The 52,884-nt window shown below is 59.2% G+C and carries 56 protein-coding genes and 4 tRNA genes; 56 read left to right on the forward strand and 4 right to left on the reverse strand.

What is annotated here, in order from left to right:
• The first annotated feature begins 368 nt into the window (after positions 1–368).
• The 46 genes from OP495_RS09190 to rplQ all read left to right on the forward strand — a co-directional run bounded on the left by OP495_RS09190 (position 369) and on the right by rplQ (position 33,133).
• Positions 369–1,349 carry a biotin--[acetyl-CoA-carboxylase] ligase gene (locus OP495_RS09190; protein ID WP_280564031.1) on the forward strand — a complete coding sequence of 327 codons (981 nt, stop codon included), beginning with the start codon at positions 369–371 and terminating at the stop codon, positions 1,347–1,349.
• Entirely contained in the window at positions 1,346–2,185 is an 840-nt protein-coding gene (locus OP495_RS09195) for a type III pantothenate kinase (RefSeq protein ID WP_280564032.1), read from the forward strand. Before OP495_RS09190 ends, OP495_RS09195 begins: the two co-directional genes overlap by 4 nt.
• A gap of 99 nt (positions 2,186–2,284) precedes the next feature.
• Positions 2,285–2,368: transfer RNA gene (locus OP495_RS09200), tRNA-Tyr, on the forward strand.
• A 49-nt stretch (positions 2,369–2,417) separates the two neighbouring features.
• Positions 2,418–2,491: transfer RNA gene (locus tag OP495_RS09205), tRNA-Gly, on the forward strand.
• A gap of 6 nt (positions 2,492–2,497) precedes the next feature.
• A tRNA-Thr gene (locus OP495_RS09210) sits at positions 2,498–2,572 on the forward strand.
• Between the two features lie 123 nt (positions 2,573–2,695).
• Positions 2,696–2,771: transfer RNA gene (locus OP495_RS09215), tRNA-Trp, on the forward strand.
• A gap of 71 nt (positions 2,772–2,842) precedes the next feature.
• Positions 2,843–3,211 carry a preprotein translocase subunit SecE gene (secE, locus tag OP495_RS09220; RefSeq protein ID WP_280564033.1) on the forward strand — a complete coding sequence of 123 codons (369 nt, stop codon included), beginning with the start codon at positions 2,843–2,845 and terminating at the stop codon, positions 3,209–3,211.
• An 8-nt stretch (positions 3,212–3,219) separates the two neighbouring features.
• On the forward strand, positions 3,220–3,753 hold the full coding sequence (nusG, locus tag OP495_RS09225) for a transcription termination/antitermination protein NusG (RefSeq protein WP_280564035.1): 534 nt from the start codon (positions 3,220–3,222) through the stop codon (positions 3,751–3,753).
• A 103-nt stretch (positions 3,754–3,856) separates the two neighbouring features.
• Entirely contained in the window at positions 3,857–4,288 is a 432-nt protein-coding gene (rplK, locus tag OP495_RS09230) for a 50S ribosomal protein L11 (RefSeq protein ID WP_280564037.1), read from the forward strand.
• A 2-nt stretch (positions 4,289–4,290) separates the two neighbouring features.
• Entirely contained in the window at positions 4,291–4,983 is a 693-nt protein-coding gene (gene rplA, locus OP495_RS09235) for a 50S ribosomal protein L1 (RefSeq protein ID WP_280564039.1), read from the forward strand.
• A 262-nt stretch (positions 4,984–5,245) separates the two neighbouring features.
• Positions 5,246–5,749, forward strand: a complete 504-nt coding sequence (gene rplJ / locus OP495_RS09240) for a 50S ribosomal protein L10 (RefSeq protein WP_280564141.1) — start codon at positions 5,246–5,248, stop codon at positions 5,747–5,749.
• Positions 5,750–5,831: 82 nt separating this feature from the next.
• Positions 5,832–6,203: a 50S ribosomal protein L7/L12 gene (gene rplL / locus OP495_RS09245; protein ID WP_280564041.1), complete on the forward strand. Its 372-nt coding sequence runs from the start codon at positions 5,832–5,834 to the stop codon at positions 6,201–6,203.
• A gap of 227 nt (positions 6,204–6,430) precedes the next feature.
• Entirely contained in the window at positions 6,431–10,507 is a 4,077-nt protein-coding gene (gene rpoB / locus OP495_RS09250; RefSeq protein ID WP_280564043.1) for a DNA-directed RNA polymerase subunit beta, read from the forward strand.
• Positions 10,508–10,586: 79 nt separating this feature from the next.
• On the forward strand, positions 10,587–14,804 hold the full coding sequence (gene rpoC, locus OP495_RS09255) for a DNA-directed RNA polymerase subunit beta' (RefSeq protein ID WP_280568718.1): 4,218 nt from the start codon (positions 10,587–10,589) through the stop codon (positions 14,802–14,804).
• 148 nt (positions 14,805–14,952) lie between these two features.
• Entirely contained in the window at positions 14,953–15,327 is a 375-nt protein-coding gene (gene rpsL, locus OP495_RS09260; RefSeq protein ID WP_040239433.1) for a 30S ribosomal protein S12, read from the forward strand.
• A gap of 110 nt (positions 15,328–15,437) precedes the next feature.
• Positions 15,438–15,908, forward strand: coding sequence for a 30S ribosomal protein S7 (gene rpsG, locus OP495_RS09265; protein WP_280564048.1), 471 nt, complete (start codon positions 15,438–15,440; stop codon positions 15,906–15,908).
• 18 nt (positions 15,909–15,926) lie between these two features.
• Positions 15,927–18,047, forward strand: a complete 2,121-nt coding sequence (gene fusA, locus OP495_RS09270) for an elongation factor G (RefSeq protein ID WP_280564050.1) — start codon at positions 15,927–15,929, stop codon at positions 18,045–18,047.
• Between the two features lie 29 nt (positions 18,048–18,076).
• Entirely contained in the window at positions 18,077–19,270 is a 1,194-nt protein-coding gene (tuf, locus tag OP495_RS09275) for an elongation factor Tu (RefSeq protein WP_280564052.1), read from the forward strand.
• A 152-nt stretch (positions 19,271–19,422) separates the two neighbouring features.
• Positions 19,423–19,734 (forward strand): 30S ribosomal protein S10, encoded by a 312-nt coding sequence (gene rpsJ, locus OP495_RS09280; RefSeq protein ID WP_040239425.1) that lies wholly within the window; start codon positions 19,423–19,425, stop codon positions 19,732–19,734.
• Positions 19,735–19,864: 130 nt separating this feature from the next.
• Positions 19,865–20,503, forward strand: coding sequence for a 50S ribosomal protein L3 (gene rplC / locus OP495_RS09285; protein ID WP_280564053.1), 639 nt, complete (start codon positions 19,865–19,867; stop codon positions 20,501–20,503).
• A gap of 14 nt (positions 20,504–20,517) precedes the next feature.
• Complete coding sequence (gene rplD / locus OP495_RS09290) at positions 20,518–21,126, forward strand: 50S ribosomal protein L4 (RefSeq protein WP_280564054.1); 609 nt, start codon at positions 20,518–20,520, stop codon at positions 21,124–21,126.
• Positions 21,123–21,419, forward strand: a complete 297-nt coding sequence (gene rplW / locus OP495_RS09295) for a 50S ribosomal protein L23 (protein WP_280564056.1) — start codon at positions 21,123–21,125, stop codon at positions 21,417–21,419. Before rplD ends, rplW begins: the two co-directional genes overlap by 4 nt.
• 16 nt (positions 21,420–21,435) lie before the next feature.
• The gene (gene rplB / locus OP495_RS09300; RefSeq protein WP_280564059.1) at positions 21,436–22,266 is read left to right on the forward strand and encodes a 50S ribosomal protein L2; all 831 of its coding nucleotides are present in this window, start codon (positions 21,436–21,438) and stop codon (positions 22,264–22,266) included.
• A gap of 33 nt (positions 22,267–22,299) precedes the next feature.
• Positions 22,300–22,575 (forward strand): 30S ribosomal protein S19, encoded by a 276-nt coding sequence (gene rpsS / locus OP495_RS09305; RefSeq protein ID WP_280564062.1) that lies wholly within the window; start codon positions 22,300–22,302, stop codon positions 22,573–22,575.
• An 18-nt stretch (positions 22,576–22,593) separates the two neighbouring features.
• Positions 22,594–22,926, forward strand: coding sequence for a 50S ribosomal protein L22 (rplV, locus tag OP495_RS09310; RefSeq protein ID WP_280564065.1), 333 nt, complete (start codon positions 22,594–22,596; stop codon positions 22,924–22,926).
• 11 nt (positions 22,927–22,937) lie between these two features.
• Entirely contained in the window at positions 22,938–23,636 is a 699-nt protein-coding gene (rpsC, locus tag OP495_RS09315) for a 30S ribosomal protein S3 (RefSeq protein WP_040239410.1), read from the forward strand.
• 14 nt (positions 23,637–23,650) lie between these two features.
• On the forward strand, positions 23,651–24,064 hold the full coding sequence (rplP, locus tag OP495_RS09320; protein ID WP_280564068.1) for a 50S ribosomal protein L16: 414 nt from the start codon (positions 23,651–23,653) through the stop codon (positions 24,062–24,064).
• A complete protein-coding gene (gene rpmC, locus OP495_RS09325; protein ID WP_011505737.1) occupies positions 24,064–24,255 on the forward strand; it encodes a 50S ribosomal protein L29 in 192 nt (63 codons plus the stop codon). Before rplP ends, rpmC begins: the two co-directional genes overlap by 1 nt.
• A 1-nt stretch (position 24,256) precedes the next feature.
• Positions 24,257–24,517 carry a 30S ribosomal protein S17 gene (rpsQ, locus tag OP495_RS09330; RefSeq protein ID WP_280564070.1) on the forward strand — a complete coding sequence of 87 codons (261 nt, stop codon included), beginning with the start codon at positions 24,257–24,259 and terminating at the stop codon, positions 24,515–24,517.
• Positions 24,518–24,568: 51 nt separating this feature from the next.
• On the forward strand, positions 24,569–24,940 hold the full coding sequence (rplN, locus tag OP495_RS09335; RefSeq protein ID WP_280564071.1) for a 50S ribosomal protein L14: 372 nt from the start codon (positions 24,569–24,571) through the stop codon (positions 24,938–24,940).
• Between the two features lie 14 nt (positions 24,941–24,954).
• Positions 24,955–25,269, forward strand: coding sequence for a 50S ribosomal protein L24 (rplX, locus tag OP495_RS09340; protein WP_247621433.1), 315 nt, complete (start codon positions 24,955–24,957; stop codon positions 25,267–25,269).
• An 18-nt stretch (positions 25,270–25,287) separates the two neighbouring features.
• Complete coding sequence (gene rplE, locus OP495_RS09345) at positions 25,288–25,827, forward strand: 50S ribosomal protein L5 (RefSeq protein WP_280564072.1); 540 nt, start codon at positions 25,288–25,290, stop codon at positions 25,825–25,827.
• A 10-nt stretch (positions 25,828–25,837) separates the two neighbouring features.
• Positions 25,838–26,143: a 30S ribosomal protein S14 gene (gene rpsN, locus OP495_RS09350; RefSeq protein ID WP_280564073.1), complete on the forward strand. Its 306-nt coding sequence runs from the start codon at positions 25,838–25,840 to the stop codon at positions 26,141–26,143.
• A 28-nt stretch (positions 26,144–26,171) separates the two neighbouring features.
• Positions 26,172–26,564 carry a 30S ribosomal protein S8 gene (gene rpsH / locus OP495_RS09355; RefSeq protein ID WP_280564077.1) on the forward strand — a complete coding sequence of 131 codons (393 nt, stop codon included), beginning with the start codon at positions 26,172–26,174 and terminating at the stop codon, positions 26,562–26,564.
• Positions 26,565–26,573: 9 nt separating this feature from the next.
• Positions 26,574–27,104, forward strand: a complete 531-nt coding sequence (gene rplF / locus OP495_RS09360) for a 50S ribosomal protein L6 (protein WP_280564080.1) — start codon at positions 26,574–26,576, stop codon at positions 27,102–27,104.
• A gap of 9 nt (positions 27,105–27,113) precedes the next feature.
• On the forward strand, positions 27,114–27,464 hold the full coding sequence (gene rplR / locus OP495_RS09365) for a 50S ribosomal protein L18 (protein WP_280564081.1): 351 nt from the start codon (positions 27,114–27,116) through the stop codon (positions 27,462–27,464).
• Between the two features lie 11 nt (positions 27,465–27,475).
• A complete protein-coding gene (gene rpsE / locus OP495_RS09370) occupies positions 27,476–27,976 on the forward strand; it encodes a 30S ribosomal protein S5 (RefSeq protein ID WP_280564083.1) in 501 nt (166 codons plus the stop codon).
• Positions 27,977–27,982: 6 nt separating this feature from the next.
• Positions 27,983–28,168, forward strand: coding sequence for a 50S ribosomal protein L30 (gene rpmD / locus OP495_RS09375; RefSeq protein WP_246976047.1), 186 nt, complete (start codon positions 27,983–27,985; stop codon positions 28,166–28,168).
• Positions 28,169–28,171: 3 nt separating this feature from the next.
• Entirely contained in the window at positions 28,172–28,606 is a 435-nt protein-coding gene (rplO, locus tag OP495_RS09380; protein WP_280564087.1) for a 50S ribosomal protein L15, read from the forward strand.
• Positions 28,606–29,937 (forward strand): preprotein translocase subunit SecY, encoded by a 1,332-nt coding sequence (secY, locus tag OP495_RS09385; RefSeq protein WP_280564088.1) that lies wholly within the window; start codon positions 28,606–28,608, stop codon positions 29,935–29,937. The genes rplO and secY overlap by 1 nt, the downstream gene beginning before the upstream one ends.
• Positions 29,938–29,968: 31 nt before the next feature.
• Positions 29,969–30,082, forward strand: a complete 114-nt coding sequence (gene rpmJ, locus OP495_RS09390) for a 50S ribosomal protein L36 (protein ID WP_075369409.1) — start codon at positions 29,969–29,971, stop codon at positions 30,080–30,082.
• 122 nt (positions 30,083–30,204) lie between these two features.
• Positions 30,205–30,561, forward strand: coding sequence for a 30S ribosomal protein S13 (gene rpsM, locus OP495_RS09395; protein WP_280564089.1), 357 nt, complete (start codon positions 30,205–30,207; stop codon positions 30,559–30,561).
• A gap of 39 nt (positions 30,562–30,600) precedes the next feature.
• The gene (rpsK, locus tag OP495_RS09400) at positions 30,601–30,987 is read left to right on the forward strand and encodes a 30S ribosomal protein S11 (RefSeq protein WP_011505752.1); all 387 of its coding nucleotides are present in this window, start codon (positions 30,601–30,603) and stop codon (positions 30,985–30,987) included.
• Between the two features lie 12 nt (positions 30,988–30,999).
• Positions 31,000–31,620 carry a 30S ribosomal protein S4 gene (gene rpsD / locus OP495_RS09405; RefSeq protein ID WP_280564090.1) on the forward strand — a complete coding sequence of 207 codons (621 nt, stop codon included), beginning with the start codon at positions 31,000–31,002 and terminating at the stop codon, positions 31,618–31,620.
• A 91-nt stretch (positions 31,621–31,711) separates the two neighbouring features.
• Complete coding sequence (rpoA, locus tag OP495_RS09410; RefSeq protein ID WP_040239374.1) at positions 31,712–32,710, forward strand: DNA-directed RNA polymerase subunit alpha; 999 nt, start codon at positions 31,712–31,714, stop codon at positions 32,708–32,710.
• A 39-nt stretch (positions 32,711–32,749) separates the two neighbouring features.
• Complete coding sequence (gene rplQ / locus OP495_RS09415; RefSeq protein ID WP_040239371.1) at positions 32,750–33,133, forward strand: 50S ribosomal protein L17; 384 nt, start codon at positions 32,750–32,752, stop codon at positions 33,131–33,133.
• Positions 33,134–33,323: 190 nt separating this feature from the next.
• Here the strand turns inward: rplQ and uvrA are convergent, their stop codons facing one another.
• On the reverse strand, positions 33,324–36,194 hold the full coding sequence (uvrA, locus tag OP495_RS09420; protein ID WP_280568721.1) for an excinuclease ABC subunit UvrA: 2,871 nt from the start codon (positions 36,192–36,194) through the stop codon (positions 33,324–33,326).
• A gap of 244 nt (positions 36,195–36,438) precedes the next feature.
• Here uvrA and OP495_RS09425 point away from each other — a divergent pair, with 244 nt between their 5' ends.
• The 4 genes from OP495_RS09425 (at position 36,439) to OP495_RS09440 (ending at position 41,168) form a co-directional block, all read left to right on the forward strand.
• Positions 36,439–37,821: an MFS transporter gene (locus OP495_RS09425; RefSeq protein ID WP_280568723.1), complete on the forward strand. Its 1,383-nt coding sequence runs from the start codon at positions 36,439–36,441 to the stop codon at positions 37,819–37,821.
• A 33-nt stretch (positions 37,822–37,854) separates the two neighbouring features.
• Positions 37,855–38,409, forward strand: coding sequence for a single-stranded DNA-binding protein (ssb, locus tag OP495_RS09430; protein ID WP_075369404.1), 555 nt, complete (start codon positions 37,855–37,857; stop codon positions 38,407–38,409).
• A 243-nt stretch (positions 38,410–38,652) separates the two neighbouring features.
• Positions 38,653–40,869, forward strand: a complete 2,217-nt coding sequence (pgaA, locus tag OP495_RS09435) for a poly-beta-1,6 N-acetyl-D-glucosamine export porin PgaA (protein WP_280568728.1) — start codon at positions 38,653–38,655, stop codon at positions 40,867–40,869.
• Positions 40,869–41,168 (forward strand): hypothetical protein, encoded by a 300-nt coding sequence (locus OP495_RS09440; protein WP_280568730.1) that lies wholly within the window; start codon positions 40,869–40,871, stop codon positions 41,166–41,168. Before pgaA ends, OP495_RS09440 begins: the two co-directional genes overlap by 1 nt.
• 12 nt (positions 41,169–41,180) lie before the next feature.
• On the opposite strand, the gene OP495_RS09445 is transcribed toward OP495_RS09440, so the two are convergent.
• Positions 41,181–42,259, reverse strand: a protein-coding gene (locus OP495_RS09445) for an IS3 family transposase (protein WP_280568732.1) whose coding sequence is annotated in 2 segments (ribosomal slippage) — positions 41,181–42,004 and positions 42,004–42,259 — 1,080 coding nt in all. Because the reading frame shifts where the segments join, the coding sequence is not laid out codon by codon here.
• Between the two features lie 89 nt (positions 42,260–42,348).
• Here OP495_RS09445 and pgaB point away from each other — a divergent pair.
• The 3 genes from pgaB to pgaD are packed head-to-tail and all read left to right on the forward strand — an operon-like array spanning position 42,349 to position 45,951.
• Positions 42,349–44,196: a poly-beta-1,6-N-acetyl-D-glucosamine N-deacetylase PgaB gene (gene pgaB, locus OP495_RS09450; protein WP_280568734.1), complete on the forward strand. Its 1,848-nt coding sequence runs from the start codon at positions 42,349–42,351 to the stop codon at positions 44,194–44,196.
• Positions 44,193–45,491 carry a poly-beta-1,6-N-acetyl-D-glucosamine synthase gene (pgaC, locus tag OP495_RS09455; protein WP_280568737.1) on the forward strand — a complete coding sequence of 433 codons (1,299 nt, stop codon included), beginning with the start codon at positions 44,193–44,195 and terminating at the stop codon, positions 45,489–45,491. Before pgaB ends, pgaC begins: the two co-directional genes overlap by 4 nt.
• A 1-nt stretch (position 45,492) precedes the next feature.
• On the forward strand, positions 45,493–45,951 hold the full coding sequence (gene pgaD, locus OP495_RS09460; protein ID WP_247621438.1) for a poly-beta-1,6-N-acetyl-D-glucosamine biosynthesis protein PgaD: 459 nt from the start codon (positions 45,493–45,495) through the stop codon (positions 45,949–45,951).
• A 45-nt stretch (positions 45,952–45,996) separates the two neighbouring features.
• On the opposite strand, the gene norR is transcribed toward pgaD, so the two are convergent.
• Positions 45,997–47,571 (reverse strand): nitric oxide reductase transcriptional regulator NorR, encoded by a 1,575-nt coding sequence (norR, locus tag OP495_RS09465; RefSeq protein ID WP_280568746.1) that lies wholly within the window; start codon positions 47,569–47,571, stop codon positions 45,997–45,999.
• Positions 47,572–47,822: 251 nt separating this feature from the next.
• Between norR and hmpA the strand changes: the two genes are divergently transcribed.
• On the forward strand, positions 47,823–49,004 hold the full coding sequence (hmpA, locus tag OP495_RS09470; protein WP_280568749.1) for an NO-inducible flavohemoprotein: 1,182 nt from the start codon (positions 47,823–47,825) through the stop codon (positions 49,002–49,004).
• A 156-nt stretch (positions 49,005–49,160) separates the two neighbouring features.
• On the opposite strand, the gene OP495_RS09475 is transcribed toward hmpA, so the two are convergent.
• On the reverse strand, positions 49,161–49,955 hold the full coding sequence (locus tag OP495_RS09475) for a 2OG-Fe dioxygenase family protein (RefSeq protein WP_280568751.1): 795 nt from the start codon (positions 49,953–49,955) through the stop codon (positions 49,161–49,163).
• A gap of 286 nt (positions 49,956–50,241) precedes the next feature.
• Here OP495_RS09475 and OP495_RS09480 point away from each other — a divergent pair, with 286 nt between their 5' ends.
• Entirely contained in the window at positions 50,242–52,089 is a 1,848-nt protein-coding gene (locus OP495_RS09480; RefSeq protein ID WP_280568753.1) for a GGDEF domain-containing phosphodiesterase, read from the forward strand.
• Positions 52,090–52,263: 174 nt separating this feature from the next.
• Positions 52,264–52,884, forward strand: a 621-nt coding sequence (locus OP495_RS09485; RefSeq protein WP_280568755.1) for a sugar nucleotide-binding protein, incomplete at its 3' end; no start/stop codon positions are given.

The following is a 52,884-nucleotide window of genomic DNA, read 5'->3' on the forward strand; positions in this document are numbered from 1 at the left end:
GCTTAGCGCCGATGGTAGTGTGGGGCTTCCCCATGCGAGAGTAGGTCATCGTCAGGCATTTATTTCGAACCCCGGCCATTGGTCGGGGTTCATTCATTGAGGGCCTTCCCCTGGAGAGCCGCGTAGCGCCGCCCGGCGGAAGGCCGCCCCGGTCATTATCAGGCATTTAGTTCGACACCCCCGGCCAGTTGGTCGGGGGTGTCGTCGTTTGGGGCCGGAAAAATGCTGCAGGTTAGAAAAGCTGTGGGCGCACTCTGCGGCTAAGCTTGTCGCCTGACAGCGTAATTTATTGCGCTTTAGTCGGCTATGCTCCCCTGGCGGAGCGCATTTCGATAGAATGGCGTTTTTTCCCGACGGGGATGATCAGAATGACGATTGGTGATCTGATCCGTTTGCTGAGCGACGGTGAGTATCACTCCGGCGAACAATTGGGCGAGCAACTGGGCGTTTCACGCACAGCGGTCTGGAAGCAACTCAAGAAGCTGGAGAAAATGGGATTGCAGTTGGAGGCGGTGAAAGGGCAGGGATATCGTTTGTCCGAGCCGCTCGACCTGTTGTCCGGGCCGGCTATCATAGAGCGCCTGCCTGCAGAGCCGCGTCATCATTTGACCCGCCTTTTCGTCGAAGATGCGCTGCCTTCAACCAACACCTTTCTGCGCGAACGCTTTCAGCAGCACGCGGGGCATGCCGAGGTGTGCTTGGCAGAGAGCCAGAGTGAAGGGCGTGGACGACGCGGTCGTCATTGGATTTGTCCCTGGGGGGGTGGTTTGCTGTTCTCGCTGGGCTGGCGTTTCGATGAAGGCGCATCCGCGCTGGAAGGCTTGAGCCTGGCCGTGGGCGTAGTGCTAGCCGAAGTGCTCGAGGGCCTATCCGTGCCTGTGGCGCTGAAATGGCCAAATGACCTTTTGATGCGCCGGGATGTGGGCACTGCGAAGTTGGCAGGCATCCTGCTGGAAGTGAGTGGCGATGTTGCCGGCCCCTGTGAGGTGGTCATCGGCATTGGGCTGAATGTGGCTTTGCTTGAATCGGCACGAAACCGCGTGGAACAGCCCGTTGCGGCCCTGCATGACGTCAGGCCCGACGTTTCGCGCAATGCGCTGTCCGCGTCGCTGGTAGAGGCTTTGCTGGGAATGTTGCCTCTTTTCGAGCAACATGGCTTCGAGCCGTGGCGTGATGCCTGGAATCGTCGCAATGCCTATGCAGGGCGCGAGGTGGATGTCGCTCAGGGTGGGCGCACCTATACGGCTGTTGCCGGGGATGTGGATGCCACCGGGAATTTGCGAGTCAATGTGAATGGGGAAGCCCGGCTATTGGCCGGTGGTGAAATCAGCTTGCGCGCGCGCTCATGATTTTGGATCTCGATATCGGCAATACCTTGTCGAAATGGCGCCTGAAAGATGTTGCGAGCAGTGAAATTCGCTCTCGCGGGGCTGTCTGGACGCGGGAAGAGTGGCGGCCTGGTGCCGACATACCAGATCTCGATGTGGTAGAGGCTGTGCGTATCTCGAGCGTTGCGCGAGAATCCGTACTGCGCGATACCGTGACATTACTTCGGCGCCAGGTCGGTGTGGTGCACGTGGCGCGCTCGACTCCCGAAGCACTTGGTGTCAGCTGCGGTTATGATGAGCCCGAACGTCTTGGCGTCGACCGTTGGATGGGGGCGCTGGCCGGCTATCAGCTGACTGGGGGCTGTTGCAGTGTCGATTGCGGCAGCGCGATCACCATGGATTTTGTGTTGCCCGGTGGTCGCCATCTGGGGGGGTATATCATCCCCGGCCTGCGCTTGATGAAAGAAAGCCTCAAGCTGGGGACGCGTAATGTGGCCATTGACCCTGACAGTGAAGCAGATGAGCTATTGGCACCAGGGCGCAACACGGTTGAGGCGGTCAATCACGGGATTTACATGTCGGCAGTCAGCGCTGTTAATCGTATTTATAGCGAAGTATGTGACCGGGAAGGCGTTGCATTACCTCTGCTCTTGACTGGGGGAGATGCCCGGGTAGTGTCACGTGGACTGCGTATCCCGCATGCAGTATGGCCGGACATGGTCTATGCAGGGCTTGAAACATGCTACCCACTGACGGCGGCGGAGCGCGCTGGTCGGTTGGCCGGGGCGCCGTTGCCACCCCCTGTTCCTCCTCTGGAAAAAGTTAGGGCTGGGCTTGCATTCTCAATGCTGCTTTGACATACTGCTGCGCGCTTCGATTCGACAGGGTTATGGAAAAGCATTGTAAATTAAGTGCTTGACACAGTTCTCAAAACCCGTAGAATTTATCGCCGCGTTGGAGGGGTTCCCGAGTGGCCAAAGGGAGCAGACTGTAAATCTGCCGCGCAAGCTTCGAAGGTTCGAATCCTTCCCCCTCCACCAGATTAGATGCTTGACCGCCAGCCTTAGGGCGCAAGCGAAGAGTGGGCAGGCGGGCATAGTTCAATGGTAGAACCTCAGCCTTCCAAGCTGATGATGCGGGTTCGATCCCCGCTGTCCGCTCCAAGTTAAGCTCATGTAGCTCAGGGGTAGAGCACACCCTTGGTAAGGGTGAGGTCGACGGTTCAAATCCGTCCATGAGCTCCATTATTGGGCGAGGCTGGCTTCTCGTCTTGAGGAATGCAGCTGGGTTGCCTTCCTGGTTGTAGTTAGCTATCATGGCGCGCGCTGTAGAAAAGCCTACCAGCAAAGCGCCAGGTTGCAGAGTATAGGCCAGTAGCTCAATTGGCAGAGCAGCGGTCTCCAAAACCGCAGGTTGGGGGTTCGAGTCCCTCCTGGCCTGCCAGCCTTCCTCAGTGCTGGTTCTTCCTTTATTCTTTCTTGTTACGCTTGCCGCGCCTTAGGAGATCCTTTTCCATGAAACAAAGCGCCGAGGTGCAAGAGTCGCGTTTCGATGTCGCTAGATGGGCGGTTGCCGTCGTTCTTGTCGTTCTAGCGGTGGCAGGCAATGCTTATTTTGCCGATCAAGCGCTGCTGTATCGCGTGCTCGGTGTCGTGGTGCTTGGTGTAGCCGCTGCGGCGGTGGCATTGACCACGACCAAAGGGCGTGCGCTGACCGAGTTGGCGCGCGGGTCGCGTAAAGAAATTCAGCGCGTAGTGTGGCCGACGCGCCCCGAGACGATTCAGACCACCGCGATCGTCTTAGTGGCCGTAGTGTTGGTCGGCATTCTGCTATGGCTGATCGATACGCTTCTCGGCTGGGCCATGTCCGGCATCATAGGTTAGGAGTTTTCATGTCCAAGCGTTGGTACGTCATCCACGCCTACTCGGGTTTCGAAAAGCATGTGATGCGTTCTCTTCATGAGCGCATCAAGATGTATGGCATGGAAGACCAGTTTGGAGAAATTCTGGTGCCGACCGAAGAAGTCGTCGAGATGCGTGACGGCAAGCGTCGCAAGAGCGAGCGAAAGTTCTATCCCGGCTACGTGCTTGTCGAGATGGAAATGACCGACGCCACTTGGCACTTGGTGAATGAGACGCCGCGTGTCATGGGGTTCATTGGCGGTACGCCGGAAAAGCCGGCACCGATTACGCAAAAAGAAGCCGATGGCATCTTGCGTCGTGTGCAGGACGGTACGGACAAGCCGCGTCCCAAGACGCTCTTTGATCCAGGCGAAACCGTGCGTGTCGTAGATGGGCCTTTTGCCGATTTCAACGGTGTGGTGGAAGAAGTCAACTACGAGAAGAGCCGCTTGCATGTCAGCGTGCTGATCTTCGGGCGCTCGACGCCTGTCGAGCTCGAGTTTGCTCAGGTCGAAAAAGAATGAATTCAAGACGCCGGCTCGGTAGAAGCCGGTGTATGTCGTAGAGGTCCTAGGGCCTCTTTGAAACGGGGAGCCGCAAGGCGTTACCACCCAACTGGAGTCCAATATGGCGAAAAAAGTACAGGCCTATGTCAAGCTGCAGGTCGCAGCAGGTAAGGCCAATCCGAGTCCCCCCGTGGGCCCTGCGCTGGGTCAGCACGGCGTCAATATCATGGAGTTCTGCAAGACGTTCAATGCCGAAACTCAGGACATTGAGCCGGGCCTCCCAACGCCGGTCGTAATCACGGTCTATTCTGATCGTAGCTTCACGTTCATCACCAAGACGCCGCCCGCAGCAGTGCTGTTGAAAAAAGCGGCAGGAATCAAGACTGGCTCTGGTGTGCCGAACAAGACCAAGGTCGGTGCCGTGACACGTGAGCAGCTGGAAGAGATTGCCCAGACCAAGGAGCCCGATTTGACGGCTTCCGACCTTGATGCGGCTGTCCGCACCATTGCAGGCAGTGCCCGTAGCATGGGCCTCAACGTGGAGGGTCTCTGATCATGGCCAAGCTTACCAAGCGCGCGCAGATGCTCAGCGAAAAGGTCGACAATTCCAAGGTGTATAACCTGGAAGAAGCTGTCGCCCTATTGTCTGAAGTATCCGCGGTCAAGTTCAAAGAATCCGTCGAAGTATCAATCAACCTCGGCGTTGACCCGCGTAAATCCGACCAGGTCGTGCGTGGCGCTACTGTCATGCCGAACGGTACGGGCAAGACCGCCCGTGTCGCTGTCTTTGCGCAAGGCGCTGCTGCCGATGCCGCGACAGAGGCAGGTGCCGATGTCGTAGGGATGGACGAGCTGGCGGCAGATGTCAAAAAAGGCAATATGGATTTCGATGTAGTGGTGGCTGCACCGGACGCCATGCGTGTCGTTGGACAGCTGGGCCAGATCCTCGGTCCGCGTGGCCTGATGCCCAACCCCAAGGTCGGCACCGTAACGCCGGACGTCGCCACTGCCGTGAAGAACGCGAAGGCAGGCCAGGTTCGCTTTCGTACCGACAAGAACGGCATCATTCATGCCGCTATCGGTAAGGTGGATTTCGACGCCAATGCTATCAAGGGCAACCTCGATGCATTGATCGGTGACCTGAAGCGTCTCAAGCCGAGTACGTCCAAGGGCATCTACTTCAAGAAAATTACCCTGTCCACTACCATGGGGCCAGGGTTGACCGTGGATCACACGCCCTTCGTGTGAGTCGCGGGAAAGGCAGTAACTTTGCGGTCCCCGTGCACAGCGTCTAGGCGTGGCGGCGGGGCACCGTCAAAGACCGCAGGTGCCAAGCTTCGTCGAACGAGCATGGCTTAATGGACCTCAAAAGCCGCCTGCGCAGATGGTGTGGCCGCCAGTCTTCTGGTGAGCACCATCACCCCGGCCCCCTCTCGTGACAAGCGAAGATGGGGGAGATGGTAACCACTGGAACGCCCTGAAAGGCGTCCGGTACGAAGGAGTGATCACTGTGCCATTAGCACTCGAAGGCAAGAAAGCGATCGTTGCCGAGGTCAGTGAAGCCGCACAAGATGCGCTCTCCGTCGTCGTTGCCGATTCTCGCGGTGTGGCGGAAAGCGCCATGACTGAACTGCGCAAGCAGGCTCGCGAGAATGGCGTGCAAGTTCGTGTTGTGCGCAACACATTGGCACGCCGCGCCCTTGAAGGTACTCCTTGGGAGTGCCTCAACGAGACGTTCTCGGGTCCGACCATGTTGGCCTTTTCCTATGAGCATCCGGGCGCTGCCGCTCGTTTGTTCAAGGAGTTCGCCAAGAATGAGAAAGATTTCGAGATTAAGGCGCTGGCATACGAAGGTGAGTTCATCCCGGCTTCCGGCCTTGATCGCCTGGCGACGCTGCCGACACATGATGAAGCCATCGCCAAGCTGATGTCCGTCATGAAGGAAGCATCGGCTGGTAAGTTGGCTCGTACACTCGCTGCGTTGCGTGACCAGAAGCAGGAAGAAGCCGCCTAAGGGCAGGTTGAACCGACTGGCACGAACCCTGTATCAATGAGCGCTCATGACATGAGGCTCCCGCAAAGTTAGGAATTTGACAATGGCACTGACTCAAGAAGATATCATCAACGCTGTCGCCGAAATGTCCGTCATGGAAGTGGCTGAGTTGGTTTCTGCGATGGAAGAGAAGTTCGGTGTTTCTGCGGCCGCTGCTGTCGTGGCTGGCCCAAGTGGTGGCGAAGGCGAAGAAGCTGAAGAACAGACCGAGTTTGACCTGGTGCTGGCTGAAGCTGGTGATAAGAAGGTCAACGTCATCAAAGTGGTCCGTGAGATCACTGGCCTGGGTCTCAAAGAAGCCAAGGCAGCCGTCGACGGCGTCCCGGCAACCCTCAAGGAAGGCATGTCCAAGGAAGATGGCGACGAAGCCAAGACCAAGTTGGAAGAAGCTGGCGCATCCGTGGAACTCAAGTAACTCCGGTGACCATGGCTTTACGCGCTGCGTAAGCTTCATGGCTGGCGGCGGGTTTTCCCGCTGCCGGCCTTTTTCTGTTGCTGCTAGCCAGAATGTCACGTGTCTGACTAGACGAATTCCGACGGCGAGCTCTCGTAAGGGCTTGCCGTCAGCGCCTGATGGGAAGTCCCTTCAGGCGGCGCCGACCACGCACCGGTCACCCAAGGTGAACAAGCTGGGGAATACAGATGGCTTACTCATACACTGAGAAAAAACGCATCCGCAAGGATTTCGGCAAACTGCCACAAGTGATGGATGTGCCTTACCTGCTGGCCATTCAGCTTGATTCCTACTACGACTTCCTCCAGCAGGACCGGGCTATCGAAGAACGCCTTGACGTCGGCTTGCATGCTGCTTTCAAGTCCGTGTTCCCTATCGAGAGCTTTTCCGGCAATGCCGCTCTCGAGTATGTCAGCTACCGCTTTGGCACGTCGGCGTTCGACGTCAAGGAATGCCAACTGCGTGGTGTGACTTATTCGGCGCCGCTGCGGGTCAAGGTGCGCTTGATCATCTACGATAAGGACTCGTCCAACAAGGCGATCAAGGACATTAAAGAGCAGGAAGTCTACATGGGGGAAATCCCCTTGATGACCGAAAACGGTACCTTCGTTGTCAACGGTACCGAACGTGTCATCGTCTCCCAGCTCCATCGCTCGCCGGGTGTGTTCTTCGACCATGACAAGGGCAAGAGTCACACGTCCGGCAAGCTGCTGTACTCCGCGCGAATTATCCCGTATCGCGGTTCATGGCTGGATTTCGAGTTCGATCCCAAGGACAACGTCTACGTCCGCATCGATCGTCGCCGCAAGCTGCCGGCTACGGTGTTGCTGCGCGCGCTGGGCATGAGTGCCGAGGAGATCCTCGAGACGTTCTTCGACACCAGCACCTTCCATGTCGAGAAGAAAGGGTTCAGCGTCGAGCTGGTGCCGTCACGGCTGCGTGGCGAGACGGCGACCTTCGATATCCAAGATGGCGAGGGCAACGTCATCGTCGAGGAAGGTCGTCGCATTACCCAGAAACATATTCGCCAGATGGAAAAAGCCGGCCTCGAGCGCCTCGATGTGCCGATGGAGTACCTGTTCGGCAAGACGCTGGCCAAGGATCAGGTCGATCCGAATACCGGTGAGCTGGTATGCGAATGCAATACGGAAATCACCCCCGAGCTGCTTGAAACGCTCGGCCAGGCGGGCATCACCACGCTCGAGACGTTGTACACCAACGATCTCGACGCGGGCTCGTTCGTCTCCGATACGTTGAAGATTGACACCACGCGCTCTCCACTCGAGGCGCTGGTGGAGATCTATCGCATGATGCGCCCCGGAGAGCCGCCGACCAAGGAAGCGGCCGAGACGCTGTTCCATAACTTGTTCTTCACCGAGGATCGCTACGACCTTTCGGGCGTCGGTCGCATGAAGTTCAACCGCCGTCTGCGTCACGAAGGGGATACAGGTTCCGGGATTCTCGATAACCAGGACATCCTTGATGTTCTCCGCGAGCTGATCAATATCCGTAACGGTTTTGGTGACGTCGATGATATCGACCACCTGGGCAACCGCCGTATTCGTTGCGTTGGCGAGATGGCGGAAAACCAGTTCCGCGTCGGTCTGGTGCGTGTCGAGCGCGCGGTCAAGGAACGTCTCTCCATGGCCGAGAGCGAAGGCTTGATGCCGCAGGATCTGATCAATGCCAAGCCGGTGGCGGCCGCAGTGAAGGAGTTCTTCGGCTCCTCGCAGCTGTCCCAGTTCATGGACCAGAATAATCCGCTCTCCGAGGTCACGCACAAGCGTCGTGTGTCCGCGCTTGGGCCGGGTGGTCTGACCCGTGAGCGTGCCGGCTTCGAAGTGCGTGACGTGCATGCCACGCACTACGGCCGTCTTTGCCCGATCGAGACGCCGGAAGGCCCTAACATCGGCTTGATCAACTCGCTGGCGACCTACAGTCACACCAATAGCTACGGCTTCCTGGAAACGCCGTATCGCAGGGTAGATGATCGTCAGATCACCGATGACGTCGTGCACTTGTCGGCCATTGAGGAAGGTGACTTCATCATCGCCCAGGCCTCGGCGACGGTGGACGAGAACGGCAAGCTGGTCGACGATCTGGTGCAGGTACGTCACAGGGGCGAGACCACCTTCATGGCGCCGGACAAGGTCACGTTGATGGACGTGTCGCCGCGTCAGGTGGTGTCCGTGGCCGCAGCGTTGATTCCGTTCCTCGAACACGATGACGCCAACCGTGCCTTGATGGGCTCGAACATGCAGCGTCAGGCTGTCCCGACCCTACGTGCCGAGAAGCCGTTGGTTGGCACGGGCATGGAGCGTTTCGTTGCTCGTGACTCCGGTGTCTGTGCGATCGCGCGCCGCGGCGGGGTGATCGACTCGGTCGATGCCAAACGCATCGTGGTACGCATCAATGAAGATGAGATCATTGGCGGTGAAGCTGGCGTCGATATCTATAACCTGACCAAGTACTTGCGTTCCAACCAGAATACCTGCATGAACCAGCGCCCGATCGTACGCCCGGGCGATACCGTGGCAAACGGTGATATCCTGGCCGACGGGCCTTCCGTCGACATGGGGGATCTGGCGCTGGGTCAGAACATGCGCATGGCGTTCATGCCGTGGAACGGTTACAACTTCGAGGACTCCATCCTCATCTCGGAGCGTGTAGTCGAGGAAGACCGCTTCACCAGCATCCATATCCAGGAGCTGACCTGCGTGTCTCGCGATACCAAGCTGGGTGCCGAGGAGATTTCCTCGGACATTCCCAACGTCGGTGAAGCGGCACTTGGAAAGCTCGACGATGCAGGTATCGTCTATATCGGTGCCGAGGTCGGCCCTGGCGATATCCTGGTCGGCAAGGTCACGCCCAAGGGCGAAACCCAGCTGACGCCGGAAGAAAAACTGCTACGTGCGATCTTCGGTGAGAAGGCGTCCGACGTGAAGGACACCTCGCTGCGCGCGCCGACGGGTATGAAGGGCACGATCATCGATGTGCAGGTCTTCACTCGCGATGGCGTCGACAAGGATTCGCGCGCGCTCTCTATCGAGCAAAGCCAGCTTGATGAAGTACGCAAAGATCTTCAGGAAACGTACCGCATCGCCGAAGAAGCCACCTTCGAGCGCCTCAAGCGCACCTTGCTCGGTCAGCCGGTCAATGGCGGTCCTAAGCTCAAGAAAGGTGACGTTCTCGATGAAGCTTACCTCGACGAGCTACCACGCAGCCAGTGGTTCAAGCTGCGCATGCAGGACGAGGCGCTCAACGAGCTCTTGGCTCAGGCCGATGAGCAGCTGGAAACACGTCGCAAGGAGATGGACGAACGTTTCGAGGACAAGAAGCGCAAGCTGACTCAGGGCGACGACTTGGCGCCGGGCGTGCTCAAGATCGTCAAGGTCTATCTCGCCGTGAAGCGTCGCATCCAGTCCGGCGATAAGATGGCCGGCCGTCACGGTAACAAGGGTGTCATTTCATCGATCATGCCTGTCGAGGACATGCCATTCGATGACAATGGCGAGCCGGTCGACCTAGTGCTCAATCCGTTGGGTGTGCCCTCGCGCATGAACGTCGGTCAGGTTCTTGAGACACACCTGGGCATGGCGGCCTGGGGACTCGGGGTGAGGATCAACGAGATGTTGCGCGGTGCCCGCCAGCAGCAGATGGCGGAGATTCGCGACTTCCTGGGGCAAGTGTACAACACCGCCGAGACGCGCCAGGAGGATATCGACTCGCTCAGCGATGACGAGATCATCACCCTGGCGAAGAATCTGCGCAATGGCGTGCCGGTGTCGACGCCGGTCTTCGATGGTGCCAAGGAGCACGAGATCAAGCATCTCCTGAGCCTGGCCAACCTGCCGGATTCCGGTCAGATGACGCTCTATGACGGGCGTACGGGGGAAACCTTCGATCGTTCCGTGACGGTGGGCTATATGTACATGCTCAAGCTCAACCACCTGGTCGACGACAAGATGCACGCCCGTTCCACCGGCTCGTACTCGCTGGTGACCCAGCAACCGCTGGGCGGTAAGGCGCAGTTCGGCGGACAACGCTTCGGTGAGATGGAGGTCTGGGCGCTGGAAGCCTATGGCGCGGCCTATACCTTGCAGGAAATGCTGACCGTCAAGTCCGACGACGTGGAAGGCCGTACCAAGATGTACAAGAACATCGTCGACGGCGACCACTCGATGCAGGCAGGCATGCCGGAATCCTTCAACGTATTGGTGAAGGAAATCCGCTCGCTGGGTATTGATATCGAGCTGGAAGGCTGAGCGTTTCACGCTGACGAATGACGGTCCGCGGGGCCTCTAGAGGCCCCGCTCATGACAACTCCGCTACGGAGCCGACCCCATGAAAGATTTGGTGAAAGTCCTCAAATCGCAGGCACAGTCCGAAGAATTCGATGCGATCAAGATTACGCTCGCGTCGCCGGACTTGATCCGCTCTTGGTCCTATGGCGAGGTCAAAAAGCCTGAGACCATCAACTACCGTACGTTCAAGCCTGAGCGTGATGGCCTGTTCTGCGCCAAGATCTTCGGTCCGGTCAAGGATTACGAGTGCTTGTGCGGTAAGTACAAGCGCATGAAGCATCGTGGCATCATTTGCGAAAAGTGCGGCGTCGAGGTCACTAAGGCCGCTGTGCGCCGCGAGCGTATGGGTCATATCGAACTGGCTGCGCCGGTGGCGCATATTTGGTTCCTCAAGTCGCTGCCGTCACGCATCGGCTTGTTCCTGGACATGACCCTGCGCGATATCGAGCGTGTGCTCTATTTCGAGAGCTTCATGGTCATCGATCCAGGCATGACCACGCTTGAGCGCGGCCAGCTGCTTAGCGATGAGCAGTACTTCGAAGCGTTGGAAGAATTCGGCGACGACTTCGATGCCCGCATGGGTGCCGAAGCCGTACAGGCGTTGCTCAATGATGTCGATCTCGAAGAAGAGATCGAGCGCCTGCGCGAAGAAGTTCCGCAGACCAACTCCGAAACCAAGATCAAGAAGCTTTCCAAGCGCTTGAAACTGCTGGAAGCCTTCTACAAGTCCGGCAACGACCCGGCGTGGATGATCATGGAAGTGCTACCGGTACTTCCGCCGGATCTGCGTCCGTTGGTGCCGCTGGACGGCGGTCGTTTCGCGACCTCGGATCTCAACGATCTGTATCGCCGCGTGATCAACCGCAACAACCGCCTGAAACGCCTGCTCGATCTCAATGCGCCGGATATCATCGTACGCAACGAGAAGCGGATGCTGCAGGAATCTGTCGATGCGCTGCTCGACAACGGTCGTCGCGGCCGTGCCATCACTGGTTCCAATAAGCGTCCGTTGAAGTCGCTGGCCGACATGATCAAGGGCAAGCAGGGGCGTTTTCGCCAGAACCTGCTGGGCAAGCGTGTCGATTACTCCGGCCGTTCCGTCATCACCGTCGGTCCGACCCTGCGCCTGCACCAGTGCGGTTTGCCCAAGAAGATGGCGCTTGAGCTATTCAAACCGTTCATCTACTCCAGGCTACAAGCGAACGGCCAAGCGTCGACCATCAAGGCCGCCAAGAAGATGGTCGAGCGCGAGCTACCGGAAGTGTGGGACATCCTCGCCGATGTCATCCGCGAGCATCCGGTCATGCTCAACCGTGCCCCGACGCTGCACCGCTTGGGTATCCAGGCCTTCGAACCGTTGTTGATCGAAGGCAAGGCGATCCAACTGCATCCGTTGGTGTGCGCGGCGTATAACGCCGACTTCGACGGCGATCAGATGGCCGTACACGTTCCGTTGACGCTGGAAGCACAGCTCGAGGCGCGGACGCTGATGATGGCCACTAACAATGTGCTGTCGCCAGCTAACGGCGAGCCCATCATCGTACCGTCCCAGGACGTCGTGCTGGGTCTATATTACATGACCCGCGAGAAGGTCAATGCCAAGGGCGAAGGCATGGTTTTCTCCAATCTCGACGAAGTCGAGCGTGCGTTCGGGACCGAGAGTGTGTCGATGCATGCGCGTGTCAAGGTACGACTCACCGAATACGATCGGGACGATGACAGCGGCGAACTGACCGCCAAGACCTCGCTGCGCGATACGACGGTGGGGCGTGCCTTGTTGTTCCGTATCCTTCCCAATGGGATGCCTTACGAGCTTGTCGATCAGCCGATGAAGAAGAAGGCGATTTCCGGCTTGATCAACGCCGTCTATCGTCGTGTGGGGCTCAAGGATACGGTCATCTTCGCCGACCAGTTGATGTATACCGGGTTCCGTCTGGCGACTTGGTCGGGTGCATCGATCGGGGTCAACGACTTCGTCATTCCCGACTCGAAGAGGGAAATCGTCGACGGCGCCGAGGAAGAGGTCAAGGAAATCGAAGACCAGTTCTCCTCTGGTCTGGTGACTGCGGGCGAGAAGTACAACAAGGTCATCGATATCTGGGCCAAGGCCAACGACAAGGTCGCTAAGGCGATGATGTCGGGAATCTCCAAGGAGGTCGTCACCGACCGTAATGGCGAGCAGGTCGAGCAGGACTCCTTCAATAGCGTCTTCATCATGGCCGACTCCGGGGCTCGCGGTAGTGCTGCTCAGATCCGCCAGTTGGCAGGGATGCGCGGGCTTATGGCGAAGCCGGATGGCTCGATCATCGAGACGCCGATCACTGCCAACTTCCGTGAAGGCCTGAACGTACTGCAGTACTTCATCTCGACGCACGGCGCTCGTAAAGGGTTGGCGGATACGGCACTCAAGACCGCCAACTCTGGTTACCTGACGCGTCGACTGGTGGACGTGTCTCAGGATCTGGTAGTGACCGAAGAGGACTGCGGTACCTATGAAGGGTTGACGGTACATCCGGTCATCGAGGGCGGTGACATTATCGTCTCGCTGGCACAGCGTGTACTGGGTCGCATCGTGGCGCAGGACGTTGTTGATGCGCAGACCGAGGAGGTGTTGATCCCGCGCGGTACCCTGCTTGACGAAGCCTGGTGTGCCGAACTCGATACCATGGGTGTCGACGAGATCATCGTGCGCAGTGCCATCACCTGCGAAACGGCACACGGTGTGTGCTCGGCGTGCTATGGCCGTGACTTGGCGCGTGGCCATCAGGTCAACACCGGCGAGGCCGTCGGTGTCATCGCAGCGCAGTCGATCGGTGAGCCGGGTACCCAGCTCACCATGCGTACTTTCCACATCGGGGGGGCTGCATCGCGTGCCTCGGCCGTCGATAGCGTTCAGGTCAAACACGGCGGCACGGTGCGCCTGCATAACATCAAGCATGTTGAGCGCAATGACGGCAAGCTCATCGTTGTGTCTCGCTCGAGTGCCCTGGCCGTTGCTGACGAGCATGGTCGCGAACGTGAGTACTACAAGTTGCCGTATGGTGCCGAGCTGTCGGTGCGCGACGGCGACATGGTCGATGGCGGGACGCCGGTCGCCAAGTGGGATCCGCATACTCACCCGGTTGTGGCCGAGGTCACGGGCCGGGTCCAGTTCAGCGATATGGAAGAAGGCAGCACTATCCACCGTAGCGTGGACGAGATGACCGGCCTGTCGAATATCGAGGTGATCGAGACCGCCGCGCGCCCAACTTCCGGCCGTGACAAGCGCCCGATGATCATGCTGCTCGACGAAAATGGTGAGTATGTCACGCTGCCGGGCTCCAATACTCCGGTGCAGTACATGCTGCCTGGCAAGGCCATCATCGCCGGTGAAAACGGCGATCAGGTTGGGGTTGGTGAGGTTATCGCGCGTATCCCGGTTGAAGCGTCCGGTAACAAGGACATTACCGGCGGGCTGCCGCGTGTCGCCGACTTGTTCGAGGCACGCAAGCCTAAGGAACCAGCGATTCTGGCCGAGGTCACCGGGACCATCAGCTTTGGCAAGGAAACCAAGGGCAAACGTCGCCTGACGGTCACGCCTGAAGAAGGTGAACCGGTCGAGATGCTGATCCCCAAAGGGCGTCAGATCGGCGTGTTCGAAGGCGAGACGGTGGAGAAAGGCGAGGTCATCTCCGAGGGTCCCAGTAATCCTCACGATATTCTACGCCTGCTCGGGACCGCGGAACTGGCCAAGTACATCACGGTCGAGATCCAAGACGTCTATCGCCTGCAGGGTGTGGTTATCGATGACAAGCACATCGAAGTGATCGTGCGCCAGATGCTGCGTAAGGTGGAAATCACCGATGCCGGGGATTCTTCCTTCATTACCGGCGATCAGGCGGAGTATGTCCGCGTCCTCGAGGAAAACGCACGCCTGGCCCAGGAAGGCAAGTTCCCGGCCAAATGCGAGCGTCTGCTGCTGGGTATCACCAAGGCAAGCTTGGCAACCGAGTCGTTCATCTCGGCGGCATCGTTCCAGGAAACCACCCGCGTATTGACCGAGGCGGCGGTCTCCGGCAAGCGCGATTATCTGCGCGGCCTCAAGGAAAACGTTGTGGTGGGTCGCTTGGTGCCGGCCGGAACCGGCTTGGCGCATCACGCCGAGCGGCGTCGCAAGCGTGAAGATGATGAGCACACGGTCAATCCGTCGGCCTCCGATGTCGAACAGGAGCTGGGCGCACAGCTCACCGCGCTGGACGCCGACGACGAAGACCTCTAGGCGTATGCCGTCAAGTCCGGCGCCCACGTGGTGGCGGACTTGACGAGGCTCGTCGCCAGACATTAGAATGCGCTGCCTTTAACAGTGGGGTGGGTACGTCCTGTCCCAATGTTGAAAGGTTTGGCAACCATTGGAGTCAGCTACAGATATGGCAACGATCAATCAGCTCGTGCGCAAGCCGCGCAAGCGCCCGGCCGCCAAGAGCGACGTGCCGGCGCTGCAGTCTTGCCCGCAAAAGCGCGGGGTTTGCACCCGTGTCTACACTACCACTCCGAAGAAGCCGAACTCGGCGCTTCGTAAGGTTTGCCGCGTGCGCCTGACGAATGGCTACGAAGTCGCTTCCTATATCGGTGGTGAAGGTCACAACCTGCAGGAACACTCCGTGGTCCTGATCCGCGGCGGTCGTGTAAAAGACTTGCCGGGTGTGCGTTATCACACCGTTCGCGGTGCGCTGGATACTTCCGGTGTTCAGAATCGCCGTCAGGGCCGTTCCAAGTACGGTACCAAGCGTCCCAAGTCTTGATCGCTGAGCGATCAAGACATCAACTACTATCGGTCAGATAAGAGTAAGGTCGAGCGCGCGATGCGTCGTCTCGAGTTTACCTGAAAGACCCTTCGAAACGAGGGCTTATCATGCCTAGAAGAAGAGTTGTCGCCAAACGCGAAATCCTCCCGGATCCGAAATTCGGAAGTGAGCGTCTGGCCAAGTTCATGAACCACCTGATGATCAGCGGCAAGAAATCTGTAGCTGAGCGCATTGTCTACGGTGCGCTGGACAGGGTTGCCGAACGTAACAAAGATGAGCCGCTGGAAACCTTCGACAAGGCGCTGGAAACAATCCAGCCGATGGTTGAGGTCAAGTCTCGCCGCGTTGGCGGTGCGACCTATCAGGTGCCCGTGGAAGTCCGTCCTTCTCGCCGTCAGGCCCTGGCCATGCGCTGGCTGGTGGATGCGGCGCGCAGTCGTGGTGAGAAGACCATGGTGCAGCGCCTCGCTGGCGAAATGCTGGACGCCGCCGAAGGCAAGGGTGCTGCTGTGAAGAAGCGTGAAGACGTGCATCGCATGGCAGATGCCAACAAGGCCTTCTCTCACTACCGCTTCTAACCAACGGGGTATTCCATCGTGGCACGCAAGACTCCGCTTAATCGCTACCGTAATATCGGTATCGTGGCTCACGTCGACGCCGGGAAGACTACCACTACCGAGCGTGTCCTGTTCTATACTGGCCTGTCTCACAAGGTCGGCGAGGTGCATGATGGTGCCGCCACCATGGACTGGATGCAGCAGGAGCAGGAGCGTGGTATCACGATTACCTCCGCTGCGACCACTTGCTTCTGGCAGGGGATGAGCAAGCAGTTCGACGAGCATCGCATCAATATCATCGATACGCCGGGGCACGTCGACTTCACGATCGAAGTCGAGCGCTCCTTGCGCGTTCTCGACGGTGCCGTCGTCGTGCTTTGTGGTTCCTCCGGGGTTCAGCCGCAGACCGAAACGGTTTGGCGCCAGGCCCACAAGTATGAAGTTCCGCGCATGGTGTTCGTCAACAAGATGGACCGCGCCGGTGCCGATTACTTCATGGTACTCGACCAGCTCAAGCAAAAGCTGGGGGCCAATACGGTCCCGATCCAGATCAACTGGGGCGCGGAAGATAACTTCAAAGGGGTTGTCGACCTGATCCAGATGAAGGGGATCCTCTGGGATGAGGCCAATCATGGCATGAACTATGAGCTCGTCGATATTCCCGATGAGCTCAAGGATACTGCTGCCAAGTACCGTGAGCAGATGGTCGAAGCCGCCGCCGAAGCGTCCGAAGAGCTGATGGACAAGTACCTCGAAGAGGGCGACCTTTCCGAGGCAGACATCAAGGCTGGCTTGCGTCGCCGTACCCTGGATAACGAGATCGTTCTGGTGACGTGCGGTAGCGCGTTCAAGAACAAGGGCGTCCAGGCGGTACTCGATGGCGTGATCGAATATATGCCGTCGCCGACCGAAGTCAAGGCTATCGAAGGTGAGCTTGACGATAAGGATGGCACCATCGCCACGCGTGAAGCGGACGATAAAGCGCCTTTTGCCGCGCTGGCCTTCAAGATCGCTACTGACCCGTTCGTGGGGACGCTGACCTTTATTCGCGTCTACTCGGGTGTGCTCAAGTCCGGTGATAGCATCTTCAATTCCGTGAAGAGCAAGAAGGAGCGCGTGGGCCGTATCGTCCAGATGCACTCCAATTCACGCGAGGAGATCAAGGAAGTCTATGCGGGCGACATCGCTGCCTGCATCGGGCTCAAGGATGTTACTACTGGCGACACTCTCTGTGATCTGCAGGACAAGATCATTCTTGAGCGCATGGAATTTCCGGATCCGGTGATCTCGGTCGCCGTGGAGCCGAAGTCCAAGCCCGACCAGGAGAAGATGGGGACCGCGCTGGGCAAGCTGGCTCAGGAAGATCCTTCTTTCCGCGTCAAATCCGATGAGGAAACCGGTCAGACGATCATTTCTGGCATGGGCGAGCTCCACCTCGACATCATCGTCGATCGTCTGCGTCGTGAATTCAAAGTCGACGCCAATATCGGTAAGCCTCAGGTAGCCTACCGCGAGACGGTTCGCGCCAGTGTCGAGCAGGAAGGCAAGTTCGTTCGTCAGTCGGGTGGTCGTGGTCAGTACGGTCACGTGCTGCTGCGCATTGAGCCGCTGACGCCCGAAGATAAAGGCGAAGACGAAGAAATGAACTTCAAGTTCGCCTCCGAAATCGTCGGTGGTGTGGTTCCCAAGGAATACGTGCCGGCCGTCGAGAAAGGGGCCTATGAGCAGCTGCAGAACGGTGTCATTGCGGGCTATCCGATGATTGACGTCAAGGTCACGCTGTTCGATGGTTCCTACCATGACGTGGACTCGAACGAGACTGCGTTCAAGGTTGCCTCTTCCATGGCGATCAAGGAAGGCGCGCCGAAGGCCAAGGGCGTGCTGCTGGAGCCGGTAATGAAGGTTGAGGTCGTGACTCCCGAAGAATTCATGGGGGACGTCATGGGCGACATTAACCGCCGCCGTGGCCTCGTTCAGGGCATGGAGGATTCGCCGTCTGGCAAGATTATCCGTGCCACGGTGCCGCTGGCTGAGATGTTCGGTTACGCGACCGATTTGCGCTCTCAGACCCAGGGCCGCGCAAGCTACACTATGGAGTTTGCGGATTACGAAGAGGCGCCCTCCAGCGTCGTTGAAGCCGTCATCAACCAGAATGGTTAACCGTTAGCTAACGTAAAGAGGTTATAGCAGTGGCTAAGGAAAAATTTGAACGTAACAAATCGCATATCAACGTCGGTACCATCGGTCACGTCGACCATGGCAAGACCACGCTGACTGCGGCACTGACTCGCGTTTCCGCAGAAGTTTTCGGCGGCGACTGGCGTGAATTCTCCACGATCGATAACGCGCCGGAAGAGCGTGAGCGCGGTATCACCATCGCGACGGCTCACGTCGAATACCAGTCCGAGGAGCGCCACTACGCGCACGTCGACTGCCCGGGGCACGCCGACTATGTCAAGAACATGATCACCGGCGCCGCGCAGATGGATGGCGCGATTCTGGTCTGTTCCGCGGCTGACGGCCCGATGCCGCAGACGCGTGAGCACATCCTGCTGTCTCGTCAGGTTGGTGTTCCGAACATCGTCGTGTTCTTGAATAAGGCCGATATGGTCGACGACGCAGAGCTCCTCGAGCTGGTCGAAATGGAAGTTCGTGAACTCCTCAACGAGTACGACTTCCCGGGCGATGACTGCCCGATCATCACCGGCTCCGCTCTGATGGCGCTGGAAGGCAAGGATGACAACGGCATGGGTACCACCGCCGTTGCTAACCTCGTTCGTGCTATGGATGAGTACATTCCCGAGCCCGAACGTGCCATCGATCAGCCGTTCCTGATGCCGATCGAAGACGTGTTCTCGATTTCTGGTCGCGGTACCGTTGTGACTGGTCGTGTCGAGCGCGGCGTCGTCAAGAGCGGTTCAGACGTCGAGATCGTGGGTATGAAAGATACCGCCAAGACGACCGTTACTGGCGTTGAGATGTTCCGCAAGTTGCTCGACGAAGGTCGTGCTGGCGAGAACATTGGCGCGCTGTTGCGTGGCACCAAGCGTGACGACGTTGAGCGTGGCCAGGTGCTGGCCAAGCCGGGTACTATTACGCCCCACACTACCTTCGAAGCTGAAGTCTATGTGTTGTCCAAGGAAGAAGGCGGTCGTCACACGCCATTCTTCAAGGGCTATCGTCCGCAGTTTTACTTCCGGACCACGGACGTAACCGGAACCTGTGAGCTGCCGGAAGGCGTCGAAATGGTCATGCCGGGCGATAACGTCCAGATGACTGTGACGCTGATCGCGCCGATCGCCATGGAAGACGGCCTGCGCTTCGCGGTTCGCGAAGGTGGGCGTACCGTGGGAGCCGGTGTTGTCGCCAAGATCATCCAATAAGGGCTCCGTCCTTCGATGATCGAAGGGGGCTCCCTTGGGAGCCCCCTTTCTGTGCATGTTTGACAGTCACTGTCAGCCTGCCTATAATGCGCATCCTTTGAATGCGTGGGTAGACGGCTCGCGCCGTCGACATCCATTGGAGTTTAAGGCTAATGCAGAACCAAAAGATTCGCATTCGGTTGAAGGCCTTTGACCATCGCCTGATTGACCAGTCCGCGCAAGAAATCGTGGATACCGCGAAGCGTACCGGTGCTCAGGTCCGTGGTCCGATCCCGCTGCCGACTAATCGCGAGCGCTATACCGTATTGGTTTCGCCGCACGTCAACAAAGACGCGCGCGATCAGTACGAGATTCGCACTCACAAGCGTGTGCTCGACATTGTCGAACCCACGGAAAAAACCGTAGACGCGTTGATGAAGCTCGACCTCGCCGCTGGCGTGGATGTGCAAATCAAGCTCGACTGACCACACTAGTCACTAGCGGCTTTTCTATAAAGTCGTCACGCCGTGATGGCGTCATACAATGTGCTAGTGGAATGCTCTGGAAAGGGCAGCCATAGCGGGTGACAGCCCCGTACACTAAAGGAGACTGAACATGACTATCGGTTTGGTCGGTAAAAAGAGCGGCATGACCCGCATCTTTACCGAAAATGGCACCTCCGTGCCCGTAACCGTTATCGAGGTCGAGCCGAATCGCGTGACTCGCGTCAAGACTGTCGACACCGACGGTTATAGCGCGATTCAGGTGACTTCGGGATCCCGCAAGGCCAAGCATCTGACCAAGGCTGCCGCAGGGCAGTACGCCAAGTCAGGTGTCGAGGCCGGTCGTGCATTGATGGAGTTTCGCCTGGCAGAAGGCGAAGACGCTCCTGAAGTGGGCGGCAACATCACCGTATCCCTCTTTGAAGCCGGTCAGAAAGTCGATGTGACTGGCACCTCTAAAGGCAAGGGCTTCCAGGGCGCCGTCAAGCGCTGGAATTTCCGTACCCAAGACAATGGCCACGGCAACTCGCTTGCGCACCGCGCACCGGGCTCCATCGGTATGTGCCAGACGCCGGGTCGCGTCTTCAAGGGCAAGAAGATGGCCGGTCAGCTGGGCAATGAGCGCGTGACCGTCCAGAGCCTGGAAATAGTGCGCGTCGATGCCGAGCGTAACCTGCTTCTGGTAAAAGGCGCCGTGCCGGGTGCGACCGACTGCGAAGTCACCGTACGCAGTGCCGTTAAAGCTCGCTGAGGGGTATGAGACCGATGAATTTGAATCTCGCAGGTGCCGAAGCAGGCACTGTCGAAGTGTCCGACGCTACCTTCGGTAAAGAGTTTAACGAGTCGCTGGTCCATCAGGTCGTGACTGCGTATTTCGCAGCCGGTCGCCAGGGGACTCGTGCACAGAAGACTCGCGCCGAAGTGCGTGGCGGCGGTAAGAAGCCGTGGCGTCAAAAAGGTACTGGTCGTGCGCGTGCCGGTACTATCCGCTCGCCATTGTGGCGTAGCGGCGGCGTTACTTTTGCAGCACGCCCCCAAGACTACACCCAGAAAGTCAACCGCAAGATGTACCGCGCGGCCATGCGCTCGATTCTCTCTGAGCTGGTCCGTCAGGAACGTCTGACCGTCGTTGACAGCATTGCGGTGGATGCCCCCAAGACCAAGCAGCTGATTGCCAAGCTGAAGGACCTGGATCTCGAGAAAGCGTTGATCGTCACCGAAGATATCGACGAAAAGCTGTTTCTCGCCGCGCGTAACATTCCCTACGTCGATGTGGTGGATGTCGCGGCTGCCGATCCGGTGAGCCTGATTGCCTTTGATAAGGTGCTGGTCACCGTTTCCGCTCTGCGTAAATTCGAGGAGAAGCTGGGATGAACCAGGAACGCGTATTCAAGGTTCTGCTCGGGCCTCACATGACCGAGAAGGCCGCATTCGCCGCCGAAAACAACCAGTACGTGTTCAAGGTGGCCCAGGACGCGACCAAGCCCGAGATCAAGAAAGCCGTCGAAGCGCTCTTCGAGAAGAAGGTCGTTGGTGTGCAAGTCTTGAACGTCAAGGGTAAGACCAAGCGCACGCAGCACGGTGTTGGTCTGCGCAAGGGATATCGCAAGGCATACGTCACACTGGCGGCCGGCGAGACTCTCGAAGACTTCTCTGGCGCCGAGTAAGGCAGGAGTACGGATCATGGCAGTTGTTAAGACCAAACCCACGTCCGCCGGTCGTCGTCACGTCATCAAAGTCGTCAACGACGGGCTCTACAAGGGCCGTCCTTATGCCGGTCTGTTGGAGAAGCAATCCAAGAGCGGCGGTCGTAACAATAACGGTCGCATCACTACCCGTCATGTCGGGGGTGGTCACCGTCAGCATTATCGTGTGATCGATTTCAAACGTGCCAAGGATGGCGTTGCCGCCGTCGTTGAGCGCCTTGAATACGATCCCAATCGTAGCGCCAACATTGCGCTGCTCAAGTATCTGGATGGCGAGCGTCGCTACATTATCGCTCCGCGTGGTGTGAAAGCGGGCGACCGCTTGGAGTCCGGCGTCAATGCAGCGATCAAGCGTGGTAACGCGCTGCCGCTGCGTAACATTCCGGTAGGGTCTACCGTGCACTGCATTGAGATGAAGCCCGGCAAGGGTGCTCAAATCGCGCGAAGTGCCGGTGCCAGTGCCCAACTGGTAGCACGTGAAGGCAACTACGCCACTGTGCGTCTACGCTCCGGCGAGATGCGCAAGATTCTGGCCGAATGTCGTGCGACCTTGGGCGAAGTGGGCAATTCCGAGCACAGCCTCCGTCAACTTGGCAAGGCCGGTGCGAAGCGCTGGAGAGGTGTGCGCCCGACGGTTCGCGGTGTCGCGATGAACCCGGTCGACCATCCACATGGTGGTGGTGAAGGCCGCACCAGCGGTGGCCGTCATCCGGTCAGCCCATGGGGTATCCCCACCAAGGGCCACAAGACCCGCAAGAACAAGCGCACCGACAAGCTGATCGTCCGTCGCCGCAAGGCCCGGAAGTAAGATCGAACGCCAAGACATTAAGAGGTAACGGCTGTGCCACGTTCACTGAAGAAAGGTCCTTTTATTGACCTTCATCTGCTGAAGAAGGTTGAGACTGCAGCGGAAAAGAGCGACCGCAAACCGATAAAGACCTGGTCGCGTCGCTCCATGATCCTACCCAATATGGTCGGGCTCACCATTGCAGTCCATAACGGACGTCAACATGTCCCGGTGCATGTCTCCGAGGAAATGGTTGGCCATAAGCTGGGCGAATTCGCTGCCACCCGCACCTACCGCGGCCATGCGGCGGACAAGAAAGCCAAACGGTAAGCCAGAGAGGTTAGAGAGATGGAAGTCACTGCAAAGCTGCGTGGCGCTCGTTTATCCGCCCAGAAGGCCCGTTTGGTGGCTGACCTGGTGCGCGGTAAGCCGGTCGCCGAAGCACTGGATTCGTTGACGTACTCGCCGAAGAAAGCGGCGAAGGTCGTCAAGAAAGTGCTTCAGTCCGCCATCGCGAATGCGGAAGAAAACAATGGCATGGACATCGACGAGCTGCGTGTCTCGACCATCTGCGTCGATGAGGGCATGACGCTTAAGCGCATCCAGCCTCGCGCCAAAGGCCGTGCGGATCGCATTTTGAAGCGCACTTGCCACATCACCGTCAAGGTAGCCGAGAAGTAGGAGTCGACCAGATGGGTCAGAAAGTAAATCCGACAGGTATTCGGCTAGGCATCGTTAAGGATCACCGCTCCGTCTGGTACGCCGAGCGTGGTGCTTATGCCGATAAGCTGAATAATGACCTCGAAGTGCGTCGTTTCCTGGAGCAGCGTTTGAAAAACGCCTCTGTGAGCGACATCACCATCGAGCGTCCAGCCAATAACGCACGCATCACCATTCACACCGCCCGTCCGGGCATCGTGATTGGCAAGAAGGGCGAGGATGTCGATCGCCTGCGTCGCGATCTCTCCGAGATGATGGGCGTGCCGGTGCACGTCAACATCGAGGAAGTCCGCAAGCCGGAACTCGACGCTCAACTCGTCGCACAGAATGTGTGCGGTCAGCTCGAGCGCCGCGTAATGTTCCGTCGTGCCATGAAGCGCGCTGTACAGAACGCCATGCGCCTAGGCGCCGGCGGCATCAAGATCCAGTTGTCAGGGCGTCTTGGTGGTGCAGAAATCGCGCGCACCGAATGGTACCGCGAAGGTCGCGTGCCGCTGCACACGCTGCGCGCCGACATCGATTACGCCACTTACGAAGCGCACACCACTTACGGCGTTATCGGCGTCAAAGTGTGGGTCTTCAAGGGTGAAATCCTCGGCGGCATCGAGGAAGTGCGTGCCAAGCAGAAACAAGCTCAGGCACCGGGGCCCAAGAAGAAAGGTTCCAAGTAAGGGGAGAGTGATCGATGTTACAACCCAAGCGTACGAAATTTCGCAAGGTGCAGAAAGGTCGTAACCGCGGTCTTGCGCATCGCGGAAGTAAGGTGAGCTTCGGTGAGTACGGCCTGAAAGCCACCGGTCGCGGACGCGTCACTGCTCGCCAGATCGAAGCCGGCCGTCGTGCCATTACGCGTCACGTCAAGCGTGGCGGCAAGATCTGGATCCGCGTCTTCCCGGATAAGCCAATCACCGAGAAGCCGCTGGAAGTCCGTATGGGTAAGGGTAAGGGCTCCGTTGAATACTGGGTGGCCCAAATCCAGCCCGGGAAGGTGCTTTACGAGATCGAAGGCGTTTCCGAGGAGCTGGCGCGCGAGGCTTTTGACCTGGCCGCCCAGAAGTTCCCGGTCTCCACCACCTTTGTAAAACGGACGGTGATGTGATGAAAGCCCAGGAAATTCGTGAAAAATCAGTCGAAGCGCTTCAGCAGCAGCTGCTCGAGCTCCTCCGGGAGCAGTTCAACCTGCGCATGCAGAAGGCCACCGGTCAGCTGAGCCAGACTCATCTGCTCAAGCAGGTGCGTCGCGATATCGCTCGCGTTAAGACTGTGCTCAATGAGAAGGCAGGTGACTGAGATGGCTGAAGAAAATAATGCTCGCACACTAAATGGCAAGGTCGTGAGCGACAAGATGGACAAGTCCGTCGTCGTTCAGGTCGAGCGCCGTGTTCGGCATCCTATTTACGACAAGTACGTGAAGCGCTCCACCAAACTGCACGCCCATGACGAGGCGAACCAGGCTCGGGTCGGTGACACGGTCTCTATCGAAGAGTGTCGCCCGATCTCCAAGTTGAAAGCCTGGACGCTGGTCGAGGTGGTCGAGCAGGCCAAGGGCTGAGCAGGCCAGAGCCTTTCACCAGTGCAGTCAGTTTAGGTTTGGAGAAAACCGATGATTCAGACGCAGACAAAGCTGGATGTCGCCGACAACAGCGGCGCGCGCCGGGTGCAATGCATCAAGGTGCTGGGCGGGTCACACCGCCGTTACGCGCGTGTTGGTGACGTCATCAAAGTGACGGTCAAGGAAGCGATTCCGCGAGGCAAGGTCAAAAAAGGCCAAGTCCTCAAGGCCGTCGTGGTACGTACCAAGAGTGGTGTCCGTCGTACAGACGGTTCACTGATCCGCTTCGATGGAAATGCGGCCGTTCTGTTGCAAAACGCCAACGAGCAGCCGATCGGTACCCGTATCTTCGGGCCGGTTACGCGTGAGCTTCGCAACGAGAAGTTCATGAAGATCATTTCCCTGGCGCCTGAAGTGCTGTGAGGAGCGAGGCGGATATGCGTAAGATTAAACGTGACGACGAAGTGATCGTCATTGCCGGCAAGGACAAGGGTAAGCGCGGCACAATTAAACGGGTCCTGGATGGGTCCTATGTCGTGTCCGGTGTGAACATGGTCAAACGTCACACCAAGCCTAACCCCATGCAAGGCAAGCAGGGGGGTATCGTCGAGCGTGAGGCCCCGATTCACGGATCCAACGTGGCCATCTTCAATCAGGAGACCGGCAAGGCGGATCGCGTCGGCTTCCAGATTCAGGAAGACGGTACCAAGGTACGTATCTACAAGTCGACGCAAAAGCAGATCGACGCCTAACGCGAGTCGGGTAGCAAAATGGCGAACTTGAAAGAACGTTATCAGAACGAGGTGGCAGCTCAGCTCCAAGAGCAGTTCAGCTACGCCAACGTGATGCAGATACCGCGGATCACCAAGGTGACCCTTAATATGGGCATCGGCGATGCGACCAGTGACAAGAAGCTGATCGACAACGCCGTTGGCGACCTGGAGAAACTCTCCGGTCAGAAGCCGGTAGTGACCAAGGCGCGCAAGTCAATCTCAGGCTTCAAGGTCCGCGAAAGCTGGCCGATCGGCATCAAGGTGACTTTACGTCGCGAACGGATGTGGGATTTCCTCGATCGTCTCGTGAACGTCGCGATTCCGCGCGTTCGTGACTTTCGTGGTCTGAACCCCAAGTCCTTCGATGGTCGTGGCAACTACTCTATGGGTGTGCGTGAACAGATCATCTTCCCCGAGCTCGAATATGATAAGATCGATCGTATTCGCGGGTTGGATGTCACAGTCACCACTACTGCCAACACCGATGAAGAAGGCCGTGCGCTGCTGAGCGCGCTGAACTTCCCGTTCAAGAAATAAGGGTGGGATCATGGCAAAGAAAAGCATGATTGAGCGTGAGCTCAAGCGCGCGAAGCTGGTAGACAAGTACGCGGCCAAGCGTGCCAAGCTCAAGGCTGTCATCTATGACGTCAACGCTTCTGATGAAGAGCGCTTCGATGCCCAACTGAAGCTTCAGGAGTTGCCGCGCGATTCCAGCCCGGTACGTCAGCGTAATCGCTGCCACGTAACCGGTCGTCCGCATGGCTTCTACCAAAAGTTCGGCTTGGGCCGCAATAAACTGCGTGAAGCCGCCATGCGTGGCGACGTACCTGGGCTCAAGAAGTCCAGCTGGTAAGCTACGCGAGAATCAGGAGCGCAACGTAATGAGCATGCAAGATACTCTGGCGGATATGTTTACCCGTATCCGCAATGCGCAGATGGCCATTAAGGAGACGGTTTCAATGCCGTCTTCCAACCTCAAGGTCGAGGTGGCTCGCGTATTGAAGCAAGAGGGGTATATCTACGACTTCACTGTCACGGAAGGCGCCAAGCCCCAGCTGATCGTTACTCTCAAGTACTTCGAGGGTAAACCGGTCATCGAGCACATTCAGCGCTTTTCCAAGCCGTCCCTGCGCTCTTACAAGGGCAAGGACACGCTGCCGAAAGTCGCGGATGGTCTGGGCATCGCGATCGTCACCACTTCCCAGGGCGTGATGACCGATCGTGCGGCGCGTCAGGCCGGTGTCGGTGGTGAAGTCATCTGCACCGTATTCTAGGAGTTTGGAATGTCCCGCGTAGCCAAATATCCGGTGAAACTGCCGAGTGGCGTCGAGGTCAAACTCGAGGCCAACAAGCTGACCGTCAAGGGCGGTCAGGGCACGCTCTCCATGACCGTGCATTCCGATGTCACCGTGGGCCAAGAAGAAGGCCAGCTGACATTCAATCCGAGCGAGTCCGCTAAAAGCTGGGCGATGGTCGGAACCACACGTGCGCTGGTACAGAACCTCGTTACCGGCGTTTCGGAAGGCTTTAGCAAGTCTCTCGAGATCAACGGTGTTGGTTACCGCGCGCAAGTAAGTGGCGACACACTCAACCTGACATTAGGTTTCTCGCACCCTGTCGAGTATACGCTGCCTGAAGGTGTGACGGCCGAAGCGCCGAAGAATACCACGATTGTGCTGAAAAGCGCGGACAAGCAGAAGCTCGGCCAGGTTGCAGCGGAAATTCGTGCCTTCCGTCCGCCCGAACCCTATAAGGGCAAGGGGATTCGGTATGGCGACGAAGAAGTCCGCCGCAAAGAAGCCAAGAAGAAGTAAGGCAGGGTTATGAACGCGAAGAAAGAATCTCGTCTCCGTCGTGCCCGCCGCGCTCGCGCCAAGATTCGCGAGCTTGGCGTGTCTCGCTTGTGCGTCAATCGCACGCCGCGCCATATCTACGCGCAGATCATTTCGCCGGATGGTGGCCGAGTACTGGCCAGTGCATCCACGCTCGATAAGAGCCTGCGTGAAGGATCCACGGGCAATGCAGACGCCGCCTCCAAGGTGGGCGCCCTGATTGCCGAACGCGCAAAGGAAGCGGGCATCACCGAGGTGGCCTTTGATCGTGCCGGGTTTAAATACCACGGTCGTATCAAGGCCCTGGCAGATGCCGCTCGTGAAGGCGGCCTGGAATTCTAAAGGGTTTTACGATGGCGAATAACGAACAGAAGGGCGGCGATCTGCAAGAGAAACTCGTGCAGGTAAACCGCGTCGCCAAGGTTGTGAAAGGTGGTCGTATTTTCGGCTTCACCGCACTGACCGTCGTTGGCGATGGCAACGGTCGCGTCGGCTTCGGCCGCGGCAAAGCACGTGAAGTGCCTATCGCGATTCAGAAGGCGATGGATCAGGCTCGCCGCAACATGGTGAAGGTAAGTCTCAGTGGCTCTACGCTGCAGTACCCCACGAAGGCCCGTCACGGTGCCTCCAAGGTGTTTATGCAGCCGGCGTCTGAAGGTACCGGTATCATTGCTGGCGGTGCCATGCGCTCCGTACTCGAACTGGCAGGCGTCCATGACGTACTCGCCAAGTGTTACGGTTCTACCAACCCGGTGAACGTGGTGCGGGCGACTGTTAACGGTCTCGCTGCCATGCGGTCTCCGGAGGATGTTGCCGCTAAGCGTGGCATGTCCGTCGAAGAGCTCGCGGGGTAAGGCATCATGGCATCAGCAACGATCAAGGTTACCCAGACTCGTAGTACCATCGGCATTCTTGAAAAGCACAAGGCCACTATCCGTGGCTTGGGCTTGCGCCGCATCGGTCACACGGTTGAGCTGGAAGATACCCCCGCCGTACGCGGTATGGTCAACAAGGTTAATTACCTTGTGCGTGTTGAGGGAGAGTAATCCATGAAACTCAATAGTCTGAGCCCTGCACTGGGCTCGAAGCACACCGAGAAGCGCGTCGGTCGTGGCATCGGCTCCGGTCTGGGCAAGACCGGTGGCCGCGGTCACAAAGGCCAGAAGTCACGCTCCGGTGGGTCCGTGAAGCCCGGTTTTGAAGGCGGTCAGATGCCGTTGCAGCGTCGTCTGCCGAAATATGGTTTCACGTCCATCAAGGCGCTGGCCTCCGAAGAGGTGCGCGTGGCGGAGTTGGCCAAGATCGACAGTGATATCGTCGATCTGGATAGCCTTAAGAAAGCCAACGTACTCAAGGATAATACCCAGTACGCGAAGGTGATTCTCTCCGGTGAACTGAACAAAGCAGTTACGGTTCGTGGTCTCAAGGTCACCAAAGGTGCCCGTGGCGCGATCGAAGCTGCCGGTGGCAAGGTAGAGGACTAATGGCTAAGTCAGGAAATATGCCGGCCAGTGGAAGTGGTCTGAGTGAACTTTGGGCGCGTTTGCGTTTCGTGTTCATCGCCATCGTGGTGTACCGTATCGGTGCCCATATTCCGGTGCCTGGCATCAATCCTGACCAGCTTGCTGCCTTGTTCAGGGAAAATCAGGGCACCATCCTAGGCATGTTCAACATGTTTTCGGGTGGTGCGCTGTCGCGCATGAGTATTTTTGCGTTGGGGATCATGCCGTATATCTCCGCGTCGATCATCATGCAGCTCCTGACGGCGGTCTCGCCTCAGCTGGAACAGCTGAAGAAAGAAGGTGAGGCTGGCCGGCGCAAGATCAACCAGTACACGCGCTACGGTACGGTGCTGCTGGCATTGATCCAAGCGACCGGCATGGCAGTCGGTCTGGTCGGACAGGGCGTCGCCTATAGCGGCGATCTCAGCTTCTACTTCACAGCGATCGTGACGTTCGTCGCGGGTGCCGTGTTCCTTATGTGGCTGGGAGAGCAGATCACCGAGAAAGGCATTGGTAACGGCATTTCCCTTATCATCTTCGCGGGTATCGTGGCGGGTCTTCCGAGCGCTATCGGTCAGTCTTTCGAGCTGGCGCGAAACGATGGGGCCTGGAATATCTTGCCGTTGCTGTCGTTGGCAGTCCTGGGGATCGCGACTGTTGCATTCGTGGTCTTCATCGAGCGTGGTCAGCGACGCATCAAGGTGAATTATCCGCGGCGTCAGGTAGGCAACAAGATGTATGCCGGGCAGAGCAGCTATCTGCCGCTGAAGGTCAACATGGCCGGTGTCATTCCGCCGATCTTTGCCTCCAGTATCTTGCTGTTTCCGGCCTCGATTGGCCAATGGATCGGTGACGGGCAGAACATGGCCTGGCTCCAGACGGTGTCGCAAGCGCTTGGGCCGGGGCAGCCGCTGTACATCTTGCTTTTCGCGGCGGCGGTGCTATTCTTCTGCTTCTTTTACACGGCGTTGGTCTTCAATCCCAAGGATGTCGCCGACAACCTGAAGAAGTCTGGAGCGTTTCTACCGGGAATTCGTCCGGGTGAGCAAACGTCCCGCTATATCGATAAGGTCATGACGCGTCTGACGCTTTTCGGCGCCTTATACATCACCGCAGTTTCCCTGATGCCTCAGTTCCTTGTGGTGGCCTGGCAAGTACCTTTCTATTTTGGCGGTACTTCCTTGCTCATCGTGGTAGTGGTAGTCATGGACTTCATGTCCCAGGTGCAGTCGCATCTGATGTCGAATCAATATGAATCGGTGATGAAGAAGTCCAACCTGAAAGGCTATGGCAGCGGCGGTATCCTGCGTTAAACGCGCCCCGCTAGGTTTTTTGGAGAGAACGATGAAAGTTCGAGCTTCCGTCAAGAAAATGTGCCGTAACTGCAAGATCATTCGGCGCAATGGCGCGATTCGTGTCATCTGTAGCGAACCGCGGCATAAGCAGCGCCAGGGTTGATCCTACGCTGATTTACAAGCGGGTGTAGGTATGCCCCTTGTCTCTTAGGAGGCAAAGGGGTATGCTATTGCGCCCTTATAGACGACTAAACGAGCAAGCCGCTCAACATTCGGAGTAAGCTGATGGCCCGTATTGCAGGCGTCAATATCCCGGACAATAAGCATGCGGCGATCTCGCTGACCTACATCTTCGGGATTGGCCGTACACGCGCGCAGGAAATCTGCGTCGCTACCGGCATCGCGTCGACGACGAAAGTTCAGGAACTGTCCGCCGAGGAGGTGGATATCCTGCGTAACGAAGTCGGCAAGTATACCGTTGAAGGCGATCTTCGCCGTGATACGACGCTTAACATCAAGCGTCTCATGGACTTGGGTTGCTATCGTGGTCTGCGTCATCGTCGTGGTCTTCCGCTGCGTGGTCAGCGTACCAAGACCAATGCGCGTACCCGTAAAGGACCGCGTAAGCCGATTCGCAAATAAAACGCACGTTCTGGCGTTAAGACAGGAATAGACATCAACATGGCTAACCCGCGTAGTAACCGTAAAAAGGTGAAAAAGCAGGTAGTGGATGCGGTTGCCCACATCCATGCCTCTTTTAACAACACGATCGTGACGATCACAGACCGCCAGGGCAACGCCCTTTCTTGGGCGACTGCCGGTGGTTCGGGTTTTCGTGGTTCTCGCAAGAGCACCCCGTTCGCTGCTCAAGTAGCAAGCGAACGTGCAGCGACCGCTGCAGCCGAGTATGGTGTGAAAAACGTCGACGTGCTGGTCAAGGGACCCGGTCCCGGCCGTGAATCCGCCGTGCGTGCGCTCAATGCTGCGGGTTTCCGCGTGCAGAGCATTACCGACGCGACGCCCGTTCCCCATAACGGCTGCCGTCCGCCGAAGAAACGCCGCGTTTAAGGAGACAGATTCATGGCACGTTATATTGGACCGAAGTGCAAACTGTCTCGTCGTGAAGGCACCGATCTCTTTTTGAAGAGCGGTGTTACTCCCTTCGAGAAAAAGTGCAAATCCGAGCAGATCCCGGGTGTCCACGGCCAGCGCCGTCAGCGTCTTTCCGACTATGGCTTGCAGCTTCGTGAGAAGCAGAAAGTACGCCGCATGTATGGCGTACTCGAGAAGCAGTTCCGCAATTACTACAAGGAAGCGGCCCGCCTCAAGGGCGCGACTGGCGAGTTGTTGTTGCAGCTTCTCGAATCCCGACTGGACAATGTCGTCTACCGTATGGGTTTCGGCTCCACGCGTTCCGAAGCGCGTCAGTTGGTCAGCCACAAGGCAATCGCCGTGAATGGCCGTAGCGTCAACGTGGCTTCCTATCAGGTCAAGCCAGGTGACGTGGTGTCCGTCCGTGAAAAGTCCAAGAACCAGGCGCGTATTCAAAACGCCCTGGGAATCGCCGCCAACCGTGGCGATGTGACTTGGACCGACGTCGACTCCAAGAAGATGGAAGGCACTTTCAAGGCTGTCCCGGAACGCGGCGACCTGTCTGCCGACATCAACGAAAACCTGATCGTCGAGCTGTACTCGAAGTAATCATGCAGCCACTGCGTGATGCCGCCAGGCCCCATGCCAGGGCCTGGTTTCGAGTACCGAGTATCCGTTTGGCAGCCTGAAAGGTGTTCTTATGCAGCGTTCAGTGACAGAGTTTCTCCGTCCTCGTGACATCAAGGTCGAAGAGATCAACGCGAATCATGCGAAGATCGTGCTCGAGCCGTTCGAGCGTGGTTTCGGCCATACCCTGGGGAATGCTCTGCGTCGCATCCTGCTGTCTTCCATGCCCGGTTGCGCCATTGTGGAAGCGGAGATTGAAGGCGTTTTACACGAGTACAGCGCCATCGAAGGCGTCCAAGAGGACGTCATCGAGATTCTCCTGAACCTCAAGGACGTCGCCATCAAGATGCATGGCCGTGACGAAGTGGTTCTGACGCTGAGCAAGCAGGGTCCGAGTGTGGTGACCGCGGGCGACATCGCCGTCGATCATGATGTCGACGTCATCAACCCAGATCACGTTATCGCGCACCTCAACGACAGCGGCGAGCTGAAAATGGAGCTCAAGGTGGTCCGTGGTCGTGGCTATGAGCCAGCGGATACCCGTGCTTCCGAGGAAGATGAATCGCGCGCTATCGGTCGTCTCCAGCTGGATGCGACCTTCAGCCCGGTGCGTCGTGTGTCTTATTCCGTGGAAGCCGCGCGTGTCGAACAGCGTACCGATCTCGATAAGCTGATTATCGACTTGGAAACCGACGGCACCTTGGATCCGGAAGAGGCGATTCGCCGTAGCGCGACCATACTGCAAGAGCAGTTGGGCGCGTTCGTCGACCTCGAAGCCGACAAGGAACAGGAAGTCGAAGAAGAAGAGGATCAGATCGATCCGATTCTACTGCGCCCCGTAGACGATCTCGAGTTGACCGTTCGCAGCGCCAACTGCTTGAAAGCCGAGAATATCTATTATATCGGTGATCTAATTCAGCGTACCGAAGTGGAGCTGTTGAAGACCCCGAACCTCGGCAAGAAATCCTTGAACGAGATCAAGGACGTTCTGGCAGCGCGCGGTCTTTCCCTCGGCATGCGGCTTGAAAACTGGCCGCCGGCGAGTCTGAAGGACGATAAGGCCTCTGCGTGAGCGCCGACTCGAGTCCCAGTTTGGTAAGGAATTTCAACCATGCGTCATCGTAAGAGTGGTCGTCACCTCAATCGTACGAGCTCGCATCGCCATGCCATGTTCAAGAACATGTGTGTGTCGCTCGTCGAGCACGAAGTCATCAAGACTACCCTGCCCAAGGCCAAGGAGTTGCGTCGTCACGTCGAGCCGCTGATTACTCTGGCTAAGCAGGACAGCGTCGCCAATCGCCGTCTGGCCTTCAATCGCACCCGTTCCAAAGAAACGGTCGGTAAGCTCTTCAATGAGCTGGGCCCACGTTACGTCGAGCGTCCGGGTGGCTATGTGCGTATTCTCAAGTGCGGTTTCCGCACTGGTGACAATGCGCCGATGGCTTATGTTGAGCTGGTCGACCGTCCGGTCGTAGAGGAAGCCGCCGAAGAGTGATCTTCGACAGGCTTCGCCATCTCGGCACAATAAAGCCGGCCCCGAGGGGCCGGCTTTTTTTGTCAGTTCGAAGAGCCTGAACTTCGTCCGGGAGCTTGAAGAACGCCCGCGGCGCGGGCTTGAGTCTGAAGCCGGAAGAAAAGGCTGGACCCGGAGGGTCTGGATGCAGGCTCCGTTCGAGCTTCGAGCCTTAGGTCTCTGCCATGCTCCTGGTTTGAGGCTTGTGGCCCGCTGTCTGCCGCTCGAGTAGCGACTTGAGAAAGCGTCCGGTGTGTGAGGCGTCCATCTTGGCGACTTTCTCTGGCGTCCCCTCGGCGATGATGCGTCCGCCGCCGGAACCACCCTCGGGGCCAAGATCGATGAGCCAGTCGGCGGTCTTGATTACGTCGAGGTTGTGTTCGATGACCACGATGGTGTTGCCGTGGTCGCGCAAGCGATGCAGCACGGTAAGCAGTTGTCGTATGTCTTCGAAGTGCAGGCCGGTAGTGGGTTCGTCGAGGATATACAGGGTCTTGCCGGTATCGCGCTTGGCTAGCTCACGAGCGAGCTTGACGCGCTGTGCCTCCCCGCCAGAAAGGGTGGTCGCACTTTGCCCCAGGCGCACGTATGACAGGCCGACATCCATCAATGTCTGCAAACGCCGGGCAAGAGCGGGGACCGGCGAGAAAAACTCCAGTGCTTCCTCGATGGTCATCTCCAGCACTTCATTGATGTTCTTGCCCTTGTACTGAATCTCCAGGGTTTCGCGGTTATAGCGTTTGCCCTTGCAGACATCGCAGGGCACGTAGATGTCGGGCAAGAAATGCATCTCGACCTTGATTAGCCCTTCGCCCTGACAGGCTTCGCAGCGTCCGCCCTTGACGTTGAAACTAAATCGCCCGGGCTTGTAGCCACGTGAGCGTGCCTCCTGGGTGCCCGCGAAGAGCTCTCGAATCGGTGTGAAAATGCCGGTATAGGTGGCCGGGTTGGAGCGCGGCGTCCGTCCGATCGGGCTCTGATCGATGTCGATGACCTTGTCGAGCAACTCCAGCCCTTCGATGCGCTTGTAAGATGCGGGCGTGAGGCTCGTGGCGCGATTGAGCTCGCGCGTGGCGACGGGCATTAGCGTCGAATTGATCAGCGTCGACTTGCCCGAGCCGGACACCCCCGTCACGCACACGAAAAGGCCCAGGGGCAAGTCGAGCGTGACGTTCTGCAGATTATTGCCGTTGGCACCGGTGAGGTGCAGCATTTTCTCTGGATTGCCGGGAATGCGATACGGTGGGATCTCGATGCGGCGTTTATCCGATAGGTACTGGCCGGTCAGCGAGGCTTCGCATTCGGTGACCTGCTCGGGGGTTCCCTGAGCGACGATACGGCCGCCATGCACCCCGGCGCCAGGGCCGATATCGAGGACATGGTCCGCCGCGCGTATTGCTTCCTCGTCGTGTTCGACGACGATGACCGTATTGCCGAGATCACGCAGGCGTTCGAGCGTCTGAAGTAGCCGGTCGTTGTCGCGTTGATGCAGGCCGATCGAGGGTTCATCGAGGATGTACATGACGCCGACCAAGCCAGCGCCGATCTGGCTGGCCAGGCGAATGCGCTGAGCCTCGCCGCCGGAGAGCGTGTCGGCGCTGCGCTCTAGGGTTAGGTAGTCGAGCCCTACATTGACTAGGAACTCCAGGCGCGAGTGGATCTCATGGACGATCTTGACGGCGATTTCACCCTTGCGTCCGGGCAGTTCCAGCGCCGCGAAGTAATGCCAGGCCTCGCCGATGGGCAGTTGTGAAATCTCGGGGAGTGGACGTCCGTCAATATACACATGGCGGGACTCCTTGCGCAGTCGTGTTCCTTGGCAAGATGGGCAGGGCTGTACCGCCAGGTGTTTGGCGAGATCCTCGCGGACCATGCTCGACTCGGTTTCGCGGTAACGCCGCTCCATGTTGGGTAGGACGCCCTCGAAGGCATGTTCGCGTGTGACCTTGCGCCCCCGGTCGTTGACGTAGCTGAAGGCGATCTGGTCCTGCCCGCTGCCGTGCAATATGACATCACGCTCATGCCGGGCAAGATCCTGCCAGGGCGTTTCCAGTGCGAAACGATAATTCTGGGCGACCGCCTGCAACTGGTTGAAGTAATACACGCTACGCCGATCCCAGCCCTTGATGGCGCCTTCGGCCAGCGACAGCTCGGGGTGGCTGATCAGCTTGTGCGGATCGAAATACTGGCGTACGCCGAGGCCGTCACAGGTTGGGCAGGCCCCGGCGGGGTTGTTGAACGAAAACATGCGCGGCTCGAGTTCCGCGATGGAGTAGCCGCACACCGGACAGGCGAAACGTGCCGAAAAGACGATGTCGTCGCGCGTACCATCCATGTCGTGAATGATGGCGATGCCATCGGACAGGGCGAGCGCGGTTTCGAACGACTCAGCCAGACGCAGGGCCAGCCCATCTCGTACCTTGATACGATCCACCACCACGCTGATGTCGTGTTTCTTGTTCTTGTCGAGCGGGCCTAGTTCGTCGAGTTCCACCGCCTGGCCGTCGACCATGGCGCGGACGTAGCCTTGCGCACGTAGTTCGGCCAGCAGTTGCTGGTGCTCGCCCTTGCGGCCACTGATGACTGGCGCCAGCAGCATCAATTTGCTGCCTTCGGACAGTGTCAGAACCTGATCGACCATTTGGGAGACGGTCTGCGCCTCGAGGTCGATATCGTGCTCGGGACAACGTGGCGTCCCCGCGCGGGCATAGAGCAGGCGCAGATAGTCGTGAATCTCGGTGATCGTGCCGACCGTCGAGCGCGGATTGTGGGATGTCGATTTCTGCTCGATGGAGATCGCGGGCGAAAGCCCCTCGATGTGGTCGACATCGGGTTTTTCCATCATCGACAGGAATTGGCGAGCGTAGGTGGAGAGAGACTCCACATAGCGACGCTGTCCCTCGGCGTAGAGGGTGTCGAAGGCCAACGATGACTTGCCGGAACCGGACAAGCCGGTAATGACGATCAGCTTGTTACGCGGTAGTTCGACGTCAATGTTCTGCAAATTGTGGGTGCGTGCACCCCTGACCAGAATTCTGTCCATGCCCACCTCGTGCCGGTTGCGCCGTGGCGGTGGCGCGGTCAAAGGATCGATTATAGAGGGTGCAGTGGAGTCCGAGCAAAGCGCGTCCTTTCCTTGGTAGGCAGGCAGTCGGTAAAATGCGCTGGGTCGGCGTCTGCGCGCGTGCGAGACGCCGAGGTGTTGGTTCGTCACGGCCCCCGCGGCAAGGCCTCGCGGGCCGGTTTCGGTATCGAACGTTTCTTCTCTTCAACGACGCGACTCAATCATGTCTTCATCATTGCTTCACACCGAGCGGCGTGCCATTTTCGGCCTCGCCAGCTTATATGCGACGCGCATGCTCGGGCTTTTCATGGTATTGCCGGTTCTGGCGCTGTATGCCGAGGACCTGGATGGCGCGACTCCCTTGCTGGTGGGAATGGCGCTGGGCGGTTACGGCCTGACACAGGCGATTCTACAAATTCCCTTCGGGCTGCTGTCGGATCGGTTCGGCCGCAAGCTCATCATCAGCATCGGGCTCTTGTTGTTTCTGCTAGGCAGTGTTGTCGCCGCCCAGGCGACCTCGATCGGCTGGGTGATTGTCGGGCGCTGCCTGCAAGGCAGCGGCGCGGTCGCTGGTGCGATCATGGCGCTGCTGGCCGATCAGACCCGCGAAGAGGTGCGTACGGCGGCGATGGCGACCATCGGGCTGTCGATCGGCGTCGCGTTTGGCGTGGCGATGGTCGTGGGCCCCCTGGTCGCCGACCCTTTCGGTCTGGCCGGCGTGTTCTGGTTCACGGCTGTACTCGCGGCGGTGGGGCTGCTGGTGCTGTGGCGACTGGTGCCGCGTGCACCACGTTTGGTGTCGCATCGCGATGTAGGGCTCGACCGCACCCAACTCCGCGCGATGCTGGCGCGGCGTGATCTGTTGCGACTGGATTTCTCGATCTTCGCTCTGCACGCCATCCTGACCGCCTGCTTCGTGGTTGTGCCCTTTCGTCTGGAAGCCTTGGGCATTGCGCCGGCGCATCACGGCTGGGTGTACCTGCCGATCATGGCGCTGGCCTTCGTGGCCATGGTGCCGCTGGTGATCGTGGCCGAGAAGTACCGCAAGATGAAACCGATCTTCATCGGCGCCGTGGCGTGGCTGACGCTATGTCTGGCGGGGCTGGTGGAGTTTTCCGATGGACGCTGGGCGCTATTCTCGCTGCTCTGGGGGTTCTTCGTGGCCTTTAACTTGCTGGAGGCCACGCTGCCGTCGATGATCAGCAAGTTAGCCCCGGCAGGCGCGAAGGGCACGGCGATGGGCGTGTACTCCACCAGCCAGTTCCTGGGGGCCTTCTTGGGCGGAACGGCCGGGGGCTTTCTCTCCCAGCATTTCGGCCTGGACGCGGTCTTTCTGGGCGCGGCGTTACTGGGTGCGGTATGGTTGGCGATTGTCTGGAAGATGCCGGCCCCTCGCCATCTCTCGAGCGAGATCGTCGCCCTGGACGAGCGCTCGATGGGCACGATGGATACACTGATGGATCGCTTTGCCGCCGTGGCCGGCGTCGAGGATGTCATGGTGGTGCCCGACGAGCGTGTCGCCTACCTCAAGGTTGACCGTCAGCGGCTGGACACCGAGGCGCTGGAACGCGTCCTCGGATCCCAGCGAGATCACAAGAGCGCCTGATAACGGGCGCGAGACTATTTCAAGGAGACTCACATGGCGCGCGGCGTGAACAAGGTCATCCTGATCGGCAATCTCGGTCAGGATCCAGAAGTCCGCTTTCTGCCTTCCGGCAATCCGGTGTGCAATCTACGCATCGCCACTACCGATACCTGGACCGACCGCCAGAGTGGTCAGCGCCAGGAGCGTACGGAATGGCACACGGTAGTGATGTTCAACAAGCTGGCGGAAATCGCCCAGCAGTACGTGAAGAAAGGCTCGCGTATCTATGTCGAGGGCCGCCTGCAGACGCGCAAGTGGCAGGGCCAGGACGGTCAGGATCGGTACTCTACCGAGATCGTTGCCAACGACATGCAGATGCTCGACTCGCGTAGCGGCCAGGGTGGCGGCGACTATGCCCAGCCCTCGCAAAATGCGCCTCAGCAAGGTGGTGCGGCGCAGCAGGGCAGCTACGGCCAGCCACAAGGTGGCCCGCCTCCGCAGCAGCAGGCACCTCAGCAACAGCCGCCCCAGCAGGGTGGGCAGCAAGGTAATTACGGCGCTCCCAACCCCGGCAACTTCGATGACTTCGACGACGAGATCCCGTTCTAGTGTCGGCGAAAGAATGAGTCGATAGACGCTTTGCAAAGCCCCGATATTCGGGGCTTTTTTTATGTTTACGATGTCTTGGCACCAGCGTACGGGGCACATTGTGTCTGATACGTACAGAAACATTAAGTCACAGTAGTTTGCACATCAGTGGTTCATCTATTAGGGTCATTCAGAGCTATAGCACCTGCTCAATGGATTTGAGCCTCATCTCGTTAATGGAACTAACGGTGGTGTCATCTCATCATGCAACTTCCCCGCTTCGGCGGCTGGTGGAAAGGTGGCCGCTCAGGTCATCTTTCGTATGCGCGTTTACGCACCGGCTGTCATCGTTTGCTGCGCTTTACTACTCGCTCTGGACCGATTGCGGTAGGGCTACTTGTCGCCTCGACGAGCGTCGCCCAGGCGGATGAACGTTTCCCCGACGGCCGGTTGCCGGCCCCTGATGCATCGGCGTCGGCCTATGGCGACGATGTGCGTGCAGGACCTGATGGACATCCCAACGCCGACGATCTGGCAGGGATAGCCGAGCGCCAACGACAGCAAGGCCACCCCGGTATTGCACTGCAGCTCGCTGAGCGCGTCTTGTCGTACGCGTCATCCAACCCTCAGGCGCTCAAGACGAAAATTTCCAGTCTCTCCAATTTGGGGGCATATCGACGTGCCGATCAGTTGAGGCAACGTCATCAGCCCGAGTGGGCAGATGAGGTGAGTGCCCGCTTCCGGGCGGATAAGGCGACGGCCGCTATCCACGACGGAATTCTTGAGCAGGCACGCCACCAGCGTCGGCAACGATACGCCAAGGACGACGTCGCGCTATCGGCTGCGCTGGAGAAGCTTAATGCCAATCTCGACGCCTTTGCAGTTGGTAGCGAGGCGCGTCGACGTACGCGGTTCGACCGACTCGTGGTACTACGTGAGCTGCGGCGCTTCGATGATGTCATCGACGAGTATGAAGCGTTGCGTCAAGCGTCGGTGACGTTACCGGTCTATGCCAAGTCCCCTGTGGCTGATGCGTATCTGGCACGCCAACGACCCGAAGAGGCGGCGACACTGTATCGCCAAGTGCTCGACGCCGATTCGTCGGCACCGCTCGCGGTCAAGACGGGGTATTACTACGCGTTGATCGAGAGCGAAGACTACGAGGCAGCCAAGCAACAACTGGCGCGCCTGAATGATCGCACCCCGACGTGGCGCTACCGCGAGAATCAGACGGCGTCGCCGGTTCCCAACTGGGAACGCAGTGAAATAGATCGCCTCCGAGTCCGCGATGCGGCGTACAGGCATCATGAAGAGGTGGCGCTTGATAGGGCCGCTACGCTTTATCGGGCGGCACCGCGCAACACCGATGTCATCAATACCTTGGCTACCGCTCAGCGTGCTCGCGGCTGGTATCGGCAAGCGCAAGCGACGACCGAGCTAGCCGAGGCGTACGCGCCTGACGATAAGGCCACGCGTTTGAATATTGCCGAGAATGCCCAGGCCCTCGAAGCGTTCCCGCGTTGGCAGGCGACCAGCGAGGCACTGGTCGAGCAGTTTCCCACCGATTCGGCGGTGCGGCGCAACCGGCTCGAGTGGTTGGATCGTCAGCATTTTTCCATCGCAGGGCAGGGAAGTTTTGGTCGCTCTCACGGTGGTAATGCCGTCAATGGAAGCCAGGATGGCGATTATCAATTGCGCCTGAACTCGCCCTGGAGTGCAGAGGGCTATCGAGTCTATGCCGAGCAGTCCTATCAATGGGGCGATTATGACGAGGGCGCAGAGCGCCATGGTCGCCAGGGACTGGGCGTCGAACGCCAGTGGCTGCGCCGGCACTGGTGGGCGGCGTTGAGCGGCGAGCGCCTCAATGATGACCTCGGTCTCGATCTCGGCTGGTCGCAATGGCTGGGTGATCACTGGCAATACCAACTGCGTACGCAGACCCAGTCGCCCGAGACGCCGCTGCGTGCCGAACGCGACGAGCTGGACGGGCGTCTTTACCAGACGCAAGTGACCTGGCGCCAGAATGAATCCCGCGACGCCACGCTCACGCTGGGCGCGCTGGATATCAGCGACGGCAACCTGCGTAGCGATGTCTCGGCTGACCTGACCCAACGCGTTCAGGCCAGTGCCCATCATCAGACCCGACTGATCGGTTCGCTGTCGGCCGAACACAACCGCGATGTCGACGCCGATTATTACAACCCCGAAGACCAGCGCACGGCAGGCATTACGCTCGAACATGACTGGTTGACTTGGCGTCGCTACGACCGCTCCCTGACCCAGAATTTGTCGCTGGGCGCGGCCTCCGAGTGGGAAAGCGGCTACGGCGGTGCGCCGGGTTATGAGGTGTCCTATGGCCATACTTGGCAGCTGACGCGGACCTGGTCGATCAATTACGGCATCGGCTGGGAAAGCCATGCATATGAAGGCGAGCGCGAGCAGCGCTGGTATGGACAGTTCGGTTTCGAGGGGGTGCTGTAATGCCGTCGCTGGTATCAATATTGCTGTTCGGCATGGGGCTGCTGATGGCCGGCCCCAGCGTGGCCGAGACGTCGGCTGCGCCGTCCCCGAGCGAGCCCGCTGTCTCGGCCAATGTGAACATACCGGATGGCCATTTCGTGACGCTCGCGTTTCATGATGTTCGTGACGCTGCCCAGCCGGCGGTGGGGCGTGACCCCTATGCGATCAGTCATGAGCGGCTGGCGGCGTGGTTCGATTGGATGCTGGCGCATGACTGGCACCCTGACCTTCCCCCTGGTTTAGGTCCGCTCACAATGTGAGAAATCCCAGCTTCATGCGCACTGCTCGGCATACGCTACCGGTGGTAAATAACCCAGTGAGCTGTGCGGTCTGACATGGTTGTAGTGGATCCTCCATTGCGTGATTTCGTGCCGTGCATCCGCCAGGCTCAGGAACCAGTGTTGGTTGAGGCAGCCGTCCCGGAACTTGCCGTTGAAGCTCTCAATGAATGCATTCTGCGTCGGCTTGCCCGGCTGGATGAAGGCCAGCGTCACCTTCCGCTCGCGCGCCCAGAAGAACATTGCCTTGCTGGTCAGCTCCGGCCCGTTATCGCAAACAATCGAGGCTGGTAGAGAGCGCTGCTGAGCAATCTCGTCCAGGAACCGGGCCAAGCGACGCCCGGAAATGGACGTATCTGCCAGTTGCCCGACACACTCTCGGTTGAAGTCGTCCACGATGTTCAGCACGCGAAACCGACGCCCCGAGGCCAACTGATCCGACACGAAGTCCATTGACCAACGCTGGTTGGGGCGGTCCGGCAGTGGCATCGGTGTCCTCGGCCGGACCAGTCGCTTGCGCCGTCGGGTCCGGACCTGGAGGCCATGCTCGCAGTACAGCCGGTAGGTACGCTTGCGATTGATCACCAGACCCTCCTGACGCAACAGGGCATGCAGCAGTAAGTAGCCATAGCGGGGATAGCTCGTCGCCAAGGCTTGCAGGCGTGCCCGAAGCGGCGCATCGTCACGCGGTATGGCCTGATACCGAGCCACTGACCGTGCCAGGCCCAGCAGTCGGCAGGCGCCTCGCTGGCTGAGCCAGCCGCCCGCCACCAGATGCTGTACCGCCCGCCGCTTCGCTTCGGGCGTCACCACTTTCCCGAGACGATCTCCTTGAGTGCGGCATTGTCGAGGGCGCTTTCCGCCAATAGCTTCTTGAGCCGGGCGTTCTCGGCTTCCAACTCGCGGAGGCGCTTGGCCTCCGAAACCTCCATGCCGCTGTACTTGGCCTTCCAGCGGTAAAGGGTCTGCTCGGTCACGCTGTTTTGGCGGGCCAGCTCGGCGATTGAGACGCCGCGCTCGTTGGCCTTGAGAATACTGATGATCTGCTCTTCGGTATGGCGATTACGCTTCATCGCGAGATCTCCTGCTATCAGAGTAAACGTAGCGGAAATCTCACATTGCCGATGGACCGGTTTCAGGGGAGAAGGTCAACCCCATCTCGTTGGACGACATTCAGGCGGCACGCCAAGGCAAGCGGCCACTGCCCTCGAATGCCGTACTGCTGAGTTTCGACGATGGCCTGGAAAGCTTCTATCGTCGCGTGTACCCGCTACTACAGGCCTACGACTATCCGGCGCTCTTCGCGGTCGAGACAGGGTGGCTCGAGCGGGTCCGCAAGGGCGAGAGTATCGCGACGCGCGAGACGGCCCAGTTGGCGGCCAATCTAGGCAATTCATCGAGCGACGCATCGAGTGACTCGGGTGACGAGTCAGCCGCGGATGAAATCCAGTACAACGGTGCCACGCGTGGCCAGGCAGGGTTCGTCACCTGGGAGCAGGTACGTGAAATGCAGGCCTCAGGCCTGGTCGAGGTCGCCACTCACACCCACGACCTGCATCGTGGCATTCGCGCCAATCCCCAGGGCAACGTCGAGCCAGCCGCGTTGGCGCGTCGCTATGACCCGGCAAGCGGTGAGTATGAAGACGATGCCGCGTATCGCCAGCGCATTCATGACGACCTCGTACAGAGTGCCGATGTGATCGAGTCGAACACGGGCATGCGTCCGAGGACCGTGGTCTGGCCATATGGCGCCACCAATGCCGAGACCGAGGCGATCGCGCGTGACGTGGGTTTTGACTTTACCTTCAACCTGGGGGACCGGCGCCTATCGACGCCGGCCTCGGGGCCTGACTTCGGGCGCTTACTGGTCATGGGCAATCCCACGCCGGTGGACATCGAGGCGCAGGTCGCGCAGACGCTCGACCCGCCGGCGCGTAGTCAGCGTGCCGTGCAGGTCGACATCGACATGCTCTACGATGACGACCCAGAGCAGGTCCATGCCAACCTGAGCGCGCTGCTCGATCGTATCAAGGCGATGCAGGTGCGCACGGTCTATCTGCAGGCGTTCGCCGATCCGGACGGTGATGGCACCGCCTCATCGCTTTACTTTCCCAATGATCATCTGCCGATGCGGGCCGATCTGTTCAACCGCGTCGCCTGGCAGCTCAAGACGCGTGCCGGGGTGGATGTTTATGCTTGGCTACCCTTGTTGGCCTTCGACTTGCCGGATGACTCACGGCAGCGTCGCTTGCAGGTTCGGGTACACGAGGCCGATGGCGAAAGCCGCGTTGCCGAGCGTGCCTATCGGCGCCTGAGCCCGTTTCGTCCCGAGGCGCAAGCGCTCGTCCATGACATCTACGCGGACTTGGCACGCAGTACGCCAGGCATCGACGGCATACTGATTCACGATGATGCTTATCTGGCCGCTGATGAAGATGCTCAGGCGTGTGCCCCCGAGGCTCGCTGGCCGGATAGCGGACGCCAGATTACCGATTGCAAGCTGAGCGCGCGTGACAAGACCCGAGCATTGATTGACTTCGGTGAGCAGGCGCTCGATGGAGCGCGACATTACGCCAATCTCAGCAATCGCTTTCGCGTAGCGCGCAACCTTTATGCGCGCGTTGTGCTCGACCCGAGTGCGGAAGCGCGTTTCTCCCAGGCGCTGGGACCATTCCTCGAGCATTACGATGATGTCGCCTTGATGGCGATGCCTTATCTGGATGGTACCGAGAAGCCGGCGGAAGAGTGGTTGGACACGCTTGTGGATCGGGTGCAGCGCTATCCGCGTGGTCTCGATAAAACGGTGTTCGAGCTGCAAACCTATGATTGGGAGCGCCAGGAGTGGATCGAGCCGAGGCGCCTGCGTGACTGGATGCACCAGCTCGTGCGTCGTGGCGCACTCAATCTGGCGTATTATCCGGATGATTTCATTACCGGCAAGCCAGCTTTCCAGCCGACGTTCGAAGGCATGAGCCTTAACGAGTTTCCCCACCGTCGGAGCCAGCCATGATCGATGCACTCGTTTCCTGGATACTGACCATCGATTGGCGGGCAACGATGTTCGGTTTTGCTTTTTACTACCCGATCTTCATGGCCTGGATGTGGATCATCGGCGGGTTATGGTTCTATCTGCGCCGCGAACGTGGCCACACAGAGACACCGCGCTTCGAGGGCTCGGGGGCGGAGGTGGAACCCGTCAGTATCGTGATTCCATGTCACGATGAAGCGGACCAAATCGAGCAGACCATCCGGTATGCGCTGGCGACGCACTATCCCCGCGTCGAGGTTATCGCCGTCAATGACGGTAGCCAGGACGCGACCGGTGCCATCCTCGATAGGCTGGCAGAGAGCGATGCGCGTCTGCGGGTCATTCATTTCGGCGTCAATCAGGGCAAGGCCGTGGCACTGAAGGCCGGGACGCTTGCGGCATGCAGCGACTATCTGGTGACTATCGATGGCGATGCTTTGATACACCCTCATGCCGTCTACTGGATGATGCGCCATCTAACCGGAGGGCCACGCGTGGGCGCGGTGAGCGGCAACCCGCGTATTATCAATCGCTCGACCCTGCTGGGGAAGATCCAGGTGGGGGAGTTTTCCTCGATCATTGGCCTGATCAAGCGCGCTCAGCGTACTTATGGGCGTATTTTTACCGTCTCCGGGGTCATCACGGGATTCAATCGGGCTGCGTTGGACAGCGTGGGCTATTGGCGTGCCGATATGGTGACGGAAGACATCGACATTTCGTGGCGCCTGCAAATGGATCACTGGGACATACGTTTCGAGCCCGAGGCGCTGTGTTACATCTACATGCCGGAAACACTGAAAGGTCTATGGCAGCAACGCTTGCGTTGGGCTCAGGGCGGCGTAGAGGTGATGCGGCGTTATGGTCGAGGCTTGTTCGCCTGGCGCCAACGACGTTTCTGGGGCGTGGCAATCGAATACTTCACCAGCTTGATCTGGGCCTATGTGATGCTGGCGATTGCCGTGTTGTTTTGTTTGGGACCGTTTGTGCCCCTGCCACAGCAGTGGCGGGTGGCCACGCTGCTGCCCCAGTGGAATGGCCTGCTGCTGGGGGCGACATGCTTGATCCAGTTTCTTGTCAGTCTCTACATCGACCAGCGTTACGAACGCATGGGTTTCCTGCGCCACTACTTCTGGGTGATCTGGTACCCCTTGCTCTACTGGACGCTGTCGACCCTTACCGCCGTGGTTGCGGTGCCCAAGACGTTACTTTCTTCACCCTGTCGGCGGGCACGTTGGAAGAGTCCCGATCGCGGCATCCAAACCGATAAGGACGCATGACATGCGAGACGATACTGCGGCGCTCGAGTTGCCTGAGATCATTCATCGTCCCGACCTGCAGTCGCGCCGTCAGCGTGGTGTGTTCGCGCTGCTCTCGGGGCTGGGGTGGATGCTGTGGCTCTACCTGTTCTTACCCTTGTCGACTCTATTGGGATGGGCCTTCGGGAGCGAGCGTTTTCAGGCCTATGTGATCGACAGCCACGAGCACAGCTGGGCCTCGCTGACAGTTTATGCCGTGACTGTCTTACTGGCGGGAATGGCGTTGCTGATATGGGCCTTCTACAACTATCGCCGCTTTCGGTATGCCGATCGCCGCCGCCCACCAACCCCGCTGACCACTGAGCGCCTGGCAGCTTCTTTCGGTGTGAGCGAGGCGCAGGTCGAGCATCTTCAGCGCAGCCGCGTGACGACCCTGCATCATGATGCGCGGGGTCACATCGTCGGCATTGAGTCGACATAGACGCTGTGAAAAGCGAGCGGTTGCGCTAGATGCCGAGCGTACCGCTTAAGGCTTGAGCCCCAGGCGTTTGCCCAGACGGTGCAGATTGCCGCTATCCGTGCCCAGAGTTCGCGCGGTAGCGGCCCAGTTGCCATCGTGTACCTCCAGTGCGTGGGCGATATGTCGGCGCTGGAAGTCCTCGACGGCTTCGCGTAGCGGGACTGTGGCTGGAGGGACGGGGTGCGCCTCGGCAATTGTCGGTTGGGGAGGCGTGGTGTCATCGGCGGGCGCCGTCGGCAGTTCCAAGTGATGTGCGGCGATGCGGACCACGGCATTGCGACGCGCGCTCTGTCCGAGAGGTGACTGCTCGCCGAAGGCACGTAGCGCGGCACGTCCCAGGGTGTGTTCTAGTTCGCGGATGTTCCCTGGCCACGGCCAGGACAGTAGGGCGTGTTCGGCCGCGAGGTCGAGGCGCAGATTGGCGAGCCCTAGGCGAATGCGGTTGTCCTCAAGGAAGCCACCGGCCAGCAGTGGTACGTCCTCGCGACGTTCCCTCAGGGGTGGGACCTGCAAGGGGAAGACGCTCAGACGGTGGTAGAGGTCTTCGCGGAAGCGCCCGGCGGCGACCTCCTGACTCAGGTCGCGATTGGTGACCGCGACCAGGCGCACGTTGACGCGCTGCGGGGTTTCGCTTCCCAGCGGCTGAATCTCCCCTTCCTGCAGCACGCGCAGTAGCTTGGGCTGCATGGCCAACGGTAGTTCACCGATTTCGTCGAGCATCAGCGTGCCTTCGTGGGCCATGGCGAAATGGCCGCGATGATCGCGGACGGCCCCGGAAAACGCGCCGCGCCGATGGCCGAAGAGTTCACTTTCAATCAGCGACTCGGGCAGGGCCGCGCAATTGACGCGTACCAGTGGCCCCTCGCGACGTGTGGAAAGCGCATGCACGCGGCGGGCGATACGCTCCTTGCCGACCCCGGTTTCGCCATGCAACAGCACACTCATGTCGGTGGGCGCCACCAGGGCGAGGCTTTCCTCCAACCGCCGCATGGCAGGACTCTGCCAATCGGGCGTGCTGTGACGCGGTGCGTCCTGATCGGTGAGGTGCTGTTCGAGTGCCTGATTGAGGCGCGAACGGGTATCGCTGAGCTGCTGTGCGAGACGCAGGCAGGTCGCCAACAGGCCCGCCGCGGCCAACAGTTCGTCATCATCGACGGTGGCTAGGCAACCCGGCGTCAGGGCATCCAGCGTCAGCATGCCGAGCAGTCGGTCGCCATCGCGCAGGGCCACGCCCATGCAGTCATGCACATGGCTCAAGGTGTCGTCGAGCAGACCATCGAAGGGATCGGGCAACGGCGAATCTAGCGGGAAGCGGCACACGCCGGGATGCGCAGCGATTGCGGCTAGACGCGGGTGCGCGGTCAGGCTAAAGCGGCGCCCGCGGACTTCGTCGTCTAGGCCTAGCACGGCCACGGGCTGCAGGCCGTCGTCGTGAGCGACCATCAACGTGCTGGCATCGGCGGGATAATCGCCGACCAGCGCGGCGAGCAGCTTTGCCCAGCGCTCGGGCAGAGCGTCGCTGCCACGCCCGACGCTGAGATCGGCGAGTAGGTCGCGCAGGGTATGCAAGAAGACTGTCATTTGGACATTCTCTCTTGAGCAAATTGTCATAGTGACATGCGGTGTGGGTGTTATTTTGACAGTCATTACGCCGAGGGCAAGTGCTCGTCGTCTGCCGGGCTACGCCCTGTCGTTTCTGCAACGCGGCAACCACGCGGTCTCGACAGGCACTGGCGTGGCACAATGTCGCGGACACGGCTAAACGAACCGAGTTGGCACTCCGATTGCGATAGCAGGGGCACACACTTGAACGCCCATCGCGAGGAGACATCATGCTGACATCCGCCCAGGAGTCCGTAATCGCCGCCACCACACCGGTGGTTGCCGAACACATCGAAGCCATCGCCAAGCGCTTTTACCCGTTGATGTTTGCGCGTTATCCCGAGGTGAAGACGTTGTTCAACGCCGCGCACCAGCAAAGCGGCGGACAGCCGCGCGCGCTGGCGGGCGCCGTCGTCGCCTATGTACAACTGCGGCACGAGCCTGAACGTCTCGACGAGGTGCTGGGTATCATCGTCGACAAGCACGTCTCGCTGGGTATTCGTCCCGAGCACTATCCCATCGTCGGTGAATGCTTGATGGCGGCGATCGGCGAGGTGCTGGGCGAGGCGGTGACAGAGGACGTCGCCGATGCCTGGGGCGCGCTCTACGAGGAGCTGGCGGGACTGTTGATCGAAAAAGAGGCACGTCGCTATCACGACTTCGCCGCCCAACCGGGGGGCTGGGAAGGCACGCGGACCTTCCGTATCGTCGCCAAGCGTCCCGAAAGCGCCGTGATCACCTCCTTCGTCCTGGCGCCGGTGGATGGCGGCCCCGTCGCCGAGCATCGCCCGGGACAATACATCGGCCTCAAGCTGACCATCGATGGTGAAACGGTGCATCGCCACTATAGTCTCTCGGCGGCGCCCAATGATCGAACCTACCGGGTATCCATCAAGCGCGAGGAGAGGGGCAAGGTCAGCCGTCATTTCCATGATCGCCTGACCGAGGGCGATACTCTGGAGCTGCTGCCGCCGGCGGGGCATTTGACCCTGGCCACAGGTGACGCGCCGGTGGTGTTAATCAGTGCAGGTGTAGGGCAGACGCCGATGCTGCCATTGGCGCGGCAGGCGCTCGAGGAAGGGCGCCGGGTGGTCTATCTGCATGCGGCGCGCGATGGTGAAGTGCGTGCGTTTGCCGACGAGCTGGATGAGTTGCGCAAGGCGCACCCGACGTCGTTGCGGGTGATCACCATTTATTCGCAACCGCGCGCGGAGGATGCGCCCGATCACGTCGGCCGTGTGGATGCCGCGCTGCTGGCGGATTATGTCCCGCGTGACGCGCAGTGCTACACGGTGGGGCCGGCGGATTTCATGCGTTGCGTCGAGGCGGCGCTGGAGACGCTTGGCGTCGCGACTGAACGGCGTCACCATGAATTCTTCGGGCCCGCCGAGTCGTTGGCACGCGTCGCCTGAGTCGTCTTGCCGCTAGTCGAAACGCCACGCCATACGGCGTGGCGTTTCGCGTGGTGCGTCCGTCAAGTGGGCAACGCCTGACGGACGCTTTTATTTAGAGGGGGTCGGTGCCGGGAAGAATCCCGGCACCGACCCTAGCGGTATTTATGGTGCTGATTAGCGAGTTTCGTTGAGCACCGCCTCGGGAAAGTGCCGCCGCAGAATACTGTTCTGGAATTCATCCACGAAACGGCTGTTGATGATGATGATGAAGCGCTCGAAGGGGGCTTCGGCATCTTCTTGGTGGATTCCGTCTACGCTATGGAAGAGACGGTCGTCACGCAGGTGGAGGATATCGCCCGGGGCGAGGATTGTGTCGGCCACTGGGCGATTGCCCGCCTTGTCGGCATAGAGGTGGTTATCGCCTCCGGCGACATTGTGGCGGCTTAACACCAGGATGCTCAGCGCCTTGCAGCCGTCGGCATGAATACCCTGGCCCTGCAGAGGGTCGATCATGCCTTCGCCACGCACGCCGGTTATCTGCATCAGGATGGGCTCGTTGGGCTTCAGGCCCCAAAGCCGTGCCCAGGCGCGTACGAAGTCCTTGACGTCCGGTCGGGCCATGAATTCTGGCGTCAGTGGCTCATAGTAGCGCAGGCGGTCCGCCATGCTTTCGGCATCATTAAAGGCGCCGCCCTGTGCCATGGGACAATGGCCCATATCGACGACGTCGTCACGTTCATCCAGAGTCAGCCAGGACATGCGTTTCCAACGACGATTGACATAGGGGTCCCGCGGCAAGTCGGCGGTGAATGCTTGCCAGGCTTCGAGATCCACCCGGGAGCGGATCTCGGTCCTTGCCCAGCCCTGATAGTGTAAGGCTTGGGTAATCGATGGCGACCAGTAGTCGGCGAACGGATCGGCAGGTATGGTGCTTGAATTGACGCCATGCTTGAGGGTGTCGAGTGTCATGAGATCTTCTCCATTACAGTGTGAACCGAGATTGCCCGAGATCGTCCGAGCAACCCTCGGAAAGGAGAATATCTGTAGCTAAATGTCAAAAAATGTATGAAAAGTGTCGCATTGCTTTGACGCTGATCACGATTAATTACGCTAGATGACAACGGTCATGCCGAGTCGGGCTGACGTGTAGATGCATGCCTGCGTATGCCTTGAAGGTGGGGTGATCTAGGTGGTGCGAAGATGCCTTCTGGCCTCATGATGCAGGCAACAGCATCTTTCGATGATGGGAAAGTTGATGAGCGGTTACGATGTCGTTTTCCGACGCTGGCTAGGCGCACAGTGTCATAAACTAGTGCGTTGGTGGCAGCAGTTCAGAGCGAGAGGGACAGAGGCTCAAGGCGAGAGCGCTCGGGACGATATCGAGCTCGTGCGCCGTCAGTATCTGGAGAGCGAACAGCGCTTTCGAGCCCTGCTGGAAAGCCTGCCCAGAGTGGCGGTCCAGGGCTATGATCGCGATCGCTGCGTGATCTACTGGAACGAGGCCAGCACCCGGCTCTATGGCTATGGCGCCGCGGAGGCGCAGGGCCAAGCGCTGGAAGAGCTGATCATCCCGGCCCCCATGCGTGAATCGGTGATTCAGGCGCATCAGGCCTGGGTAAAGGAGGGGATCGAGATTCCGGCGGAGGAGCTCGAACTTCAGCACAAGAGTGGTGAGCCGGTTCCGGTCTTCTCGCATCATGTCATGCTCGGTGAACACACCGAGAATCCCCTGATGTTTTGTGTCGACGTAGACCTCTCGGATCAGAAGCGAGCGTATCGCGAGCTGGATTTTGCCACGCGCTTCGATGCGCTGACCCACCTGCCCAATCGCCAGACCTTCGAAGCGCAGTTGGATGAAATCATCGCCTATTGCCGGCGAAAGCGTGTCGGGGTGACTCTGGTCTACCTGGATATCGACGACTTCGTAGCGATCAACGACGCTCTAAGCTACGAACAGGGAGACCGGTTACTCGTCGAGTTGACTCAGCGGCTGCATCAGGTAGTGGGAGCGTCAGACATCATGTCGCGGCTTTCCGGCGACGAGTTCGTGATCGCCTGCCCCATGTTCCAGCGCAAGGAAGTGCTCTTGCAACTGGTCCACAAGATTCAAGAAGTCCTTCGTTCTCCTTTCCTGATGAACGGTTCTCGGCATCAAGTGACCGCCTGCCTGGGGATCAGTCTCTATCCGGATAATGGCGAAACGGCCCGCGAGCTGATCCGCAACGCCGATGTGGCCAAGAATCGAGCCAAGATGGATGGCCAGGGTAGCGTGTGCTTCTTCGATCAGACGTTCCATGACCAACTGCTCTACCAGCATCGCCTTGTCGATCGGCTGACGAAAGCTCTGGACAGCGGAGAGCTCTCGCTGCATTACCAGCCTCAGGTGTCTGCTGCGAGTGGGCGTATCGAGAACCTCGAGGCGCTGCTTCGCTGGCAGCCGGCAGAGGGGCCTCCGATCTCACCGGCCGAGTTCATTCCCCTCGCCGAGCGTTCCGACTTGATCCATCGTCTCGGTGATTGGGTCATGGAAACCGCCTGTCAGCAGCGTGTGCTGTGGCGGGATGCCGGGCTAGCCGTCGGGCGCATCGATATCAACTTCTCCGGTCGACAGATGAGCAGGCCCGATGTCTTCCAGCGCTTCGAAGATTGCTTGGCGCGTCATGGCCTGGGGCCTCAGGACATAGGATTGGAACTCACCGAGAACGTACTCATCGAAGCCGACGACCGTATCCTGGAGGGCTTGCGCCGGCTTCATGATCTGGGATTTCGCATCGCCATCGATGACTTCGGCACCGGCTACTCGTCGCTGAGCTATCTCAAGCACTTTCCGGTAACGGCGCTCAAGATCGATCGCGCCTTCGTGCGTGATGCCCCGGATGAGCCCAAGGATCGCGCGATCATGGAGGCCGCGATCTTCATCGGTCACCGCCTGGGCCTGGAGGTCGTGGCCGAGGGTGTCGAAAATCGTGAGCAGCTCGCGCTGATTCGGGAGATGCGCTGCGACTTGGTTCAGGGGTTCTATTTCTTCCGCCCCATGCCCGCTCTGGAAATGGAACGTGTGCTGGGCGGTCTGGTAACGGGGCATCCTGGGGTTTCGGGCTGAGTCCACCGCCTGCATGGCGTAGAATGCGAGCCTTGCGCACGACCACGGCACGTCTCCGTGCGCAGCCTGTCGGCGGCAATGAGGATGACAGGCAATACGGCGATGGGCGAATATGTGCCCCTGTCGACGCGGTGGACGACGAATCGAGGAGACGAGCATGCGAAAGGAGAGGCCGTGAAGCTGTTGCTGGCGAATGCGGGACATTGCTTGAGCCTGGCGCTGGCGCGTGAGGCCAATCGACGTCGCGATACCCAATTGACCATCGTCGAGGAGACACAGGTCTCGGCGGAGGCCTTGGCCGAAGCCCGGCCCGATGCGCTGGTGGTGCCACCGTTATCGGCGCCGTCACGTCTGGCGCCCGCTGAGGTCATGGCCCATGTCGAGGCGGTCGACGCCAATCTCGCGCTGTGTCGGGAATACGATGTGCCGTTGATCTGGTGCGTATCCGATGAACTCTATGAGGATGGGGGCGACGGGCCGCTCGACGAGCATGTCATCCCGGCGCCACGCGATGACAGTCTGAAGCGCTTGATTGCCACCGGCGACCGGGTGCGTGAGTGTCTGCCGAGACATCTCATCGTACGGCTGGGGCCGCTGTTCGCGCTCGGCGGCGCGCATGCTTGGTTACCCGAGTTACTCGACACGCTGCTGGCGGGTGACGAAGTGCGCGCCGCGGAAGACATCATCCTGTGCCCGACCTCGGTCGATGCGGTGGCCATGGCGTTGATCGGCATGATGCAGCAGCAAGGTTGTGGCGCCGATGCTTGGGGCGCCTATCATCTGGCAGGTACCGAG

The organism is Chromohalobacter sp. 296-RDG (genome assembly GCF_029889885.1).
Classification (GTDB): domain Bacteria; phylum Pseudomonadota; class Gammaproteobacteria; order Pseudomonadales; family Halomonadaceae; genus Chromohalobacter.

Bases quoted from the DNA above. Each gene is read 5' to 3' on its own strand.
- rplL (WP_280564041.1), top strand. From the start codon at position 5,832: ATGGCACTGACTCAAGAAGATATCATCAACGCTGTCGCCGAAATGTCC.
- rplA (WP_280564039.1), top strand. From the start codon at position 4,291: ATGGCCAAGCTTACCAAGCGCGCGCAGATGCTCAGCGAAAAGGTCGAC.
- rpoC (WP_280568718.1), top strand. From the start codon at position 10,587: ATGAAAGATTTGGTGAAAGTCCTCAAATCGCAGGCACAGTCCGAAGAA.
- pgaA (WP_280568728.1), top strand. From the start codon at position 38,653: ATGCAACTTCCCCGCTTCGGCGGCTGGTGGAAAGGTGGCCGCTCAGGT.
- rplX (WP_247621433.1), top strand. From the start codon at position 24,955: ATGCGTAAGATTAAACGTGACGACGAAGTGATCGTCATTGCCGGCAAG.
- nusG (WP_280564035.1), top strand. From the start codon at position 3,220: ATGTCCAAGCGTTGGTACGTCATCCACGCCTACTCGGGTTTCGAAAAG.
- rpmD (WP_246976047.1), top strand. From the start codon at position 27,983: ATGGCATCAGCAACGATCAAGGTTACCCAGACTCGTAGTACCATCGGC.
- rpsD (WP_280564090.1), top strand. From the start codon at position 31,000: ATGGCACGTTATATTGGACCGAAGTGCAAACTGTCTCGTCGTGAAGGC.
- rplK (WP_280564037.1), top strand. From the start codon at position 3,857: ATGGCGAAAAAAGTACAGGCCTATGTCAAGCTGCAGGTCGCAGCAGGT.
- OP495_RS09475 (WP_280568751.1), bottom strand. From the start codon at position 49,955: ATGACACTCGACACCCTCAAGCATGGCGTCAATTCAAGCACCATACCT.
- rplR (WP_280564081.1), top strand. From the start codon at position 27,114: ATGAACGCGAAGAAAGAATCTCGTCTCCGTCGTGCCCGCCGCGCTCGC.
- OP495_RS09190 (WP_280564031.1), top strand. From the start codon at position 369: ATGACGATTGGTGATCTGATCCGTTTGCTGAGCGACGGTGAGTATCAC.
- rplC (WP_280564053.1), top strand. From the start codon at position 19,865: ATGACTATCGGTTTGGTCGGTAAAAAGAGCGGCATGACCCGCATCTTT.
- rpoA (WP_040239374.1), top strand. From the start codon at position 31,712: ATGCAGCGTTCAGTGACAGAGTTTCTCCGTCCTCGTGACATCAAGGTC.
- rplW (WP_280564056.1), top strand. From the start codon at position 21,123: ATGAACCAGGAACGCGTATTCAAGGTTCTGCTCGGGCCTCACATGACC.
- pgaC (WP_280568737.1), top strand. From the start codon at position 44,193: ATGATCGATGCACTCGTTTCCTGGATACTGACCATCGATTGGCGGGCA.
- rpmC (WP_011505737.1), top strand. From the start codon at position 24,064: ATGAAAGCCCAGGAAATTCGTGAAAAATCAGTCGAAGCGCTTCAGCAG.
- OP495_RS09440 (WP_280568730.1), top strand. From the start codon at position 40,869: ATGCCGTCGCTGGTATCAATATTGCTGTTCGGCATGGGGCTGCTGATG.
- rpsQ (WP_280564070.1), top strand. From the start codon at position 24,257: ATGGCTGAAGAAAATAATGCTCGCACACTAAATGGCAAGGTCGTGAGC.
- rplN (WP_280564071.1), top strand. From the start codon at position 24,569: ATGATTCAGACGCAGACAAAGCTGGATGTCGCCGACAACAGCGGCGCG.
- pgaD (WP_247621438.1), top strand. From the start codon at position 45,493: ATGCGAGACGATACTGCGGCGCTCGAGTTGCCTGAGATCATTCATCGT.
- rpsM (WP_280564089.1), top strand. From the start codon at position 30,205: ATGGCCCGTATTGCAGGCGTCAATATCCCGGACAATAAGCATGCGGCG.
- rplE (WP_280564072.1), top strand. From the start codon at position 25,288: ATGGCGAACTTGAAAGAACGTTATCAGAACGAGGTGGCAGCTCAGCTC.
- rpsJ (WP_040239425.1), top strand. From the start codon at position 19,423: ATGCAGAACCAAAAGATTCGCATTCGGTTGAAGGCCTTTGACCATCGC.
- rpsK (WP_011505752.1), top strand. From the start codon at position 30,601: ATGGCTAACCCGCGTAGTAACCGTAAAAAGGTGAAAAAGCAGGTAGTG.
- hmpA (WP_280568749.1), top strand. From the start codon at position 47,823: ATGCTGACATCCGCCCAGGAGTCCGTAATCGCCGCCACCACACCGGTG.
- OP495_RS09425 (WP_280568723.1), top strand. From the start codon at position 36,439: ATGTCTTCATCATTGCTTCACACCGAGCGGCGTGCCATTTTCGGCCTC.
- rplV (WP_280564065.1), top strand. From the start codon at position 22,594: ATGGAAGTCACTGCAAAGCTGCGTGGCGCTCGTTTATCCGCCCAGAAG.
- uvrA (WP_280568721.1), bottom strand. From the start codon at position 36,194: ATGGACAGAATTCTGGTCAGGGGTGCACGCACCCACAATTTGCAGAAC.
- rpmJ (WP_075369409.1), top strand. From the start codon at position 29,969: ATGAAAGTTCGAGCTTCCGTCAAGAAAATGTGCCGTAACTGCAAGATC.
- rplB (WP_280564059.1), top strand. From the start codon at position 21,436: ATGGCAGTTGTTAAGACCAAACCCACGTCCGCCGGTCGTCGTCACGTC.
- rplP (WP_280564068.1), top strand. From the start codon at position 23,651: ATGTTACAACCCAAGCGTACGAAATTTCGCAAGGTGCAGAAAGGTCGT.
- rplQ (WP_040239371.1), top strand. From the start codon at position 32,750: ATGCGTCATCGTAAGAGTGGTCGTCACCTCAATCGTACGAGCTCGCAT.
- secY (WP_280564088.1), top strand. From the start codon at position 28,606: ATGGCTAAGTCAGGAAATATGCCGGCCAGTGGAAGTGGTCTGAGTGAA.
- rpsH (WP_280564077.1), top strand. From the start codon at position 26,172: ATGAGCATGCAAGATACTCTGGCGGATATGTTTACCCGTATCCGCAAT.
- rpsC (WP_040239410.1), top strand. From the start codon at position 22,938: ATGGGTCAGAAAGTAAATCCGACAGGTATTCGGCTAGGCATCGTTAAG.
- norR (WP_280568746.1), bottom strand. From the start codon at position 47,571: ATGACAGTCTTCTTGCATACCCTGCGCGACCTACTCGCCGATCTCAGC.
- OP495_RS09195 (WP_280564032.1), top strand. From the start codon at position 1,346: ATGATTTTGGATCTCGATATCGGCAATACCTTGTCGAAATGGCGCCTG.
- rplD (WP_280564054.1), top strand. From the start codon at position 20,518: ATGAATTTGAATCTCGCAGGTGCCGAAGCAGGCACTGTCGAAGTGTCC.
- ssb (WP_075369404.1), top strand. From the start codon at position 37,855: ATGGCGCGCGGCGTGAACAAGGTCATCCTGATCGGCAATCTCGGTCAG.
- OP495_RS09480 (WP_280568753.1), top strand. From the start codon at position 50,242: ATGAGCGGTTACGATGTCGTTTTCCGACGCTGGCTAGGCGCACAGTGT.
- rpsN (WP_280564073.1), top strand. From the start codon at position 25,838: ATGGCAAAGAAAAGCATGATTGAGCGTGAGCTCAAGCGCGCGAAGCTG.
- rpsL (WP_040239433.1), top strand. From the start codon at position 14,953: ATGGCAACGATCAATCAGCTCGTGCGCAAGCCGCGCAAGCGCCCGGCC.
- secE (WP_280564033.1), top strand. From the start codon at position 2,843: ATGAAACAAAGCGCCGAGGTGCAAGAGTCGCGTTTCGATGTCGCTAGA.
- rplF (WP_280564080.1), top strand. From the start codon at position 26,574: ATGTCCCGCGTAGCCAAATATCCGGTGAAACTGCCGAGTGGCGTCGAG.
- rpoB (WP_280564043.1), top strand. From the start codon at position 6,431: ATGGCTTACTCATACACTGAGAAAAAACGCATCCGCAAGGATTTCGGC.
- rpsG (WP_280564048.1), top strand. From the start codon at position 15,438: ATGCCTAGAAGAAGAGTTGTCGCCAAACGCGAAATCCTCCCGGATCCG.
- rpsE (WP_280564083.1), top strand. From the start codon at position 27,476: ATGGCGAATAACGAACAGAAGGGCGGCGATCTGCAAGAGAAACTCGTG.
- rplO (WP_280564087.1), top strand. From the start codon at position 28,172: ATGAAACTCAATAGTCTGAGCCCTGCACTGGGCTCGAAGCACACCGAG.